56 protein-coding genes, 2 tRNA genes and 1 pseudogene (2 of these 59 cut by a window edge) are annotated in these 54813 nt (G+C 68.0%); 26 read left to right on the top strand and 33 right to left on the bottom strand.

Annotated elements, in window-relative coordinates; genetic code table 11:
- Both WG924_RS16130 and WG924_RS16125 read right to left on the bottom strand, forming a co-directional pair.
- Positions 1–722: the 5' portion of an SDR family oxidoreductase gene (locus tag WG924_RS16130; protein ID WP_345934088.1), read on the bottom strand. It extends 61 nt beyond the left edge of the window; 722 of the gene's 783 nt are visible here — the first part of the coding sequence; it begins with the start codon at positions 720–722; the stop codon falls past the left edge of the window.
- A complete protein-coding gene (locus tag WG924_RS16125) occupies positions 719–1048 on the bottom strand; it encodes a nuclear transport factor 2 family protein (RefSeq protein ID WP_345934087.1) in 330 nt (109 codons plus the stop codon). Before WG924_RS16125 ends, WG924_RS16130 begins: the two co-directional genes overlap by 4 nt.
- 129 nt (positions 1049–1177) lie before the next feature.
- Here WG924_RS16125 and WG924_RS16120 point away from each other — a divergent pair, with 129 nt between their 5' ends.
- Both WG924_RS16120 and WG924_RS16115 read left to right on the top strand, forming a co-directional pair.
- Positions 1178–2089, top strand: coding sequence for a LysR family transcriptional regulator (locus tag WG924_RS16120; RefSeq protein WP_345934086.1), 912 nt, complete (start codon positions 1178–1180; stop codon positions 2087–2089).
- Between the two features lie 334 nt (positions 2090–2423).
- Positions 2424–2564 carry a hypothetical protein gene (locus WG924_RS16115; protein ID WP_345934085.1) on the top strand — a complete coding sequence of 47 codons (141 nt, stop codon included), beginning with the start codon at positions 2424–2426 and terminating at the stop codon, positions 2562–2564.
- A 367-nt stretch (positions 2565–2931) separates the two neighbouring features.
- On the opposite strand, the gene WG924_RS16110 is transcribed toward WG924_RS16115, so the two are convergent.
- Both WG924_RS16110 and WG924_RS16105 read right to left on the bottom strand, forming a co-directional pair.
- Positions 2932–3008 (bottom strand) — tRNA-Arg (locus WG924_RS16110).
- Positions 3009–3167: 159 nt separating this feature from the next.
- Positions 3168–4208, bottom strand: coding sequence for an ABC transporter ATP-binding protein (locus WG924_RS16105; RefSeq protein WP_345934084.1), 1041 nt, complete (start codon positions 4206–4208; stop codon positions 3168–3170).
- A 202-nt stretch (positions 4209–4410) separates the two neighbouring features.
- Between WG924_RS16105 and WG924_RS16100 the strand changes: the two genes are divergently transcribed.
- From WG924_RS16100 to WG924_RS16085, 4 genes are all read left to right on the top strand, one after another.
- Entirely contained in the window at positions 4411–4590 is a 180-nt protein-coding gene (locus WG924_RS16100) for a zinc-finger domain-containing protein (RefSeq protein WP_188581231.1), read from the top strand.
- Positions 4591–4823: 233 nt separating this feature from the next.
- On the top strand, positions 4824–7706 hold the full coding sequence (polA, locus tag WG924_RS16095) for a DNA polymerase I (protein ID WP_345934083.1): 2883 nt from the start codon (positions 4824–4826) through the stop codon (positions 7704–7706).
- Positions 7707–7711: 5 nt separating this feature from the next.
- A complete protein-coding gene (locus tag WG924_RS16090) occupies positions 7712–8731 on the top strand; it encodes a DNA-3-methyladenine glycosylase family protein (protein ID WP_345934144.1) in 1020 nt (339 codons plus the stop codon).
- A gap of 79 nt (positions 8732–8810) precedes the next feature.
- Positions 8811–9302, top strand: a complete 492-nt coding sequence (locus WG924_RS16085) for an OsmC family protein (RefSeq protein ID WP_345934082.1) — start codon at positions 8811–8813, stop codon at positions 9300–9302.
- A gap of 45 nt (positions 9303–9347) precedes the next feature.
- Here the strand turns inward: WG924_RS16085 and WG924_RS16080 are convergent, their stop codons facing one another.
- From WG924_RS16080 to WG924_RS16060, 5 genes are all read right to left on the bottom strand, one after another.
- Positions 9348–9638, bottom strand: a complete 291-nt coding sequence (locus tag WG924_RS16080) for a hypothetical protein (protein WP_345934081.1) — start codon at positions 9636–9638, stop codon at positions 9348–9350.
- Positions 9639–9811: 173 nt separating this feature from the next.
- Complete coding sequence (locus WG924_RS16075; protein ID WP_345934079.1) at positions 9812–10081, bottom strand: DUF1150 family protein; 270 nt, start codon at positions 10079–10081, stop codon at positions 9812–9814.
- A gap of 138 nt (positions 10082–10219) precedes the next feature.
- On the bottom strand, positions 10220–10681 hold the full coding sequence (locus WG924_RS16070) for an Hsp20 family protein (RefSeq protein ID WP_188581243.1): 462 nt from the start codon (positions 10679–10681) through the stop codon (positions 10220–10222).
- 328 nt (positions 10682–11009) lie between these two features.
- Positions 11010–11085: transfer RNA gene (locus tag WG924_RS16065), tRNA-Ala, on the bottom strand.
- Positions 11086–11480: 395 nt separating this feature from the next.
- Entirely contained in the window at positions 11481–11963 is a 483-nt protein-coding gene (locus WG924_RS16060) for a TIGR02300 family protein (RefSeq protein WP_345934078.1), read from the bottom strand.
- Between the two features lie 219 nt (positions 11964–12182).
- Between WG924_RS16060 and aroA the strand changes: the two genes are divergently transcribed.
- The 3 genes from aroA (at position 12183) to rpsA (ending at position 16352) form a co-directional block, all read left to right on the top strand.
- Positions 12183–13559 carry a 3-phosphoshikimate 1-carboxyvinyltransferase gene (gene aroA, locus WG924_RS16055; protein ID WP_345934077.1) on the top strand — a complete coding sequence of 459 codons (1377 nt, stop codon included), beginning with the start codon at positions 12183–12185 and terminating at the stop codon, positions 13557–13559.
- 55 nt (positions 13560–13614) lie between these two features.
- Positions 13615–14265 (top strand): (d)CMP kinase, encoded by a 651-nt coding sequence (gene cmk, locus WG924_RS16050; protein WP_345934076.1) that lies wholly within the window; start codon positions 13615–13617, stop codon positions 14263–14265.
- Between the two features lie 362 nt (positions 14266–14627).
- Positions 14628–16352 (top strand): 30S ribosomal protein S1, encoded by a 1725-nt coding sequence (rpsA, locus tag WG924_RS16045; protein ID WP_345934075.1) that lies wholly within the window; start codon positions 14628–14630, stop codon positions 16350–16352.
- A 361-nt stretch (positions 16353–16713) separates the two neighbouring features.
- On the opposite strand, the gene WG924_RS16040 is transcribed toward rpsA, so the two are convergent.
- From WG924_RS16040 to WG924_RS16030, 3 genes are all read right to left on the bottom strand, one after another.
- Entirely contained in the window at positions 16714–17046 is a 333-nt protein-coding gene (locus WG924_RS16040) for an ACT-like domain-containing protein (protein ID WP_345934074.1), read from the bottom strand.
- Positions 17047–17530: 484 nt separating this feature from the next.
- Positions 17531–18040: a P-loop nucleotide/nucleoside kinase family protein gene (locus WG924_RS16035; RefSeq protein ID WP_345934073.1), complete on the bottom strand. Its 510-nt coding sequence runs from the start codon at positions 18038–18040 to the stop codon at positions 17531–17533.
- A gap of 136 nt (positions 18041–18176) precedes the next feature.
- Positions 18177–18521, bottom strand: a complete 345-nt coding sequence (locus WG924_RS16030; RefSeq protein ID WP_345934072.1) for a protein kinase family protein — start codon at positions 18519–18521, stop codon at positions 18177–18179.
- 223 nt (positions 18522–18744) lie between these two features.
- Between WG924_RS16030 and WG924_RS16025 the strand changes: the two genes are divergently transcribed.
- On the top strand, positions 18745–19170 hold the full coding sequence (locus WG924_RS16025; RefSeq protein ID WP_345934071.1) for an acyl-CoA thioesterase: 426 nt from the start codon (positions 18745–18747) through the stop codon (positions 19168–19170).
- Between the two features lie 32 nt (positions 19171–19202).
- Here the strand turns inward: WG924_RS16025 and WG924_RS16020 are convergent, their stop codons facing one another.
- On the bottom strand, positions 19203–19640 hold the full coding sequence (locus WG924_RS16020; RefSeq protein WP_345934070.1) for a metallopeptidase family protein: 438 nt from the start codon (positions 19638–19640) through the stop codon (positions 19203–19205).
- Between the two features lie 110 nt (positions 19641–19750).
- On the opposite strand from WG924_RS16020, the gene WG924_RS16015 reads away from it, so the two are divergent.
- Positions 19751–20059: a 4a-hydroxytetrahydrobiopterin dehydratase gene (locus WG924_RS16015; RefSeq protein WP_345934069.1), complete on the top strand. Its 309-nt coding sequence runs from the start codon at positions 19751–19753 to the stop codon at positions 20057–20059.
- 72 nt (positions 20060–20131) lie between these two features.
- Here WG924_RS16015 and WG924_RS16010 read toward each other — a convergent pair whose 3' ends face one another.
- From WG924_RS16010 to WG924_RS16000, 3 genes are all read right to left on the bottom strand, one after another.
- On the bottom strand, positions 20132–20896 hold the full coding sequence (locus tag WG924_RS16010; protein WP_345934068.1) for an SDR family NAD(P)-dependent oxidoreductase: 765 nt from the start codon (positions 20894–20896) through the stop codon (positions 20132–20134).
- A gap of 232 nt (positions 20897–21128) precedes the next feature.
- Entirely contained in the window at positions 21129–21758 is a 630-nt protein-coding gene (locus tag WG924_RS16005; protein WP_345934067.1) for a hypothetical protein, read from the bottom strand.
- A complete protein-coding gene (locus WG924_RS16000; protein WP_345934066.1) occupies positions 21755–22708 on the bottom strand; it encodes a DMT family transporter in 954 nt (317 codons plus the stop codon). The genes WG924_RS16005 and WG924_RS16000 overlap by 4 nt, the downstream gene beginning before the upstream one ends.
- 328 nt (positions 22709–23036) lie before the next feature.
- On the opposite strand from WG924_RS16000, the gene WG924_RS15995 reads away from it, so the two are divergent.
- Both WG924_RS15995 and WG924_RS15990 read left to right on the top strand, forming a co-directional pair.
- Positions 23037–23747 carry a CoA transferase subunit A gene (locus WG924_RS15995; RefSeq protein WP_345934065.1) on the top strand — a complete coding sequence of 237 codons (711 nt, stop codon included), beginning with the start codon at positions 23037–23039 and terminating at the stop codon, positions 23745–23747.
- Between the two features lie 2 nt (positions 23748–23749).
- Positions 23750–24391 (top strand): CoA transferase subunit B, encoded by a 642-nt coding sequence (locus WG924_RS15990; RefSeq protein ID WP_188576608.1) that lies wholly within the window; start codon positions 23750–23752, stop codon positions 24389–24391.
- A 90-nt stretch (positions 24392–24481) separates the two neighbouring features.
- Here WG924_RS15990 and hpt read toward each other — a convergent pair whose 3' ends face one another.
- From hpt to WG924_RS28255, 3 genes and pseudogenes are all read right to left on the bottom strand, one after another.
- Positions 24482–25024 carry a hypoxanthine phosphoribosyltransferase gene (hpt, locus tag WG924_RS15985; RefSeq protein WP_345934064.1) on the bottom strand — a complete coding sequence of 181 codons (543 nt, stop codon included), beginning with the start codon at positions 25022–25024 and terminating at the stop codon, positions 24482–24484.
- Positions 25025–25124: 100 nt separating this feature from the next.
- The gene (locus WG924_RS15980; protein WP_345934063.1) at positions 25125–25658 is read right to left on the bottom strand and encodes a hypothetical protein; all 534 of its coding nucleotides are present in this window, start codon (positions 25656–25658) and stop codon (positions 25125–25127) included.
- Positions 25659–25688: 30 nt separating this feature from the next.
- Positions 25689–25784, bottom strand: a pseudogene (locus WG924_RS28255) (zinc-ribbon domain-containing protein); the annotation flags it as partial.
- Between the two features lie 314 nt (positions 25785–26098).
- Between WG924_RS28255 and WG924_RS15975 the strand changes: the two are divergent.
- From WG924_RS15975 to WG924_RS15960, 4 genes are read left to right on the top strand one after another with little or no spacing between them, the layout of a single operon-like run.
- On the top strand, positions 26099–26935 hold the full coding sequence (locus WG924_RS15975; protein WP_345934062.1) for a cell division ATP-binding protein FtsE: 837 nt from the start codon (positions 26099–26101) through the stop codon (positions 26933–26935).
- Positions 26932–27819: a cell division protein FtsX gene (locus WG924_RS15970; protein WP_345934061.1), complete on the top strand. Its 888-nt coding sequence runs from the start codon at positions 26932–26934 to the stop codon at positions 27817–27819. Before WG924_RS15975 ends, WG924_RS15970 begins: the two co-directional genes overlap by 4 nt.
- Positions 27816–28499 carry a YdcF family protein gene (locus tag WG924_RS15965; protein WP_345934060.1) on the top strand — a complete coding sequence of 228 codons (684 nt, stop codon included), beginning with the start codon at positions 27816–27818 and terminating at the stop codon, positions 28497–28499. Before WG924_RS15970 ends, WG924_RS15965 begins: the two co-directional genes overlap by 4 nt.
- Positions 28496–29221: a lysophospholipid acyltransferase family protein gene (locus WG924_RS15960; RefSeq protein WP_345934059.1), complete on the top strand. Its 726-nt coding sequence runs from the start codon at positions 28496–28498 to the stop codon at positions 29219–29221. The genes WG924_RS15965 and WG924_RS15960 overlap by 4 nt, the downstream gene beginning before the upstream one ends.
- Positions 29222–29510: 289 nt before the next feature.
- Here the strand turns inward: WG924_RS15960 and WG924_RS15955 are convergent, their stop codons facing one another.
- From WG924_RS15955 to WG924_RS15945, 3 genes are read right to left on the bottom strand one after another with little or no spacing between them, the layout of a single operon-like run.
- Entirely contained in the window at positions 29511–29945 is a 435-nt protein-coding gene (locus WG924_RS15955) for a PaaI family thioesterase (protein ID WP_188576594.1), read from the bottom strand.
- Positions 29942–30400, bottom strand: a complete 459-nt coding sequence (locus WG924_RS15950) for a PaaI family thioesterase (protein WP_345934058.1) — start codon at positions 30398–30400, stop codon at positions 29942–29944. Before WG924_RS15950 ends, WG924_RS15955 begins: the two co-directional genes overlap by 4 nt.
- 22 nt (positions 30401–30422) lie before the next feature.
- On the bottom strand, positions 30423–31064 hold the full coding sequence (locus WG924_RS15945) for a gamma-glutamylcyclotransferase (protein ID WP_345934057.1): 642 nt from the start codon (positions 31062–31064) through the stop codon (positions 30423–30425).
- A 214-nt stretch (positions 31065–31278) separates the two neighbouring features.
- Between WG924_RS15945 and WG924_RS15940 the strand changes: the two genes are divergently transcribed.
- Positions 31279–32292, top strand: coding sequence for a DUF2125 domain-containing protein (locus tag WG924_RS15940; RefSeq protein WP_345934056.1), 1014 nt, complete (start codon positions 31279–31281; stop codon positions 32290–32292).
- Between the two features lie 86 nt (positions 32293–32378).
- On the opposite strand, the gene WG924_RS15935 is transcribed toward WG924_RS15940, so the two are convergent.
- From WG924_RS15935 to WG924_RS15925, 3 genes are all read right to left on the bottom strand, one after another.
- Positions 32379–33269 (bottom strand): prephenate/arogenate dehydrogenase family protein, encoded by an 891-nt coding sequence (locus WG924_RS15935; RefSeq protein ID WP_345934055.1) that lies wholly within the window; start codon positions 33267–33269, stop codon positions 32379–32381.
- Positions 33270–33346: 77 nt separating this feature from the next.
- Positions 33347–34444, bottom strand: a complete 1098-nt coding sequence (gene hisC, locus WG924_RS15930) for a histidinol-phosphate transaminase (protein WP_345934054.1) — start codon at positions 34442–34444, stop codon at positions 33347–33349.
- A 246-nt stretch (positions 34445–34690) separates the two neighbouring features.
- Positions 34691–35611 (bottom strand): chorismate mutase, encoded by a 921-nt coding sequence (locus WG924_RS15925; protein WP_345934053.1) that lies wholly within the window; start codon positions 35609–35611, stop codon positions 34691–34693.
- Positions 35612–35860: 249 nt separating this feature from the next.
- On the opposite strand from WG924_RS15925, the gene metX reads away from it, so the two are divergent.
- Together metX and metW are read left to right on the top strand one after the other, a co-directional pair.
- The gene (metX, locus tag WG924_RS15920; protein ID WP_345934052.1) at positions 35861–37006 is read left to right on the top strand and encodes a homoserine O-acetyltransferase MetX; all 1146 of its coding nucleotides are present in this window, start codon (positions 35861–35863) and stop codon (positions 37004–37006) included.
- A gap of 56 nt (positions 37007–37062) precedes the next feature.
- On the top strand, positions 37063–37734 hold the full coding sequence (metW, locus tag WG924_RS15915) for a methionine biosynthesis protein MetW (protein ID WP_345934143.1): 672 nt from the start codon (positions 37063–37065) through the stop codon (positions 37732–37734).
- An 8-nt stretch (positions 37735–37742) separates the two neighbouring features.
- On the opposite strand, the gene WG924_RS15910 is transcribed toward metW, so the two are convergent.
- On the bottom strand, positions 37743–39089 hold the full coding sequence (locus WG924_RS15910; protein ID WP_345934051.1) for a sensor histidine kinase: 1347 nt from the start codon (positions 39087–39089) through the stop codon (positions 37743–37745).
- A gap of 373 nt (positions 39090–39462) precedes the next feature.
- Here WG924_RS15910 and WG924_RS15905 point away from each other — a divergent pair, with 373 nt between their 5' ends.
- The 3 genes from WG924_RS15905 to WG924_RS15895 all read left to right on the top strand — a co-directional run bounded on the left by WG924_RS15905 (position 39463) and on the right by WG924_RS15895 (position 42469).
- Positions 39463–40470: a TRAP transporter substrate-binding protein gene (locus WG924_RS15905; RefSeq protein ID WP_345934050.1), complete on the top strand. Its 1008-nt coding sequence runs from the start codon at positions 39463–39465 to the stop codon at positions 40468–40470.
- Between the two features lie 114 nt (positions 40471–40584).
- Entirely contained in the window at positions 40585–41100 is a 516-nt protein-coding gene (locus WG924_RS15900; protein WP_345934049.1) for a TRAP transporter small permease, read from the top strand.
- A 91-nt stretch (positions 41101–41191) separates the two neighbouring features.
- Positions 41192–42469 (top strand): TRAP transporter large permease, encoded by a 1278-nt coding sequence (locus WG924_RS15895; RefSeq protein ID WP_345934048.1) that lies wholly within the window; start codon positions 41192–41194, stop codon positions 42467–42469.
- Here the strand turns inward: WG924_RS15895 and WG924_RS15890 are convergent.
- Complete coding sequence (locus WG924_RS15890; protein WP_345934047.1) at positions 42466–43281, bottom strand: methyltransferase domain-containing protein; 816 nt, start codon at positions 43279–43281, stop codon at positions 42466–42468. The genes WG924_RS15895 and WG924_RS15890 overlap by 4 nt on opposite strands.
- Positions 43282–43460: 179 nt before the next feature.
- Between WG924_RS15890 and gloB the strand changes: the two genes are divergently transcribed.
- A complete protein-coding gene (gene gloB / locus WG924_RS15885) occupies positions 43461–44240 on the top strand; it encodes a hydroxyacylglutathione hydrolase (protein ID WP_345934046.1) in 780 nt (259 codons plus the stop codon).
- 96 nt (positions 44241–44336) lie between these two features.
- Entirely contained in the window at positions 44337–44942 is a 606-nt protein-coding gene (locus WG924_RS15880; protein ID WP_345934044.1) for a glutathione S-transferase family protein, read from the top strand.
- A 121-nt stretch (positions 44943–45063) separates the two neighbouring features.
- On the opposite strand, the gene WG924_RS15875 is transcribed toward WG924_RS15880, so the two are convergent.
- The 4 genes from WG924_RS15875 to WG924_RS15860 form a co-directional block, all read right to left on the bottom strand.
- A complete protein-coding gene (locus WG924_RS15875; protein WP_345934043.1) occupies positions 45064–45822 on the bottom strand; it encodes an SIMPL domain-containing protein in 759 nt (252 codons plus the stop codon).
- 132 nt (positions 45823–45954) lie between these two features.
- Positions 45955–46680 (bottom strand): acetoacetyl-CoA reductase, encoded by a 726-nt coding sequence (phbB, locus tag WG924_RS15870; protein ID WP_188576560.1) that lies wholly within the window; start codon positions 46678–46680, stop codon positions 45955–45957.
- 249 nt (positions 46681–46929) lie between these two features.
- Positions 46930–48102: an acetyl-CoA C-acetyltransferase gene (locus WG924_RS15865; protein ID WP_345934042.1), complete on the bottom strand. Its 1173-nt coding sequence runs from the start codon at positions 48100–48102 to the stop codon at positions 46930–46932.
- A gap of 132 nt (positions 48103–48234) precedes the next feature.
- Positions 48235–49533, bottom strand: a complete 1299-nt coding sequence (locus tag WG924_RS15860; RefSeq protein WP_345934041.1) for an alpha/beta fold hydrolase — start codon at positions 49531–49533, stop codon at positions 48235–48237.
- 743 nt (positions 49534–50276) lie between these two features.
- Here WG924_RS15860 and phaR point away from each other — a divergent pair.
- A complete protein-coding gene (gene phaR / locus WG924_RS15855; protein WP_345934040.1) occupies positions 50277–50909 on the top strand; it encodes a polyhydroxyalkanoate synthesis repressor PhaR in 633 nt (210 codons plus the stop codon).
- A gap of 211 nt (positions 50910–51120) precedes the next feature.
- Here the strand turns inward: phaR and WG924_RS15850 are convergent, their stop codons facing one another.
- Positions 51121–51837 carry a hypothetical protein gene (locus WG924_RS15850; protein WP_345934039.1) on the bottom strand — a complete coding sequence of 239 codons (717 nt, stop codon included), beginning with the start codon at positions 51835–51837 and terminating at the stop codon, positions 51121–51123.
- 156 nt (positions 51838–51993) lie between these two features.
- Positions 51994–54813, bottom strand: the 3' portion of a protein-coding gene (locus WG924_RS15845; RefSeq protein WP_345934038.1) for a PAS-domain containing protein. The gene runs 1371 nt beyond the window's last position; the window shows 2820 of its 4191 coding nt (coding positions 1372–4191); the start codon falls outside the window, past its right edge; its stop codon occupies positions 51994–51996.

Raw genomic sequence — 54813 nt, 5'->3', positions numbered from 1 at the left:
CGATCGGAGGCGAGGAAGGCGATCAGGTTTGCGACCTCCTCAGGGGAAGATGGCCGCCCGATCGGAATGCCGCCGAGCGAGGCCATGATCCGGCGTTTGCCCTCGTCGACGCCTGCGCCGATTTCGGCACCGAGACGCTCGGCCAGCCGGATGGCGGCCTCGGTCTCGATCCAGCCGGGCGAGACGCGCATGACGCGGACGCCCTGCGGCGACACCTGCCTGGAGAGCGCCTTGCTGTAAGTTGAGAGTGCCGCTTTGGCGGCCGCATAGGCGGTCGTCGCCTCGGGCAGCGGCATGGTTCGTTGGATCGAGGTGACATGGATGACCACGCCGCTTCCCCGGGCGATCATGCCGGGCAGAAGCGCGCGATCGAGCCGCACCGCAGGCATGAGGTTGAGGTCGAGTTCCCGCGTCCAGTCGGCATCGCCAAGCGCCGCGAAGCCACCCGCCGGTGCCGATGACCCGCCGAGCATGTGCACGACGATGTCCACACCACCCATGCGATCCTGCACGTTGGCTGCCAGCGTCGCACAGCCTTCCGCCGTGGTCAGGTCCGCCGCGACGAACAGAACGCTCCCGTCGAGCGTGTCCGGCCTGCTGCGTGCGCTGGTCATGACCTCGGCCCCGAGGTCGCGGAACAGCCTGACCGTTGCGGCGCCGGCGCCACGCGTGCCGGAGGTGATCAGCGCCCGCCGCCCTTCAAGATTGACGAACGGGATCATGGGACGATCTCCAGTGCGGCGATCTTGCCGCCTTCGACGGTGAAGACATACCGCAGGTCGATCGGGCTGCCGGGGAAGGTGCCGGAGACCTGGCTGGTCACCACCATGCGGTTTCCGTCCATCCCGATCGCGAATGGCGCGACCATATAAGAGACTGTCGCAGACGCGTCCGCCGTCCAGCGGCGGATCGCCTCGCGCCCGGTATGGGTTCGGCGCTCGTCCGTCACCACGGCGTCGTCGCTGAAGCACGCGGCCACGGCATCGGCGTTGCCGCGCCGGTCGGCTTCGAAATAGGCGGCGATCGGGGCGGGTAACTGCATGTCCATCGCTTGTCTCCTTCATGCGCGCTGATCCGGCATGCACGCTGATCCGGCAGTGATGTCGGTCATCTGGCACTGGACGAGTATCGCGATAACTGGGACAAAACAGGATCTGGCATCGCGATAGACGGGATAATGGCAAGACAGGGTCTGATAGAACTGGAGGCGGTGCTTGCGATTGCCGCGCGTGGCTCGTTCCGCGCCGCGGCGCTCGATCTCGGACTGTCGACGACGGCGCTCAGCAACCTGATCGGCACGGTCGAGCGACAGCTCGGGGTCCGCCTGTTCAACCGCACCACGCGCAGCGTTTCGCTGACCGATGCCGGCCGAACCTTCGTCGAGCAGGTGGCGCCGGCGCTCCGCGACATCCGGAATGCGATGGCAACCGCGCGGTCGCAGGGCGACACGCCGTCGGGGACGCTGCGCATCAACGCCTTCGCGACCGGCGCCCGCGAGATCCTGGCGCCACTGGTCCTGCGTTTCCTGCGGCGCCATCCGCAGGTCCATGTCGATCTGGTGACCGAAGGCCGGATCGTCGACATCGTCGCGGAGGGATTCGACCTGGGGATCCGGACGGCGGAGCTGGTGCCGAGCGATATGATCGCGGTGCCGCTCGGGGCGCCGCGCAGCTTCGCCGTGGTCGCCACGCCGTCTTATTTCGCGGCGCATGGACGGCCGCGTGTGCCGCCCGATCTTCTGGGCCACCACTGCATCCGCATCCGGCTGCCCAACGGCGCGCCCTATCGCTGGCATTTCGAGAAGGATGGAAGCCCGGTCCAGATCGACGTCGAGGGCCCGATCACGCTCGACGAGGCCACGCTTGCCCGGATCGCGGTTCTCGACGGGATCGGGATCGGCTTCTTCATGGAAGCCGATGTGCGCGACGATATCGCCGCCGGGCGGCTCGAACGCGTCCTGCAGGACTGGACCCCGCCAACGGCACCGCTCTGCCTCTATTACCCGGGTCGCAAGAACCCGTCGGCTGCGTTCCGGGCCTTCGTCGATATGGCGCGGGATCTCGGCAAGGCCGCGATGCGACGCGCATAATCTGGTGGCGGCGGCGGCTCTGGAACCGATTCCGGGGTGGATTTTTAACCGGCCAGCAACTGTAAGCCTATGCCGGCATGCGCTGATCGTAACTTTCGATAGAGTTCCGCACGCCGTCTGCCCGATCCTGTCACTATGCCACGACTGTCGAAGTGGCTTGATGACTTTAAAAAAAAGTCCCTGTCAGACTGACGGAGAGCGAAGACGTCTTGCCGCCGGGGGAGACATTGATGTTATTCATAGACGCCATTGAAAATTTTCTTTACCGTTCAAGAAGCACAAATATTCATATATAAAAATGCATCCGAAATACCGTGACAGAGGGAAGACAGACATGAACGAGAATAAGAAATGCCTGGCATCACCTCAGGATGTCTCCAGATCTTGGAAGAAGCCGGCTCTGTCCACGATGAATATCAATGAATTCACCGAGGCTTTGAATGGCGGCGCCGGCGATTCCAACACAGGCAGCTAGTCCGGAAGATTAACCAGGCCAATAACACATGGGCAGCGTGTGCGCTGAAATCCGCTGAGATCCTGTATGATTCTGATGCCGACGCAGAGAAATACGGATCAACGGAGTTCGCGCCCGTCGTCTACATCGATGGCATCAATGCCTGACGCACGTTGACCGAAGCTGATCCAGCCCTGCCGACGCGCAAGGGCGACGGCCACTGCGAAAGCCGTCGGGGAAGCGGCGGCCGGTATCGTTCAGCGCGTGGAGCTGCTGTCCACGGTCGATATCGAACTCATGGACGGCGGAGCCGAACATCTGAGCATCACGGCCGCCTCGACAAGCGGGCAACCGATGTCAGTCGGCGTTTGTGGTCCTGTTCGGAAAATGGCGCACTCGACAGGATTCGAACCTGTGACCTCCGCCTTCGGAGGGCGGCGCTCTATCCAACTGAGCTACGAGTGCGTGGCCGCATCAAACGTGCAGCGGACGGCGGGAAACCTTGGCCCCCGGCGTCGAGGTCGGGACATTAGCCGAAGGCGCGGGCGCAGTAAAGGGCTTCGCGCAGGGAAAATGCCCGGGGAAATTGAGGCGCCGCCCGGCGGGTGGCGGGGCGGCTGCCGGTCAGGCGGCGGCGCTGCTTGAGGGGGCGGGCGGGGTGCCGCCGGAGGTGGCGTCGATGGTGGCGGGGTCGCCGGCGGCGTCGGCCTCGCGGGTCAGGCGCAGGAACAGGTCTTCCAGGTCGGGCTCACGCGTGGTGATGTCGGCGACGGTGAGGCCGGCGGCGGTGACCGCGGCCAGCAGGCGGCCGACCGGGGTTTCGCTGGGGCGGAACTGGAAGCTGACGGTGGACGCCTCGGCATCGATCATGGCGCCGAAGGCCGCGAGCGGCGCCGGCATCCGCTCGGGGCTGACCGGCTCGGCCACCCGCACCACCAGTTCCTTGGCATCGAGCTGCGACAGCAGCACCTCGCGCCGGTCGCAGGCGATCAGCCGGCCGCGATTGATGATCGCGATCCGGTCGCAGAGCTGTTCCGCCTCTTCCAGATAATGCGTGGTCAGCACGACCGTGGTGCCGGCGGCGTTCAACTCGCGCACATAATCCCACAGCTTGCGGCGCAGTTCGATATCGACGCCGGCGGTGGGCTCATCCAGCACCAGCACCGGCGGGTTGTGAACCATCGCCTTGGCGACCAGCAGCCGGCGACGCATGCCGCCTGAAAGTGTGCGGGCATAGCTGTCGGCCTTGTCGTCGAGCCCGACCGCGCGCAGCAGCTCCATGGTCCGGCGTTCCGCTTTCGGCACGCCATAGAAGCCGGCCTGAAGCTCCAGCGCCTCACGGGGGGTGAAGAACGGGTCGAGCACCAGTTCCTGCGGCACGATGCCGATCGCGAGCCGGGCATCGCGCTGGCGGCGGTCGAGATCGCGGCCCCAGATCGCGACCGAGCCCGAGGTCTTGTGGATCAGCCCGGCCAGGATGTTGATGAAGGTGGACTTGCCGGCGCCGTTCGGCCCCAGCAGCGCGAACATCGAGCCGCGCGGCACATCCAGCGACACGCCGTGCAGCGCGGTCTTGCCACCGGCATAGACCTTGCGCAGATCCCGCGCCGAGATGGCGAGATCGGGGGCGGTTTCATCGCGCGTGGAACGGGAGAAGGCTGACATCGGGCACGCTTTCGGTTCCGGCCGGCAGTGTCGCCGGCACGCTGACGGGGGCCGCCGGGTGCGGTCGCGCGGTGTGGCCTGTTGGCCGCGCCGCGATTTAGCGGCGACGCACCCTTGCGCCCGTGCCGACCTTGGGTATCATCGGGCCACCGTCCGGTCAAATATCATCCGGTCAAACGTCATCAGCCCAGGGTCGCGCCTCATGGAACCCGTAGAGACCGTCATCGTCGAACAGACCCATGTCGCCTGCGAGGGCAGCGGCGGTGCGCTTGGCCATCCGCGCGTCTTCCTGAACATGGAAGGCAAGGGCTATGTCGACTGCCCCTATTGCGGCCGCCATTTCGTGCTGAAGCCGGGCGCGAAAGTCGCGCACGGCCACTGAGTTCGCCGGATCTGCGCCTGACGGACCACCTGCCCCCGGGTCGCCATCCTGCGTGACCCGGGCCGTTTGTGTTGGCGCCGGAATGCGGTGTGCCGGCGCCGGCCGCCGGGCGTGACATTGCCGGCCGCTGGCGGATATTGTCCGCCCCCGTTCCATGCCATACTGCGTGCGGCCTTCCCCGGCATCGACATGCCGTCCCGACCGGAGGCCGCCCCCGCCCGTCCGGAGGACAGATGAGCGACCCCACGACCGACAGCCCCGTCATCCCGGCTTCCTCCGGCTCTTCGGCGCCGCTCTATCTGATCGACGGATCGGGCTATATCTTCCGCGCCTTTCACGCCCTGCCGCCGCTGACCCGGCCCGACGGGACGCCGGTGAACGCGGTCTATGGCTTCTGCGCCATGATTTTGAAGCTGATCGAGGATCTGAAGGCCGAGCGGCTGGCGGTGATCTTCGATGCCGGAAGGCGCAGCTTCCGCAACGACATCTACCCTGAATACAAGGCCCACCGGCCCGAGGCGCCCGAGGAACTGGTGCCGCAGTTCCCCCTGATCCGCGATGCCACCCGCGCCTTCGCGCTGCCCTGCATCGAGATGGTGGGGTTCGAGGCCGATGATCTGATTGCCAGCTATGCCAGGGCGGCCCGCGATGCCGGCCAGGAGGTGGTGATCGTGTCGGCCGACAAGGATCTGATGCAACTGGTCCGCGACGGCGTGGCGCTGATGGACCCGATGAAGGCGAAGCGCATCGGCGCCGATCAGGTGTTCGAGAAATTCGGCGTCGCCCCCGACCGGGTGGTGGATGTGCAGGCGCTGGCCGGCGACAGCACCGACAACGTGCCGGGCGTGCCCGGCATCGGCATCAAGACCGCCGCGCAGTTGATCGGCGAGTATGGCGATCTGGACACGCTGCTGGCGCGGGCATCCGAGATCAAACAGCCCAAGCGCCGTCAGAACCTGATCGAGCATGCCGACAAGGCCCGGATGTCGCGCGAACTGGTGCGGCTGCGCGAGGATGTGGCCCTGCCCGACCCGCTGGACAGCCTGCATGTGGGCGAGATGGTCCCGGAAGTGGTGCTGTCTTTCCTGGAGCAGCAGGGCTTCAGTTCGCTGATCGCCAAGCTGCGGCCGCATCTGGGCCATATCAAGCCGGTGACCGGCGGCAGCGCCGGCGCCGGCGCCGCGGCGGTGGCCGACGAGATCAGCGAGGCCGGCCGTCAGTACGAGCTGGTGCAGGACGAGGCGGCGCTGGCGCGCTGGATCGAGGCCGCGACCGAGGCCGGGATCGTCGGCTTCGACACCGAGACCACCGGGCTGGACCCGCATCGGGCATCGCTGGTGGGGCTGTCGCTGGCGGTGTCGCCGGGGCGCGCCTGCTATGTGCCGCTGCGCCATGTGGCGGCGGCCGAAAAACAGGGCGCGCTGGATCTGAGCGCCGCACAGGGTGGTCTGGATCTGGCCGGCGACGGTGGTGGCCATGGCGGCGCGACAGGCGATGACGGCGCCCCGCCGGCGCAGATCCCGGTGGGCCGGGCGCTGGAGATGCTGAAGCCGCTGCTGGAGGCGCCGGGGGTGCTGAAGGTGGGCCAGAACATCAAATACGACATGATCATCATGGCCCGCGAGGGCATTCTGGTGTCGCCGATCGACGACACGATGGTGATGTCCTATGCGCTGGACGGCACCCGCCACGGCCACGGCATGGACGAACTGGCGCAGATCCATCTGGGTGTGACGCCGATTTCCTTCGACGCGGTGACCGGCCGGGGCCGCGACCGGATCAGCTTCGCCGCCGTGACGCTGGACCGCGCCTGCGCCTATGCCGCGGAAGATGCCGACATCACCCTGAACCTGCACCGGATGCTGAAGCCCCGGCTGGCGGCCGAGCATGTCCGGGCGCTGTATGAGCGCACCGACCGGGCGCTGGTGCCGGTGCTGGCGCGGATGGAGCGGCGCGGTATCCGGGTCGACCGCGAGGCGCTGGGCCGGGCGTCACGCGAATTCGCCGATGCCATGGCGATCCTTGAGGCGCGCATCCACGACCTGGCCGGCGAGAGCTTCAATGTCGGCAGCCCCAAACAGCTTGGCGAGATCCTGTTCGACAAGCTGAACCTGCCCGGCGGCAAGAAGGGCAAGACCGGTGCCTATGCCACCGGCGCCGATATCCTGCAGAAACTGGTGGTCGAGGGCCATGAACTGCCGGCCAAGGTGCTGGAATGGCGCCAACTGGCCAAGCTGAAGAACACCTATGCCGACGCTCTGGTCGAGACCATCAACCCGGAAACCGGCCGGGTGCATACCAGCTTCGCGCTGACCATCACCACCACCGGCCGGCTGTCGTCGAACGACCCCAACCTTCAGAACATTCCGGTGCGCACCGTCGAAGGCCGGCGCATCCGCCGCGCCTTCGTGCCCGATCCGGGCTTCGTGCTGATGTCGGCCGATTACAGCCAGATCGAACTGCGCCTGCTGGCCGATATCGCCGGCATCACTACCCTGCGCGATGCCTTCCGCGACGGCATCGACATTCATGCCCTGACCGCGTCGCAGGTGTTCGGCCTGCCGGTGGAAGGCATGGACCCGATGGTGCGCCGCAAGGCCAAGGCGATCAATTTCGGCATCATCTATGGCATCAGCGCCTTCGGACTGGCCCAGCAGCTTGACATTCCGCAATCGGAATCCCGCCGCTATATCGAGGCCTATTTCGAGCGCTATCCCGGTATCCGCGATTATATGGAGCGCGCCAAGGCCGATGCCCGCGCCCATGGCTTCGTGACCACCATCTTCGGCCGCAAATGCTGGACACCGGACATCTCGGCCAAGAACCCGGCGCTGCGGGCCTTCGCCGAGCGGGCGGCGATCAACGCCCCGCTTCAGGGATCGGCCGCCGATATCGTGCGGCTGGCCATGGTGCAACTGGACCGGGCGCTGGAGGCAAGCCCGCTGGGCGCGCGGATGCTGCTGCAGGTGCATGACGAAATTCTGTTGGAAGTGCCGGTGGCCGAGGTGGACGAAACCACGGCCTTGGTGCGCCAGGTGATGCAGGACGTGGTGTCGCGGCCGGTGCCCTATGTGGTCGAGGTCGGCATCGGCGACAACTGGGATGCGGCGCATTGACCGGCATGGGCGGAGAGGATAGCGGCCGGGTGGCGGCCGCCGACGCCGGCAGGCCGCCGGTGGTGGCACCGGGGCTGATCGCGGCGCCGGCCGGCATCGATCTGGTCGCGGCCTTTGCCGGGCTGGTCGCCCATGGCGATGACGGGCTGGTGCGGCTGGACGGCGACCGGCTGTACACGATCGAACGGCTGGACCGCACGGCGGTGGCGGTGGAAACCACGCTGACCCCCGATGACCATGGCCATCTGGCGGTGGTGGTGGAGACCGGCGCCGTGGCGCTGCTGGAGCGGGCGACACAGGCCATCGCCGGGCGGCTGCATCTGCCGGGTGCGGCGTTCATGGCATTGATGGCCGAGGATCCGGTGATCCGGCGGACGCATCAGACGGCCGGCACCCGCCCGACCCTGCTGTATCCCGAACCGCTGGTGGTGCTGTTGCGCACGATCAGCGCCCAACTGGTCAATCTGGCCTGGGCGGCGACCACCAGGCGACGGCTGGCCGATGGTTTCGGCATCACCCGGCCGGTGGGGCAGGGCTGGGTGATCGATATCGACCCGGCGCGGATCGCGGCGCTGGACCCCGACGAGATCAAGGCGCTGCAATTCACCGGCGCCAAGGCGCGGGCGATCGTGGCGGTGGCGCAGGCGATCGTGGCCGGGGATCTGGATGCCGCCAGTCTGGCCCGGCTGGATACGCCCGCCATCCGCGCCCGCCTGACCGGCATCGCCGGTATCGGCGACTGGACGGCGGATTGGGTGCTGGCGCGCGGGCTGGGCCGGCCGGTGGTGGCCACCGGCGATCTTGGCGTGCGCAAGGCGGTGGCCCGGGCCTATTTCGGCCAGGAGATCATCCCGGCCACCGATGTGGCGCGGGCGACCAGCCATTGGGGGGCGGCGGCGCTGGACGCCCAGACCCTGCTGCTGGCAAGCTTGTCATCCGCCGGCGCCGAGGGTGCCACACCGCGCATGGCGGCGCGGCCGCGCCCCGGTGTGGTGCGTCGTCCGAAAGCCGAGACGCGATCGTGACATCGTGACGTGGGCGTTGAGACGGGCTTGCCGGTGCAGGCCGGTCCCGACCACAATCCCATGACAGGGGAGGCCGACCATGACCGGACGCGTTCATCATTATGCCGCAACCGTGGCCTGGACCGGCGATCTGGGCCAGGGCACCGCTGGCTATCGCAGCTTCAGCCGTGACCATGACATCCGGATGGATGGCAAACCGGTGATCGCGGGATCATCCGATCCGGCCTTCCGCGGCGATGCCACCCGCCACAACCCGGAAGACCTGCTGGTCGGCAGTGCCGCCGCGTGCCACATGCTGTGGTATCTGCATCTGGCCAGTCAGGCCGGGGTGATCGTGCGCGGCTATACCGACGATGCCACGGGTGAGATGACCGAGACCGCCGATGGCGGCGGTGCGTTCAGCCGGATCGTTCTGCGGCCGCGGGTGGAGATATCGGCCGGCGACCCCGACCTTGCCCGGACACTGCATGTCCGCGCCCATGAACTGTGCTTCATCGCCAACAGCCTGCGCTGCCCGATCGAGGTCGAGGCCGAGGTCGTGGTGGTGCCGCAGGGCGTGGGCGACGTCTGAGCGGGTTGGGGGTTGAATGCGCGGGGCGTGAACGCCGGGACGGACTCAGCGGCCGCCGGACAGATAGCTCTGAGCGACGCTGGTCCAGTCGATGCCGGCGCCGCCGGTGACGCCTTCCAGCGCCGCATCATCGATGGCGCCGTCGGCAGCCACAGCACCATCGGCGGCCTGGAAACGGGCCAGCACCTCGGGTGTGATGTCCAGGCCGCGCAGGGCCGCCGCCGCCTGCAACAGCGCCAGCCGTGCCGCCGGGTCGGCTTCGCGGGCAAGGCTGTCGGCAAGCCTCTGGTCGGCGGTCAGCATTTCGACCAGAAGACGCGGGCTGTCGTCGGACATGGGGCGCGCTGCATCACAGATGAGAATGGCTGGGCATGGCGGAGCCCATGCCGGCCACAGTCTATCATCATGAGACGACGTCGCCACCACAACGGCCGTCCCGGTCGACGGGCGTCGACCGGGACGCAGGGGACGTGCCGCGGGGCCAGTGCACCGAGGTCAGTGCACCGAGGTCAGTGCACCGAGGCCGGGATCATCTCGTGCTGGATGATCGCGCCGACCGCGGCGGCGCTGTCGGCCATCAGGGCGACGCGTTCGCCGCTGGCCGAGAACACGCCCACCATCACGCCGCCGGGCGTGGTGACCGGCCGGATATAGGCGACCTGTTCAAGCCCGAGCGCCGCGAAGGCTTCCGGCGTCATCTTGCGGATCGCGGCGCGGGCGGCCTCGATGGCATCGGCAGGGGTGCGGGTGGTTTCAGTGGAAAGATCGAAGCGGGGCATGGGCACGCCTCCTTCTGCTGCGGCGATGCGGGCGCCTGAACGGCCGGTCCGTCATCCAACGCAGGGGGTCTCTGTTATACGGAACAGTCGGGTGGATGGATCTGCCAGACCCGGTTCTACGCGGGCATCGCCCTGGCGCTAACGGCGCGTCGGATCGAGCAGGCGCTCGGCCGAGGCTTGCGCCGGATTCTTGCGGATCGAGATCGTGCGCACCGATGTCTGCGGTTGCGGTTGTTCAAGGTCGACATGCAGCAGGCCGTTATCGAGCGAGGCGTCGATCACCTCGATGCCGTCGGCCAGCAGGAAGGTCCGCTGGAACTGGCGTGCGGCGATGCCGCGGTGGATGAATTCACGCCCGTCATTGGCATCGTCGTGCTGGCGGCCACGGATCACCAGCTGGTTGTCTTCCAGCGTCACCGCCAGATCATCCATGCTGAAGCCTGCCACCGCCAGCGTGATCCGCAGGCGGCGTTCGCCGATCTTTTCGATGTTATAGGGCGGATAACCGTCGGAGCCGGTTTTCGCCAGACGGTCGAGCATACGCTCCATGTGGTCGAAGCCCAGCATCATCGGGTGATTGAAGGCGGTGAAACGCGACATTCTTGGGCCATCTCCTCTGCGACAGACGAGCGAGATCGGGCCCCGGATGCGGGTTGGATGCGCGACCGGCCGACCACAAGGCATCGGCTGGCAGCGCTGCATCCCGGGCAGACACTGTGCTGTCGGATGATCCACCGGCCGCCGCCCGTCCGCTGTCTTGAGCCGGACCGGGCCTGATGCCGGGGTCTCCACCAGGTCTCTAGGAGATGGGAAAGCGGAGGCGCTTCGTCAAGCTTGAGCGGTATGCGGCGACGGACCGCCGAAAGTCCACCGGGACACTGCACACAAGAAAAACGCCCGGTGCGCAGGCACCGGGCGTTCTCTGTGGTGGTGGAGCCAATCGGAATCGAACCGACGACCTCTTGAATGCCATTCAAGCGCTCTCCCAACTGAGCTATGGCCCCGAAACCGTTGTGCTGCCGGTGGGTGCCCTGACCTGTCGGATCCGGTGTGGATCAGCCAGTGTCCGAGGTGCCCTGCGCCGTTTGGGGCGGCGTGCCCTGCGTCACGGAGGCGGACCATAATGATGGTCGCTTTGCTTGGCAAGCGCTAATTTTCACCGCCCCGTCATCTTTTCCGCGGCGGGGCGAAGACGGCCAAACAAGATATTGATCTTGAAGGAAAAACAAGGCCGTATGGCCGGCATCCGCGTGCCCGTGCCTGGCCGCCCTGCACCTGAAAATCACACGATCCGGGCGCATACGGAAACGCCGCCCCGGACGGTCGGGTCCGGGGCGGCGTTTCGCAAGTGTCGTCCGATCATCCGCGACCACCGGCGATGGCCGGTGGCGTGGTCCGATCAGGTGTCGTCGTCGTCGTCACCGATGCGGACATCGCTGACATCGTCGTCGCCCAGCTCCGACGGATCTTCGATGCCGACATCCTCGTCGTCATCTTCTTCGTCGGGGAAGGCCGGATCGAAACCGTCTTCTTCGGCTTCTTCCACCACAGCCGGCACGGCCTTGGCCTTGCGGGCCAGGGCCGCGCGCTCACGCGCCAGCTCGTCGGCCTCGCGCGCCGCCTGACGGCGCGACCGGGGCTCTTCGATCTGCGGCTGTTCAGTACCACATTTGGGGCATGTCACCGGCGTGCGGCGCATGTCGTAGAAGCGCGCACCGCAGTTACGGCATGTGTGCTTCTGCCCCCACTCCTCCTTCGCCACGCGACCACCCTCGATGTTGTTGGACGTGTCCAGGAACGAATAGACGGGATAAGGCTGGACCGGTTGTGTCAGGACGGCAAGCGGCCATTCCGAAGCCTCCGGCATGGTGGCGCCCGTCACGGCAGCGCCACCCCTCCGGCTGCGTTTGCCACGAAGCGCCGGGGCTGTCAAACCGCTAAATGCGGAAAGGGGCGTGGATCCGCCGGCGCCCGCACGCCGATGATGTCGGGCGGGCCGCCGGGGATGCGCGCGCGCGCCGGCTGTGATAGACCACGAGCAGCCGCTGACTTTCTCAGATCCTGGCGCCGATCCTGGCCGCCGAAGGCAAGAGTGACCGTCATGACCAGCACCGCATCGCGACCCGCCACCGCCCCCATGGCCCCGGCGGGGCTTGCCGGCACGATCACCGTGCCCGGCGACAAATCGATTTCCCACCGGGCACTGATGCTGTCGGCGCTGGCGGTGGGCCGCTCGACGGTCGACGGGCTGCTTGAGGGCGAAGACGTGCTGGCGACGGCGGCGGCGATGCGGGCGCTGGGCGCCACCATTGCCAGAGAGGAAGGCCCGGGGCCAGAGGGCGGCGCGCCGGTGGTGCGCTGGGTGATCGACGGCGTCGGCGTCGGCGGGCTTTCCGAGCCGGCGGATATTCTGGATATGGGCAATTCCGGCACGGCCGCCCGGCTGCTGATGGGCCTGCTTGCCAGCCATCCGCTTGTGGCGGTGATGACCGGCGATGCCAGCCTGCGCAAGCGGCCGATGGCACGGGTGGCGACGCCGCTTGAAAAGATGGGCGCGCGGATCATCACCCGTGGCGGCGGCCGGCTGCCCGCCACCGTGGTTGGCGCCAGGAAACCGGTGCCGATCCGCTACCGCCTGCCGGTGCCGTCGGCGCAGGTGAAATCGGCGATCCTGCTGGCCGGGCTGAACACCCCCGGCCGCACCGTGGTGGTGGAGCCCGAGGCGACCCGCGACCATACCGAGCGTATGCTGCGGGCCATGGGTGCCGTGATCACGGTCGAGACCGAGGCCGATGGCGCCCGGGTGATCAGCCTGGAGGGCCAGCCCGAGCTTGCCGCCCGCGACCTGACCGTGCCGGGCGATCCGTCATCGGCGGCGTTTCCGGTGGTGGCGGGGCTGATCACGCCGGGATCGCAGGTCACCGTGCGCCATGTCTGCCTGAACCCCGGTCGTGACGGGCTGTTCACCACGCTGCGCGATATGGGGGCCGATCTGACGGTGGAGAATGCGCGGGATGTGGGCGGCGAGCCGGTGGGCGATCTGGTGGCGCGGGCATCGCGCCTGACGGCGGTGACGGTGCCGGCGGAGCGGGCGCCATCGATGATCGACGAATTCCCGGTGCTGGCCGCCGCTGCCGCCACCGCCCGTGGCACCAGCCGGTTCGAGGGTCTGGCCGAGTTGCGGGTGAAGGAAAGCGACCGGCTTCAGGCGGTGGCCGACGGGCTGGCGCTGGCCGGTGTGGTGGTGCGCACCGGCGAGGACTGGATGGAGATCGACGGCTGCGACGGCCCGGTGCCCGGCGGCGCCACCCCGGTCGTGACCCATCTGGACCACCGCATCGCCATGGCCTTTCTGGTGCTGGGGCTGGCTGCGGAGAACGGCATGACCGTGGATGACGACCGGATGATCGCCACCAGCTTTCCCGGCTTCCGGGGCCTGATGTGCGGGCTGGGCGCCACGATCGCCGATGCCGTCTGACCAGCGCAATGTTCACAGGCCCACGGACAGGACAGCGATGACATCTCCCACGTCCATGACATCCAGCCCCCCGCCGGTCGCGGCGCGCGTGATCGCGATCGACGGGCCGGCTGCCGCCGGCAAGGGCACGCTGGCGCGCCGGCTGGCGCATGAGCTGGGGTTCAGGCATCTGGACACCGGCATGATCTATCGCGCCGCGGCCAGCCTGCTGCTTTCCGCAGGCGGTGACCCCGATGATGGTGCGGCGGCGGAACGCGCGGCGCGGGCGATGCGGATCGAGGATCTGGGCCGGGCGGATCTCAGGCAGGAGACGGTCGGGCAGGCGGCCTCGCGGATCGCCGCGCTGGAACCGGTGCGGGCGGCACTGCTCGACTTCCAGCGCGCGTTCGGACGGATGCAGCCGGGGGCGGTTCTGGACGGCCGCGACATCGGCACGGTGGTGTTTCCCGACGCCCGCGTGAAACTCTTCGTCACCGCGACGCCCGAGGCGCGTGCGCGCAGACGACAGGAAGAGTTGCGGGCGCGGGGGCTTGCCAGTATATTCGCCGACGTTCTGGAAGAGATGCGACAGCGTGACCGTCGCGACCGGGAACGGGCGGTGGCACCGCTTCGGCCCGCGAGCGACGCGCTGCTCCTCGATACCACCGGCATGTCGGCGGATGAGGTGTTCACGGCGGCCCTGGCCCATGTGAACGCGCGGCTCTGACCCCGGCACCCGCCGGCTGAGCTGCCGCATCGGCGACCGGAACACGGATTTCGTCCTGCCGTCGCACCACCCTGACCGGGCGGCGCGACGCTGGGCGCGTTCAGGAACATTCGCGTGGCGTCGTCATCCGGCGGCGCTTGAGACCACAACCAGCAACCGGCGGGCACTGTCCGTCGTCATCCGACCCCTCGTCAGTCGCAACCTGCATGGCTGAAGCGGCCCCGGCCGCAGCGGCAGCGGTGTTTCGGTACCTCGGGCGCCAGTCTCCGTCCGGCCAGCCAGGCCGGCGGACATGGCCTGCGGGGCGGGGCCGCCTTTACCGGCGGTGCCCCGGCGTGACGGGTGGAGAGGTAGGAGAACCCATGATCAACACCAGCCCAGCGCCCGAGAAGGACGTCATGTCGGACGAGAATTTCGAATCCCTGCTGGCCGACAGCTTCATCGCCCAGGATGGCCTGGAGGGAAGCGTCGTTAAGGGTCGCATCACCTCCATCGAAGGCGATCAGGTCCTCATCGACGTCGGCCTGAAGTCCGATGGGCGTATCGCGCTCAAGGAATTCGCCCAGCCCGGTCAGGAGACCGAGCTGTCGGTCGGCGATGTGGTCGAGGTCTATATCGATCGCATGGAAAACGCCCTGGGCGAGGTGGTCATCAGCCGCGAGCGGGCACGCCGCGAAGAGGCCTGGACCCAGCTTGAACAGGCGTTCAAGGGTGCAGAGCGCGTCAACGGCGTGATCTTCGGCCGCGTGAAGGGCGGTTGCACCGTCGATCTTCAGGGTGCCGTGGCGTTCCTGCCGGGCAGCCAGATCGACATCCGCCCGGTCCGTGACATCACTCCCCTGATCGGCACGACCCAGCCCTTCCAGATCCTGAAGATGGACAAGCGCCGCGGCAACATCGTCGTGTCGCGCCGTGCCGTTCTGGAAGAGAGCCGCGCCGAAGCCCGCAAGGAACTGATCGAGAACCTGAAGGAAGGTCAGATCCTGGAAGGCGTGGTCAAGAACATCACCGATTACGGTGCGTTCGTCGACCTGGGCGGCGTCGATGGCCTGCTGCACGTCACCGACATCTCGTGGCGCCGCATCAACCATCCGACCGAAGCCCTGACCATCGGTCAGTCGGTCCGCGTGGTGGTGACCCGCTTCAACCGCGAGACCCAGCGTATCAGCCTTGGCATGAAGCAGCTTGAGGCCGATCCGTGGGAGGGTGTCGAGGTGAAGTATCCGGTGGGCGTGAAGTTCGCCGGCCGCGTCACCAACATCACCGACTACGGCGCATTCGTCGAGCTGGAGCCGGGCGTCGAAGGCCTGGTCCATGTCTCGGAGATGAGCTGGACCAAGAAGAACGTCCATCCGGGCAAGATCGTTTCGACCTCGCAGGAGATCGAAGTGATGGTGCTGGACGTCGACTCGCAGAAGCGCCGCATCAGCCTCGGCCTGAAGCAGGTCGCCGACAATCCGTGGGATACCTTCCTGGATCGTCATCCGGTCGGCTCGTCGATCGAGGGCGAGGTCAAGAACATCACCGAATTCGGTCTGTTCGTTGGTCTCGACGGCGACATCGACGGCCTGGTCCATCTGTCGGACCTGGACTGGAGCCGCCCCGGCGAAGAGGCGCTCAAGGATTTCCGCAAGGGCGACATGGTCAAGGCCGTGGTGCTGGATGTGGACGTCGACAAGGAGCGTATCTCCCTCGGCATCAAGCAGCTCGACAAGGATCCCTTCACCGAGGCGACGCAGGATCTGCGCCGCGGCCAGACGGTCACCTGCACCGTCACCAAGGTGGTGGAGAACGGTCTGGAAGTCTCGACCGCCGATGGCGCGAAGGGCTTCATCCGCAAGTCCGAGATCGCCCGCGATCGTCAGGACCAGCGGACCGAGCGCTATAATGAAGGCGACAAGTTCGACGCCCTGATCACCAATATCGACCGGTCGAGCCGCAAGCTCACCCTGTCGATCAAGGGGCTCGAAATGGCCGAAGAGAAGAAGGCCATGGCCGAGTTCGGCTCGTCGGACAGCGGCGCCAGCCTTGGCGACATTCTCGGTGCCGCCCTGCGCGAGCGCGAGAAGACCCAGGCCGACGACTGATACCCGATACCCCTGTGGCCCGGCGGATGAGCCGGGCTGCATGGCCACACGATCCAGAGGCCGGCCCGGAGCAATCCGGGCCGGCCTCTGGCGTTTGTGGGGGCAGAAGGGATCGGGGCCAACAGGGATCGGGGGCATGTGGATTGGCGCGGGGGCGGACATGAAAAAGCCCGGCCGCGCGGGGGGCACCGCGGGCCGGGCTCTCGGGCCTGCATCCAATCGGCAACGATCCGGGGGAAGGGGATGGGATCGGGCCTAGGCGATGCGGCCGCCCGTCTGGTGGCGCTTTGAGGGGCGCGGCACCACCGGACGGTTTCGGGGAGGCGGGTCTAGAGCCGCGCTGTTGGAGGCTTTGTCGTGATCAGTCGGCGACGGCCTTCATCGACACCAGCACCTGGCGGACCTCGACCAGTTGCCGCAGCCGGCGGGCCAGTTTCTCGGCCTCGTCGGGCGCCAGCATGTCGAGTTGGACGTCGATATGGACTTCGTCGGTGCCACGCCCGCGCACCCGCTGGCTGTGCCAGCGCGACGGCAGCAGGCTGCGCAGGGCGAAGATTTCCAGCACCCGCGCCATGGTGCCGACCTCGGCGGCGGCGACCACGAAGAAGCAGGCTGTGGCGGGCTCGGCCGCCGGGGTGGCCTGGGCGGCGGCAGTGGCGGAGAGGGGGGTGGCCGTGGTGGTGGCGGTCATCATGACGTGTGATCCGGTCTTCTGGCATTCCCGGCCCGGCGGCGATGGTCGCGGGGCCCGACTGGCGACGGTGGCATGTCGCCCGGCTGCATCCAGGCGCTCCGGCATGAACCGGGGCTGGATGCGGCCTCGTGTGACGGCACTTATCCCGGCTCTCAATCGAGAACCGGGCCGATAATTCGAAACCGCCACAGGCCGTGCGGCCGGAGGGTACGCAAAATGCCGGATCGTGATGCAGGACAATCGGTCATGGGAACACGCAGCAATCGATCTTGTCGTCTGGCCGACATCTGACGATGTCGGGGGGCCTGTCGTCGGCTCAATGGGAAACCGCCTCACCAATCCTGAGGCTCCCGGCCCTCAGAAGAGGACCGGGCCCATAATTCGCGACAAGAGGGCAGGGCGCGGCAGTATCGCAGAGAATACCGGTGCACCACGACGGATGATCGTGCTCATGGCTGCAATGGTATACCGTCGGTGCCGGCTGTCAAGCACCGCTATGCCGCACGATATGGAACCCCTCATCGGCGGTCGGGGCCACGAAATGGCTGGTGATCAGATCGAACTGCGCATCGCTGGCGGCGAAATCATGGCCGCCGGCGGCATTGCGCTGGCGCAGCCGCGCGCGGCACAGATCGTCGGGCCGGTCGAGCAGATGCAGGCGATGGTCGGCACCCGACGCATCGATCAGTTCCCGCATCCAGGCACGGTTGGCGACGGTGTTGGCGGGAAAATCGAGCACCACCGACAGGCCGGCGGCCAGCAGGTTGGTGATATGGCCACCCATCGCATCGCGCAGCCGCGCCGCATAGCGGACATAATCGGCGACGCTGGTCATCTCGGGGCCATAGAGGCGGGCGAGCCAGTGATCCTCGGCGATCAGGATCGTGGCCGGGGCGGCGGCGAGTTGTCCGGCAAGGGTGGATTTGCCGGCGGCGATCTTGCCGCAGAGCAGGTGCAGAACCACGGATCCGGTGGTATCGCTGAGGGGCGTCATGGGCTGGTTCCGGTGATGATGGTGATCGTCCGGCCAATATGCCGGCGGGTGGTGTGCAACAGCCCGTCGCTGATCGACGGCCGGTCGAGAAATTCGGCCTAGGCGGTGAGGTCGACGAGCCGCGCCTCGGTGGCGATCATGGCGCGCAGGCCGCTGGTGAGCGTGGTGAGCGCCGGCCCCAGACCTGCCGCACCCCGGCCGCGGGTGATGCAGCGGTCGACGAACCCGGCGAGCCCGGCATCGGCATCGGCATCGGACAGGCATCGGCATCGGACAATGGTGTCGCCACCCGCAGATCGGGGCCGAGCAGGCCGACCGGGCCGGGGTGGACCGCATGCAGCCGCGCGAGCAAGCCGCCCAACTGCCGGTCGATCGCGGCGGCCCCGGCATCGTCCATGGCCGAGAGCGTCAGATCGCCGCGCGTGCCCGCGACGTGTTGCAGCAGCAGCGCAGGCGATCCAGGCAGGGGTCGCCACGGCACGGGTCGCGGCCGGCGGATCGATGGTCAGGGTGTAGCGCGCCCCCAGGTCTCACGCATGCGATGGTCCCCGCGATAAGGTTGCGCCGGTCTGGGGCCGACAAGTCTGGTTCGCGGGCCGTGCCATCATTAGGATGGATCGCGTGATATGGTTGGGATCATCCGGCCATGTCGCCCAGTCGAAGAGGTGCCGCAGGCATCCGCAACCCAGGAGACGTCCTCCCCCATGGCCCGTTCGGATTTCACCTTCTCGTTCCCGTTCCGCATCCGTTATTCGGAAGTCGATGGTCAGCGTGTGGTGTTCAACGCCCATTATCTGACCTATTTCGATACCGCGATCACTGAATTCCTGCGATCGCGGGATATCGGCTATAACGAGCACTTCTCGCCCGATACCTTCGACTTCCATCTTGTCAAGGCGACGGTCGAATACAAGCGACCGATCCGCTTCGACGATGAAATCGACGTCTGGGTGCGGATCGGCGCCGCCGGCCGGTCGAGCGTCACCTTCGCGATCGAGATCCATCCGCGCGGCGAGGATGCGCTGCTGTCGACCGGCGACATCATCTGGGTCTATACCGACATGACCACCGGCCGGTCCTCGCCGGTGCCGGGCTGGTTCCTGGAGCGGATGGGCTGGCAGCCGGCCTGATCAGCGCGGCCGCGATCACGCGGTGGCGGCGGTCACTCCGCCTCGATCCGGTCCATATCCGCGTCGGAGAAGCCGTAATGATGGCCGATCTCGTGGATCAGCACATGGCGGATCAGGTCGTAGAGCGTGGTGCCCGCCGCCTCGCCCTCGGTCTCGGCCCAGGCATCGAGCAGCGGCCGGCGATAGAGGAAGATCATGTCCGGCACGGCCGATGGCTGGGTCAGCGACCGCTCGGTCAACGGAATGCCGTGATAGAGCCCGAGCAGGCCGAAGGGGTCGTCGATCCCCATATCGGCCAGGGTCTCCTCGTCGGGGAAATCCTCGACCCGGATCGCGATCTGGCCGATCGCCGCGCGGAATTCGGCCGGCAGGCTGCCGAAGGCGTGGTCGGCGATGGCATCGATCTCGGCCAGACCCGGCGCGGTCAGCGGACCAAAACGGGTGACGGGATCATCCTGGGGATTGGTCATCGGCGCTTCATATCCCGTCGCTGGTTGACAAGCGCGGCCGGCCACCGGACATCTGGGGCCAAGGATGCCGCGGGCGGCCACCGCCTGCGGCCGATATGGGGAGCCCCGCCATGGTAGCAAAGCTTGAACCCGCCGCCCGCGCCGACCTTCTGGCCAGCCTGCCCGGCTGGCGTGAGGTCGACGGCCGCGACGCGATCGAGAAGACCTTCCGCTTCGCCGATTTCAAGGCCGCCTTCGCCTTCATGACCCGGGTGGCGATCGCCGCCGACGGCCAGGACCACCACCCGGAATGGTCGAATGTCTACAATCGGGTAACGATCCTGCTGTCGACCCATGATGCCGACGGCCTGACCGAACGCGACGGGAAACTCGCCCGCGTGATCGAGGAGGCAGCCACCGGCACCGGTCTTCAGGGCTGAGCCGGATGCGATCGCGGGCCGCATCCCCGGTTTGAGGGATGCGGCCCGCGATCGTTCGATATGGCCGGGCGATCAGCGCGCCGACATGCGGATCGCGCCATCCAGGCGGATGACCTCGCCGTTCAGCATGCTGTTCTCGACGATATGGCGGGCCAGCGCCGCATATTCCTCGGCGCGGCCGAGACGCGACGGGAAGGGCACGCTGGCGCCCAGGCTGTCCTGTACCGCCTGCGGCAGACCGAACAGCATCGGTGTGCCGAAGATGCCCGGCGCGATGGTGCACATGCGGATGCCGTGCTGGGCCAGTTCACGCGCCACCGGCAGCAGCAGACCGACCACGCCACCCTTGGATGCGGCATAAGCCGACTGGCCGACCTGGCCTTCAAACGCCGCGATCGAGGCGGTGTTGATGATCACGCCGCGCTCGCCATCGGCGGTGACCGGGTCCGCCTTCGACATCTGGGCGGCGGCCAGCCGGATCATGTTGAAGGTGCCGATCAGATTGACGTTGACCACCTTCGAGAAGGCGTCGAGAGAGGCCGGCCCTTCCTTGCCCAGCACCTTGAAGGCGGGGGCGATGCCGGCGCAGTTGACCAGGATGCGGACCGGCCCATGGGCCTCGGCAGCCTTGACATAGGCGGCCTCGGCGGCGGCGGGGTCGGTGACGTCCAGCTTGATCGCAAGCCCGCCGATCTCGCGCGCCAGCTCTTCGATCGCCTGCTCGTTCAGGTCGACCACCGTCACCTTGGCGCCGGCGGCGGCAAGGGCGCGGGCCGTGCCGGCGCCCAGGCCGGAGGCTCCACCGGTGACGACTGCGGCAACACCGTTGATCTGCATGGGGTCTGGTCTCCTCGATCGCTGTCGCTCGGATCCGGCTCGGGGTCTTCCGGATCCCGTTGCCCGGCATTGATCCGCCATTCGGGCCAGCCGGTCAAGCCCGCCCGACCGGCGGGTCAGCCCGCGACGGCATGGTCAGGCCGCTGTCCCGCGCGATCGGCGCCGGCGGAGGGCCGATGCCCTCGCCGACCCTGATGGCCGCGGCCATGCCGGCGCGGCCGCCGGTTTCCGGTCAGCTGTCGAGCGTGCGGGTGCCGACGGCGGTCCAGCCGGCCCAGCCGGCCAGCCAGTCGATCAGGGCGTGGAAGGCCTCCAGGTCGTCGGTCTCGGCCGGCGGCACCACCGTCGGCCGGCCGCCGCGCTCCACCACCCGGCTCAGGGCCAGCCGGCCGCGCATCCGATCCACCGCCACCACCACCAGCCAGCGGGCGTCGTCGCCCTCGATCAACTCGCGGCCCTCGTCGTCGTCGTCGCGCTGAGTGATCGGCCGCGAGGCGCCGTCGATCGCCGGCGCGCCTTCGAACACGCCGGAGAACACGATCGCGCTGGGATTGGCGGCCACGGCCACCGCGCGGGCGGTGCGCTCGTCATCGGGCCCGTCGCCGGGCAGGTCGAGCTCCAGAACCCGCTCGCTTTCCTCGGTGCCGCGGTCGACCTCGGCCAGGAAATCGGGGAAATCCTCGGCCAGCGCCGCCTGCAATGCGTTCAGCCCGGCATCGCCCATGCCGAGCCGTGAGGCGCCGAACCAGATCAGCCGCCACAGCGGCCGGCCATCGCCCGCCTCCACGCGCTCCACCGCCTCGCGCTGGTTCACCGCCAGGATGGTGGCGAGGGCGGGGCGGGCTGCGTCTCGGTCGGTCATCTGGACCTGTCCTCGGTTTCCGGGTCGGGTGGTTCTGCGGCGATGGGCGTGACCGGTCGTCCGGCCAGCCGCGCCTCGCGGCGGGTGATATAGATCGCGGAGCCGATGATGACGGCTGCGCCGACCAAGGTCCAGGGGTCCGGCACCTCGCCGAACCAGACCAGCCCGATCAGCACCGCGAAGGGCAGGCGGGTGAAGTCGAACGGCATCACCGCAGAGGTGGGGGCGGCGCCATAGGCGCGCGACAGGCAGATCTGGGCGGCAATGGCGACGGCCCCCACGCCCAGCAGCCACAGCCAGCCCTGCCATCCGGGCCAGGTCCACACGAACAGCGCCGGCACCAGCGAGATCGGCGTCATCACGATATTGGACCAGAAGGTGATCACCGCCGGCCCGTCATGGGCCGACATCTTCCGGATCGAGATGGCGGAGGCGGCCATGAAACCCGCCGAGGCCAGTGCCGCGATGGTGCCGGCCGAGACCTCGGTGAATCCGGGGCGGAGCACGATCACCGTGCCGAGGAAGCCGACGCCCAGCGCCGTCCAGCGCCGGGCACGCACCACCTCGCCCAGCACCAGCACCGCGAGCAGGGTCGCAAACAGCGGCAGGGTGAAGTTCAACGCCACCGCATCGGCAAGGGCGATGGTGGAGACGGCGAAGAACCAGGTGGCCATGGCGGCGAAACTGGTCAGGCCGCGCGCGCCGAACAACGGCCAGCGCCGCCGGAAATCATAGGGCATCGGCAGCCGCCCCAGCATCGGCATCATCAGCACGACGCCGAACAGGTTGCGGAAGAACACGATTTCCAGCGGATGAACATGGTCGGAGGCCATGCGGATCAGGGCGGCGAGCAGGGCCAGCAGCCCGCTGGCGGCGGTCATCCACAACCCGCCCACGATCAGGGCGCGCCCCGGATCGAGGGGTGCCGAATTGCTGACAGGAACAGACATGGGGGAAAAACCGCTTAGCCGGCGCTCTGGGATCGGGACATGGCGAGCCCCCGGGCGCCGCGACGCGGCCCCCGGATCACAATAGACCCTGCATTGCGCCGTCTGCCAATGGCGGGCGTGCGGTGCACGGACGCATGACGGGGATGCGCGGGGCGGCGCAGGCGATGCCGGGCAATGACTTGGCGGTGATCGGCGCATGGGCGGCGGCGGGGGCGGGTTTCGGCGGGGCCGGATGGCGGCATCGATTGACAGCGCTTCACGTGCCGCTTATCAAACACGGACCGGGGGTATCATCGGGGGGAAACCCTCGCGAGAAAAGGCGGTATGCATGAGCAAGAAAGTCTACCCTGACGCGGTGACGGCGCTGGCCGACCTGCTCAGGGACGGCATGACCATCATGTCCGGCGGCTTCGGACTGTGCGGCATTCCGGAAAACCTGATCCTTGCGATCCGCGAATCGGGCGTGCGCGATCTGACTGTCATCTCGAATAATGCGGGTGTCGACGGCTTCGGCCTGGGCATCCTGCTTGAGACCCGTCAGGTGCGGCGCATGGTGTCGTCCTATGTGGGCGAGAACAAGACCTTCGAGAAGCAGTATCTCGCGGGCGAACTGGAGCTGGAATTCAATCCGCAGGGCACGCTGGCCGAACGCATCCGCGCGGGCGGCGCCGGTATCCCGGCCTTCTTCACCAAGACCGGCGTCGGCACCATCGTCGCCGACGGCAAGGAGGTCCGCGAGTTCGATGGCGAGGACTACGTCATGGAACGCGGCCTGGTCGCCGATCTGTCGATCGTGAAGGCGTGGAAGGGCGACACCGAAGGCAACCTGATCTATCGGATGACCGCGCGCAACTTCAACCCGATGATGGCGACCGCCGGCCGCATGACCGTGGCGGAAGTGGAGCATCTGGTGCCGGCGGGCGAGCTTGGTGCCGACGCGATCCACACGCCCGGCATTTTCGTGAAGCGGATCGTGGCCGGCAGCGACTACGAGAAGCGCATCGAACAGCGCACGACGCGTGCCCGTGGGGAGGCGTGACCATGGCTTGGACTCGCGAAGACATGTGCCGCCGGGCGGCGAAGGAGCTGAAGGACGGCTTCTACGCCAATCTGGGCATCGGCATTCCGACGCTGGTTGCCAATTATATCCCCGAGGGCGTGCATGTGGTGCTGCACTCGGAAAATGGCATGCTGGGCATGGGGCCGTTTCCCTATGACGACCAGGTCGACGCCGACCTGATCAATGCCGGCAAGCAGACCATCACCGAACTGCCCTATTCCAGCTATTTCGACAGCGCCGCCAGCTTCGGCATGGTGCGTGGCGGGCATATCAACCTGTCGATCCTGGGCGCCCTGCAGGTGTCGGAAACCGGCGATCTGGCCAACTGGATGATCCCGGGCAAGATGGTCAAGGGCATGGGCGGCGCCATGGATCTGGTGGCCGGCGTGCAGCGCGTGGTGGTGATCATGGACCACAACGCCAAGGACGGATCGGCCAAGCTGGTCCGTGAATGCTCGCTGCCGCTGACCGGCAAGGCGTGCGTCGACCTGCTGATCAGCGAGGTCGGCGTGTTCAGTTTCGACGACGGGCTGACCCTGATCGAACTGGCGCCGGGCCTGACGGTCGAGGACGTGAAGGCCCGTACCGAGGCGCCGTTCAAGGTTGCTGAAGGCGTCGCCTGAACGTCCGATGTCCGATGACAAGAAAGGCCGGCATCGCTGTCGAGGCGGTGCCGGCCCTTTTTTGTCCGTGTCCGTGTCTGGCGCGTGGTCTTAAGCCTGCCGGGGCTCCAGCACGCCGATATAGGGCAGCTCGCGGAAGTAGTGGGCATAGTCGAGCCCATAGCCGATGACGAACAGGTCGTCGACGGTGAAGCCGACATGATCGGCGTGGAATTCGACCTTGGCCTTGCCGGGCTTGTGCAGCAGCACGCAGGACTTGACCTCGGCGGCGCCACGGGCCAGCAGATGGTCGCGGGCGAAGCGCAGGGTGCGGCCGCTTTCCAGAATGTCGTCGATCAGCAGGATCTGACGGCCCTCGACCGAATCGGTCACGTCCTTGCGGATTTCCACCGTGCCCGAACTGGTGGTGCTGCGGCCATAGCTGGACAGCATCATGAAATCGACCTGCGGCTGCATGCCGGCACCATGGAGGCCCCGGATCAGATCGGCGGTGAACACGAAGCTGCCCTTCAGAATCGCGACCAGCAGCGGCTCGGCACCCATGCTGGACGAGATTTCGGTGGCAAGCCCGTCGACCCGGCGGTCGATCTCGTCGCGGCTGATCAGGGTGCGGATATCGCCTTCCGGACGCATGAGGCAGGTCACTCCGTGAGGGTTGAGGCTTGTGCGATATGGGGGTCAACAGATCGGGGCCGGCGCCTCTGGCGGCCGGCCCCGGATCGGTATCGGGTATTCATGGTGTCTGCGCGAAGCTGACGTCGAAGCGGGTGGCGGCGCGCGGCGGGTTTTCCAGCCGTTCGCTGAAGCGCAGCACCTCGCCCGGCAGCATGCGGTTCGACGAGACGTCGATCACCGACCGGCCCAGCTGCTGGCGGTCGTTGCCGATGAACAGCACCTCGACCGGCGGCACCGCGCGCACCCCGTCGGACAGGTTGTAGATCTCGCCATCCACCACCAGCACCGGGCGGCCGTCGACCACCTCGCCACGGGCGGTGAGGTTGCGGATCTCCAGCCCCAGAACCTCGCCGCCGACGCCAAGGCCAAGCATGGCATAGGCGCCGCTGGTGAAGGGCAGGGCGCGCACCACCTGTTCGCGGCCGACGATCAACCCGCCGATCATGGCGGCGATGACGATCGCGAGCGCCGTGAAGGCGGGCCAGCGCGGACTGGCGCGTGCCGGTTCGATCATCACCGCATTGCGGCGGTCGAACAGGGCTGCGGGCTCGTCGGGATCCTCGCCGCGCGGCAGCGGCAAGGGCCGCGGCATGTCCGCCGGGGGATCCTGCTGCCAGACGTGGCCACACTGCGTGCAGCGCACTTTCCGGCCGTCGGGTCCAAGCGACTGCGGGTCGAGCGTGTAGCGGGTTGAACAGGCCGGACAGGTCAGTATCATCGCTCGGAACCGAGGGGGTGTGCAGACGGCAGGACGCGCATTCAGCCGGGCCGCTCCAGAGTGATATCGGGCGGAACCGTGGCATACAAAGTATAGGCTCCGCCGTGGCACGCAAGCACGCAGGCACCGAAACACCCGACATCCCTGGGTCCGGACGACCATCACTGGCTCCGGACGACGGTTGCGCCATGCCCTGGGACCGGTTATAGGCTCCGCCCGGTGCCGGTTGCAAGGTTGCCGGCCCCGTGCGATGCTTCCCGCGGCGCGACATGAGGATAACCCCCTCCGGAACCCCCTCGCAACAGGCAGGATCGATGGCCGACGACACGGCTCTTGTCCGGTTCGACGCCGTCGGTATGCAGTACGACGGCGCCGCCGAGGTCTTGCGCGATATCAGCTTCGCACTCGACCCCGGTTCATACCATTTTCTCACCGGGCCCAGCGGTGCCGGCAAATCGACGATGATGCGGCTGCTGTATCTGGCCCAGCGCCCCAGCGCCGGCCGCATCAGCCTGTTCGGTCGCCAGACCGACGGCCTCGGCCGGTCGGACCGCGCGCGTATGCGCCAGAGGATCGGGGTCGTGTTTCAGGACTTCCGGCTGCTGCCGCATCTGAGCGCGTTCGACAATGCCGCCCTGCCGCTGCGCATCCTGAAGACCCCGGAAGCGGAGCTGCGCCGCGACGTGATGGAACTGCTGGCCTGGGTGGGGCTGGGCGATCAGGCCGATGCCTCGCCCGCGACCCTGTCGGGGGGCCAGCAGCAGCGGCTGGCGATCGCGCGCGCCGTGGTGGTGCGCCCGCGCCTGCTGCTGGCGGACGAACCGACCGGCAATCTCGATGCCGAGATGGGCCTGAAACTGATGCATCTGTTCGAAGAGCTGAACAAGCTCGGCACCACGATCGTGGTTGCAACCCATGACACCACCCTGCTGGCCCGGTTCCGGCACCCACGGCTGGTGCTGGCCGATGGTGCCCTGCGGCTGATGCCGCCGGCACCGCCGCCGCGCATCGGTCCGGCACCGCGGCTGTCTGGCGCCGACGCCTTGCGTGGCGCCGCGCGGACCGATGCGGCGGCGGGCCCTGGCACCAACGCTGACACCAATGCTGGCACCGACCCTGGCGCCTCTCCCCGGCCCGAGGTGACGCGATGATCGGGCGCCGCGCGGCCGGCCTGCCGCTGGGGCGCGACCTTTCCGCCCGCTTCCTGCCCTGGCTGCTGGCGCCGATGGCGGCGCTGCTGGCGCTGGCGCTGGTGGCGGTGGGCACGGTGGACCGGGCGATCGACCGCTGGGCGGCGGCGCTTGGCGACAGCGCCACCATCTGGCTGCCGGCGCCCGAGGATGTCGACCACGGCCCCGATCCTCGGCTGATGCCGCTGATCGCGCAGCTTGAAGCCGAGCCCCTGATCCGCGAGATCCGCCCGGTGCCGCGCGCCGAGGCGCAGGCGCTGGTGGCCCCCTGGGTGGGCGCCGAGCTTGCCGCCGGCGACCTGCCGCTGCCGACCCTGGTGGATCTGCGCCTTGCGCCGGCACAGCCGGGCGAGATGGCGGCACTGACCGAGCGGGTGGCACAGACGGTCGATGGCGCGCGTCTGGAACAGCCGGGTGACTGGGTGGAACGGCTGGCCCGCATCGGGCGCGCGGTGCAGGCCGGTGCCGTGGGGCTTGGCGTGCTGTTCGCGCTGGCGGCGGCGCTGGCGGTGGTGTTCGCGGTGAAGACCGCGCTCGCCATCCACCGCGACACCATCGATATCCTGCATGTGATGGGGGCACCCGATGACTACGTCGCCCGCCAGTTCGCCATGCAGGGCCTGCGGGTGGGATTGATCGGCGGCGCCGCGGGCAGCATTGTCGCCGCCCTGCTGGTGACGGGGGCGGGGGCGGCACTGCCCGAGACCACGGCCCCGTTGCTGCCCCGGCTGGATCCGGGACCGATCGGCTGGGGCGGGCTGGTGCTGGTGACACCGGTTCTGGCGGTGGCGGCGGCGCTGGTCGCCCGCGTCACCGTGATCCGCCGTTTGAGGGCGATGCCGTGACCCGCGGACGGCGGCAGCAGATCGGGCGCCCGCGACGGCAGCCCTGGCGGCTGCGTGTGCTGATCGCGCGGCTGGTGCTGCTGCTGGTGGTGGCCTGGGCGGCGGGCTTCGTGATCTTCGCCGAAACCCTGCCGGCGCGGACGCCGCCGATTTCCGAGCGCACCGACGCGGTGGTCGTGCTGACCGGCGGCGCCGACCGGCTGGATGCCGGATTGGATCTGCTGGATGACGGCGCGGCGCCGCTGCTGTTCATATCCGGCGTGGACCAGCGCGTGAGCCTGCCCGATCTGCTGCGCGCCAGCGGCCGTGACATCGCGGCCTATGGCGACCGGGTGGTGCTGGGATTTTCGGCCGGCGACACGGTGGGCAACGCGCGCGAGACCTATGCCTGGGCGCAGGCGCGCGGGGTGCGGTCGATCCGGCTGGTGACGGCGGCCTATCATCTGCCCCGGGCGCTGATCGAGTTTCGCCGCGCCATGCCGGGCGTGGATATCCTGCCCCACCCGATCATTCCGGAACATGTGAAGCAGGACCGCTGGTGGCGCTGGCCCGGCACGGCGGCGCTGTTCCTGGCCGAGTATCAGAAATATCTGCTGGCCTGGGCGCGGGACTGGCTGCTGCGCAAACTGCTGCCCCTGCCGCATGACCTGACGACGCTGTCCGTGGAGCGTGCGGCATGATCCGGATCAGGGCGCTTGCCTTCAATATCCTGTTCTTTCCCTGGTCGGTGCTGGTGATGCTGGCGGCGCTGCCCTTCGTCGCCAGCACCGACATGCTGTGGCGGCTGCGGCGGCTGTGGCTGGGCGGCATTCTGTGGCTGTTGCGGGTGGTGGTGGGCCTGCGGGTGGAGATCCGCGGCCGGGCGCATCTACCGCCGGCGCCCTATATCCTGGCCGCCAAGCATCAATCGATGCTGGAAACCTTCGTGCTGGGCAATCTGCTGGATCGGCCGGCCTTCGTGCTGAAGCGCGAACTGACCCTGATCCCGGTTCTGGGCTGGTATCTGAAGCGGGTGGGCATGGTGCCGATCGACCGGGCGCGCGGACCGTCGGCACTCAGGCGCATGCAGATGGCGGCGCGCGCCTGCGCCGCCGAGGCGCGCCCGCTGGTGATCTTTCCCGAAGGCACCCGCCGCGCACCGGGGGCGGCACCCGATTACAAGCGTGGCCTGACCCTGGTCGCCAGGGCAACTCCGTCGCTGCCGGTGGTGCCGGTGGCGCTGGATACCGGCCTGTTCTGGGGCCGGGGACGGCTGGACCGGCGACCGGGGGTGACGGTGATCGAGATCCTGCCGCCTCTGGCGCCGGGGCTGCAGGGCGATGCCCTGCTGGCGGCAGTGCAGGCCGCGATCGAGCCGGCAGCGGCCCGGCTGGCCACCGAGGCGCCGTCACGGCTGGCCTGACCGGCGACGGCACCGGGCCGCGCGGCTTTGCACAGCCTGTGGATATCCAATCTGTGGATAACTCTGTGCATGATCTGGGGGTGATCGCGGATATCCCGTCGATCAGCCGTGCGAAAATCCGTGGAAATCATTGAAATTTTGTGGAGTCACAGGCGCCTTCCACATGTTCTGCAAAATGTGGATGAATTTCGCAGGCGCGTGACGGCCGCCGGGCATGCGGGCGAAAATGCCGTGGCAGCCGGGCAGTCGGGCAGTCGGGTAGCCGGGCGATCGGGTCAGGGACCGTTGGTCAGTCGATCAGGAAATGCGCGATGGCCGATGCGATTGGCTTCGACCGGTCATCCTGCCAGGCGGTGGTGTGAACATTCACCACCCGGCGGCCCATTTTGGTGATCCGGCTGGCGGCGAAGGTATCCACCGGTCGGCCCGAGCGCAGGTAATCGATGGTGATGGTGATGGTCTTGGGCACGCGGACCTGCTCCATCTCCCAGATCACATGCGAGAGGGCGGCGGTTTCCAGCAGCGAGCCGATGATGCCGCCATGCAGCGCCCGCAGAACCTGATTGCCGATATGCTCGGGCCGATAGCCCATGCGGAAGATCAGCTCACCCTCGCCCTCTTCGGCGGCGAGGTTCAGGAAGCGGGTATAGGGCACCGCGTCGTTCAGCGCGGTGAAGTCGCCATTGCTGCGCGACCGTTCGATGGCGTCCTTCAGGCTGATCATGCGGCGTCCTCGCGGTGGGTCAGCTTGGTGCCGATCATGAAGCTGCCGGCGGCCGTGGCCACCGGCCCGTCCTCGCCCTCGTGCCAGGCCTCGGCGACCACGAAGGCGACATTGGGGGTGACGCGGGTGACCTTGGCGCGGGCCATCAGCCATTTATGCGGGGTGGATGGCCGCATATAGTCGATCCGCAGGTCCAGGGTCGCGATCGGCTGCAGGCGCGGCAGGGCGGTGAACACCGCGATCCCGCAGGCGCTGTCGATCAGCGTGGTCATCACCCCGCCATGCAGAACCCCGGTTTCCGGATTGCCGACCATGAAGCCGCGATAGGGCAGACGCACCACCGCCAGGCCCTTGTCGATCTCCATCACCTCCATGCCGAAATGGCTGATCAGGGGGTGATCCTCGCCGAAGATCGATTTCAGCGCCGGATTGTTGTCGGTATCCATCGGGGTCATCTGATCGCGTCCTGAACCTGTTCTACACGTGATTACCCGACCCGGCCCCGGAAGGCAAATCTGTTGCGGATTCAGGATGTGTCGTGGTGCCATCCACCATGTCCGCCGCCGGGGCCGGATCACGGCCCACGGACGCCGCCTCCAGCACATGGCGCAGTGGCCCGCCATGCAGGCCCAGCGCCGCCATCCGTTCCAGGGTCTGTGACAGATAATCGTGGGCGGTGCCCATCATGCCGCTGCCGGCGCGCACCAGCGTCGCCATATTCTCGAAACCCAGCCGCCCGGTGTAGCGGGCGCCATTGCGATCCGCGACATAGGTGACGGCCGTGACCTGGCGGCCGTCATCCAGCCGGATGTTCAGAAGGCGGCGCAGATAGACCGTGTCGTCCTGGCCCATCTCGCGCTCGTCAAGATAGGCCAGAACCTGACGGGTCTGGGCGGCGGCGATACGGAAGGCGATGCCCCGGCAGGCCCCGCCCCGGTCCAGCCCCAGAACCAGCCCCGGCCGGTCGGGCGTGCCGCGATAGCGGGTGGAATAGATGCACAACGACCGGTGATAGCCGCGCAACAGGGCCGTGCGGCTCTCCACCGGCTCGAACCCCGGTCGCCACATCAGCGAGCCATAGCCGAACACCCAGACATCCGCGCCATCATCGGCCGGCATGCGCAGATCTCCCTTTGCGAACGGTCGTCCATCCGGGGATCGACTTTACCCCCGCGGGGGCCCGGGCGCAAAGCCTGTCCCCCCGGGCGGCAGGGTCGCCATGCCCGACAAGCCCGGGCGCCGCCGCTCGACCCGGAGCCGGGCGGGCGCTATATAGACGTCAGCCCCTACGTCTCCGCCGACCGGAGCCCTCTGTCATGAAGATCCGCCGCCCATGAAACTGAAGCGCGTTCTGATACTGCTCGCCGTTCCCGTGGTGCTGCTGGCGGTGTGGACGATCTATTGGTTCCGGCTGGCCGACGAGGTCGCGGCCGCGGTCGACCGCTTCGCCGCCGACCAGCAGGTGGCGGGGCGCGACTTCAGCCACGGTCCGGTGGTGGTGAACGGCTGGCCGTTCCGGCTGGAGGCGACCGTGCCTGTGCCGGTGCTGACGGCCGGCGGCACGGCGGACCCGGCACGTGTGGCGGCGGAACAGGTGGTGGTGTTCATGCAGCCCATGCGCCCGACCCATCTGGTGGCGGTGATCACCGGCCCGGTGATGCTGTCGAGCGCCGGCGGCGGGATCACGCTGACCCCCGCCCATGCGGCGGCAAGCGCTGTGTTCGACGATCAGGGCCGGCTGCAGCGGTCGGCGCTGGACATGACGGAGGTGACCGGCCGCTTCACACCCGCGACCGGCCGGCCTGCCGGTTTCACCATGGCCCGCGCGCAGTTGCATCAGCGTCGCGAGGCCGAGGGCGGCATGCGCGGGGCACTGGAAATCGACGGCATGGACCCTGAGGCCGCCGATCTGCCGACCCTGTCGCGGCTGTTCGTCGACCTGACCCGGAGCGGCCCGGTGGCGGAGCCGGTGACGCGTGCGGCGCTGGAGCGGTGGCGTGACGACGGCGGTGTGGTGGAGATGACCCGGTTCGAGGCGATCGCCGACGACGTCACCGTGACCGGCGACGGCACTTTCGCGCTCGATGCGGCGCTGCGGCCCGAGGGGGCCGCCGCCTTCCGCATCGCCGGCGCCGAAACCGTGCTGGCGCGACTGGAAGCCTCGGGCGATATCAAGCCGGCGATGCGGGCGGTGCTCGACCAGATGCTGGGCCTGTTCGAGCGGGTCGACGACGAGGGCCGCGCGGCGGTGCGGGTGCCGCTGACCATCCAGTCGGGCGTGTTGAGTGTGGCCGGCCTGCCGCTGGTGCCGGTGGAACCGGTGCTGCCGCCCGAGACCGCCTCGTGAACGGTCCCGCCCGGGATGGTCCAGAACGAGATGGTCCAGAACGAGATGGTCCAGAACGAGATGGTCCAGAACGAGATCAGGCCTGATCAGGCCTGGCGTGCCTCGATGATCTGGCGGCGGGCATCGCGGGTGCGGGTGAACAGCGCCTCAAGCTTTTCGGCATCGCCCCAGCGGATCGCCCGCTGCAGGGCCTGAAGGTCTTCGGTGAACCGGCCGAGCATTTCCAGCACCGCATCGCGGTTGTTCAGGAACACGTCACGCCACATCACCGGGTCCGAGCCGGCGAGGCGCGAGAAATCGCGGAAGCCGCCGGCGGCGTATTTGAACACCTCCCAGTGGTGATGCTCTTCCAGGTCCATCACCGTGCCGACGATGGTGTAGGAAATCAGATGCGGCAGATGCGAGGTGATCGCCAGCACCGTGTCGTGATGCTCCGGCGTCATCACGTCGACATTGCTGCCCAGCGCCCGCCAGAAGGCGGCACAGAGGTCGACCGCGGCGGTGTCGGCGCCCAGAGGGGGCGTGAGAATGCACCAGCGGCCGTCGAACAGGGTGGCGAAGCCGTTCTCGGGGCCTGATTTCTCGGTGCCGGCGACCGGATGCGCGGGGATGAAATGGACGCCTTGGGGCAGCACCGGCAGCACATCCGCCACCACCGAGGTCTTGGTCGAGCCGACATCCGACAGGATGGCGCCGGCCCGCATGGCCGGCGCCGCCTGGCGCGCGATCGCCCCCATGGCGCCGACGGGGGCGCACATCACCACCATATCGGCATCGGCCACCGCGTCTTCCAGACTGGCGGCGGCATCGTCGATGGCCCCCAGCGCCAGCGCCCGCGCCAGCCGCTCGCCATCGGTGTCATAGGCGACCACCCGGGCCGCCGCGCCATACTGGCGCGCGGCACGCGAGACGGAGCTGCCGATGAGGCCGATGCCGAGAATGGCGAGACGGTTGATGACCGGGGGGTTCTTGACCATGACAGAGACGGTTTCCGGGAGAGGGAGGACGTCGGGACGACAAGGACGCCGGCCGGCGCGATACCGGCCGGGCCGGATCAGCCGTTGCGGCCGAGGATGGTGTTCAGGCTTGCCACCAGCGCATCCAGGCTTTCCGGCGCACCGACGGTGATGCGCAGGGCGTTGGGCAGGCCATAGCCGCCCATGGCCCGCAGGATGATGCCATCGGCCATCAACTGCTCATAGACCGCGGCGGCGGTGTGGGGCCCGTCGGCCGGGAAATCGACCAGCAGGAAATTGCCGTGGCTGGGATGGACCACCAGCCCCATCGCGGTCAGCTCGCCGGCCAGCCAGGCGCGCTTTTCGACCGTATAGGCACGCACCCGGGCGACATGCTCCTGATCGCGGACGGCGGCGGTGGCGGCGACCTGCGCCGGCAGCGGCACGTTGAACGGGTTGCGGATGCGGTTCAGCACATCGGCGACCGGGCCTGAGCAATAGGCCCAGCCGACCCGCAGCGCCGCCAGCCCATAGATCTTCGAGAAGGTACGCGCCATCACGACGTTCTGGGCGGCGTCGACCAGATCGACACCGGGGCTGTAATCGGGATCGGTGACGTATTCGGCATAGGCCGCGTCCAGCACCAGCAGCGTCGACGGCGACAGGCCGGCATGCAGGCGGCGCACTTCCGACGCCGGCAGCAGACTGCCGGTCGGGTTGTTCGGATTGGCCAGGAACACGATCCGCGTGCGATCGGTGACATGGGCCAGCATCTGGTCGACATCGGCGATCAGCGCCGATTCCGGGGCCTGCATCGGCCGCGCGGCCACGGCCTTGGCGTTGATCGGGTACATCAGGAAGCCGTACTGGCTGTACAGCACGTGATCATCGGGGCCGGCATAGGCGCGCGACAACAGGGTGAGGATCTCGTCGGAGCCGCAGCCGGTGACGATCCGGGCGGGATCCAGCCCGTGAACCTCGCCGATCGCCTGACGCAGATCGTCGGCGCCACCCTCAGGATAGCGGTGCAGCATGCTGGCGCAGGACAGATACGCCTCGACCGCCTTGGGGCTGGGACCGAGATCGTTTTCGTTCGAGGCGAGCTTGATCACCCGCCCGGCGCCGTCGGCACTGTTCTTGCCGCCGACATAGGGCTTGATGTCCATAATACCCGGACGGGGGGTAAGCGCGGTCATGCTGGTCTCCATTGAGGACACGTCCGCCGGCGCCGGCCGTGCGGGTTGGGGGCGACAGAGGGCGATGAGCGGGATCGCGGCGCCGGACATGGTGAAACGCCTTGCGCCGGTCACAGCTTGCACGGATCACGAGATTGCGCGGATCATGGGCCGCGACATCCAGTGTCCGCGGGCCCGGCACACGAGCCAAGGGGCCAAGCGCTGGAACGGGGCGGGTGCGGCGAGACGCGGGTGCTGCCGCCGGCCTCAACCGACCGGCGGCGCGGGGTATCGCAACTCGTCGAGGGTCAGCGGCGTGGCATAGCCGCCGATCGCGATCACCCGTGCCGCGACATCGGGAAAGCTGTTGCGCAGCCGGGCCAGCCGCTCGTCATCGGCGGCGACGAATTCAGGCACCTCCAGAAGATGGGTGCGCAGATTTGCGGGGCCGCCGGTGACGTGGCTGTCGATCCAGCGCGCCCGCAGGCCGGCCCGCTCGAAACCCTCGAACAGGCGGTCGCGGCTGATTTCCGAGCCTTCCAGTTCAACCGCGATCAGGCTGCGGTCGTCGCCGGTGGGCTCGGGGTCCAGCGCCGAGATCACCAGCCCGTCCAGATCCTGAGCGCGGCTGTTGGGCATGCGCACGAAGGGCAGGCGTGCGATCACCTTAGGCGTGCCGGGGCGTTCGCTGAACAGCGCCCGCCACCAGTGAGCGTCGTCATTGGCATGATGACTGCCGGGGACCGGCAACACGCCGACGGTGGCGCTGCCGGCGCTGATTTCGGTCACGACCTCGGTGGCGCTGCGATGGGCACGCATGGGCGCGAACGACCCGAAATGGTCGCGTGACAGATCCCAGAACTCGCCATCGCCGCGGCCATCGAACACCGCCACGGAAAACGGCCCTTCCAGGCACAGTGATCCGATGATCATCTCGCGCCACAGCCGGAGCAGCACCGGGCGCGGGAAGCGGCCGCGATGCTGGGCGTTGAGCCGGCGGAGCATACGTGCCTCGCGGCCGGGGCGGATGAAGCTGACCTGCCCCCAGGCATCGCGCTTGATCTCGCCCACCCGCTCGACGAGTTCGGTACGGCGCACGATCAGATCGTGCAACTCGTCGTCGATGGTGTCGATCTGCTGGCGCAGCACGTCGAGGCGTTCGTCTGGCGTCGGTTCCGGGCTGGACATGGTCGGCACGATCTCCAGGAACGCGCCGAGGGCTTGCGGCCGGCGCGGTCGATCCGGGGAAGAGGATGGGCGGGGCAGGGCGGTCGGCAGACGCCGCGGACATGATCCGCAGCGAACGGACGGAACCCGGCGACCATTGATAGTCGCCGTCCCCGCCAAAATCAAAGAAAACGTTGACACGATCCGGGCACGGCTTCTAGCTACGTTGCCTGATCGTTCTGCCACATCCCCCTGGAGAGGGAGGTTCCGATGGGCCCGGATGCCGACGGTGTCAGCCATATCGCGCGTCTGGCGGTGGACGAGGCCATGCCGCTGGACTGCGGCCGCAGCCTGGGGCCGATCGATATCGCCTATACCACGCAAGGCCGGCTGAATGCCGATCGCAGCAATGCGGTGCTGATCTGTCACGCGCTGGCCGGCGACCAGCACGTCGTGGGCAGGCATCCGGTCACCGGCAGGGCCGGCTGGTGGGAGACCCTGGTCGGGCCGGGCAGACCGATCGACACCGACCGCATGTTCGTGATCTGCGCCAATATTCTGGGCGGCTGCATGGGATCGACCGGGCCCGCCAGTATCAACCCGCAGACCGGCACGGTCTGGGGCACCGATTTTCCGCTGGTGACGATCGCCGATATGGTGCGGGCGCAGAAGCTGCTGATCGACCATCTGGGCATCGACCGGCTGTTCGCGGTGGTCGGCGGGTCGATGGGCGGCATGCAGGTGCTGCAATGGGCGGTCAGCTATCCCGACCGGGTGTTCGCGGCGGTGCCGATCGCCACGGCGGCCCGCCACTCCGCGCAGAACATCGCCTTTCACGAGGTCGGCCGTCAGGCGATCATCGCCGACCCCGCATGGCATCAGGGCCGCTATGCCGACCACGACACCCGCCCGACCAAAGGGCTGGCCGTGGCGCGGATGACCGCGCATATCACCTATCTGTCGGAAATGGCCCTGCACACCAAGTTCGGTCGCAGGCTGCAGGACCGCCAGCGGATGTCGTATGGCTTCGAGGCGGATTTTCAGGTGGAAAGCTATCTGCGCCATCAGGGCATCAGCTTCGTCGACCGCTTCGACGCCAACAGCTATCTGTATATCACCCGGGCGATGGATTATTTCGACATCGCGGCCGATCATGGCGGCGTGCTGGCCAGTGCCTTCCGTGGCAGCCGGGTGCGGTTCTGCCTGATCTCGTTCTCGTCGGACTGGCTGTTCCCGACGGTGGAAAGCCGCACCATCGCCCGCGCGGTCAATGCCGTGGCCGGCAATGTCAGCTTCACCGAGATCGACACCGATCGTGGCCACGACGCCTTCCTGCTGGACGAGCCGGTGTTCGCGCGCATCGTCTCGGGCTTCATGGACGGCGCCGCCGCCCATGCCGGGCTGGTGCGGCCATGAGCGGGCGTGCCACCGACCGGCATGGCACGGATGGGCGCGATCGGCGCATCCGGCCGATGGGGCCGGCGGTGATCCACGACGCCCACGGCTATCCGGCGCTGCGCCCCGATCTGGACCTGCTGGCCGGGATGGTGGAGCCGCATGCGCGGGTGCTGGATATCGGCTGTGGCGACGGTGTGCTGCTGCATTATCTGGACCGGGTGAAGGGCTGCGATGCCCGCGGCATCGAGCTGAGCCAGCAGGGCGTGCAGGAATGCGTCGCCCGCGGCCTGTCGGTCATTCAGGGCGATGTCGATCACGACCTGGATCATTTCCCCGATGATGCCTTCGACGTGGTGGTGTTGAGCCAGACCCTGCAGGCCACCCGCCGGCCGGATCTGGTGATCCGCAATCTGGTCCGGATCGGGCGGCGGGCGATCGTGTCGTTTCCCAATTTCGCCTATTGGCGCTGCCGGGCCTATCTGCTGCTGCGCGGCCGGATGCCGCGCACGGAAGGCCTGCCCTATGCCTGGTACGACACGCCGAACATCCATCTGTGCACGATCACCGATTTCGTGCGGCTGTGCGCGGCATCGGATGTGCGGATCGAAACCGCGCTGGCGCTGGACAGCCATGGCCGCGTGGTGCGGCGCGATGCCCCCGGCGCCTATGCCAATCTGATGGGAGAGATCGGCATGTTCGTGCTGGGCGCGCGCCGCGCTCCTGACGCCGGGTCAGATCAGATATGAGCGCCGGGTCAGATATGGGCGCCGGCGGACGCCGTCGCCGCGTCCTTCAGCCGCCGGTCGGCGGGCAGAAGCACCCTCACCGTGGTGCCGGTCGCGTCGGGGCTCTCGATCTCGAAGCTGCCGCCATGCAGGTCGATCAGGCTGCGTGAGATGTAAAGCCCCATGCCGGTGCCGCGGCGCTCGCGGGAATAGACGTTTTCGATCTGCACGAAGGGCCGGCACAGATCGGCCAGCCGGTCGGCCGGAATGCCGATACCGGTATCCGTCACCTCGAAGCCCGGCCGGCCGTCCGGCGTCAGCAGAAGCCGCACGGTAACACGGCCATCGGCACCGGTGAACTTGGTCGCATTGCCGATCAGGTTGATCAGCACCTGAACCAGGGCCCGGCGGTCGGCCTCGACCACCAGCGGGCCGGCGGCGAGATCGGCGACGATGGCGGGGGCATCGGCCGGTTCGGGCTGGCCGGCCATCGACAGGGCGTCGCGGACCACCAGCCCCAGATCGACCGGCTCTCGCATCAGCGTCACCCGTCCGGCCTCCAGCTTCGACAGGTCGAGCAGGTCGTCGATCAGGGCCAGAAGATGGCGGCCGCTGGTGGCGATGATCTTGGCATAGTCCAGATAGCGTGGCGACCCGACCGGCCCGTGCATCTCGGTGGCCATGATTTCGGCAAAGCCGATGATGGCATTCAGCGGCGTGCGCAATTCATGGCTCATGCCGGCAAGGAAGGTGGTCTTGGCGGTGTTGGCGTCTTCCGCCCGGGCTTTTGCCTCCAGCAGCGCATCCTCGGCGCGCCGCCGGGCGATGGCGACGGCGGCGAGGGTCGCCATATGCGCGGCGGTGCGCAGATCCCGGCGCAGAGGGCCGCGTGGCTGGTGGAAATAGACCGCGAAGGTGCCGAGGACATTGCCCTTGGGATTGCGGATCGGGGTCGACCAGCAGGCGCGCAGGCCCGCGGCATCGGCGGCGTCGCGGAAATCGACCCAGAGCGGACTGGAGCGGATATCCTCGACGATGACCTGACGGCCGAAATGGGCAGCGGTTCCGCAGGAGCCGACCGAGGGCCCGATCTCGGCGCCGTTGATTGCATCGATATAGGCCTGCGGCAGCCTTGGCGCGGCGCCATGCACCAGATGGCGGCCGTCGGGGGTCAGCAACAGCACCGAGCAGGCGGCATCGTCGATCAGCCGTTCCAGCGCGTTGCAGACGATGTTGAGCACGTTTTCCAGCGGACGGCCGCGCGCCAGTGCCCGCAGGGCCGCGCGATCGGCGGCAGCAAGGGTGCGGCGCCAGCGCTGGTCCGCGTCAACCGTCAGTCTGGCCGGCGGCGGCGGATCGACCGGAAGACGGGGCATGCCTGCATCCCTCGGGAAACCATGCTTGATCATTGCGCCGGGGCTGTGCGATTGCAATCTTCCGCGCATGATTGCGGCCTTTTGCACCAAAGATGGCATCTCGACCGGCCGCCGGATTGACAGGATCGGGGAAAATGACCGGCCGATCATGATCAAAGGCGCGGATCGGCAGAAGACAGGCCAGTCTTAACCGGTTAAAAGGAAAGAGATGGATGCGACGACACGGGTGGGGACGCCCGGTCGGACGCGCCGACCGGAACCAGCCGCGGAGAACGGCGGCACGGGTGCATGTGGCATGGGGCAGTCTGGACGACCCCTGAGCGGCCGCAGACCGACCGGTCATGAAGAACCGAGGGAGAGGGAGGAGACCCCTATGAACCTGTCGCTGATCAGGACGGCCGCGACCGCCGTGCTGGGAACGGGCCTGCTGGCCGTGGCGCTGGTGGGTGGCGGTGCCGCCATCGCCGCCGATCCGATCACCCTGAAGCTTGGCTACAGCCTGCCGCCGACCTCGCATTACGGTGTCGGTGCCGATGCCTTCGCCAAGGCGCTGGCCGAGAAGACCGACGGCAAGTATGTGGTCGAGATGTTCCCGTCCAATGCGCTGGGCGGTGAGCGCGAGATGATCGAGGGCGCGCAGTTCGGCACCATCGATCTGGTCGTCACCTCGACCGGCCCGGTCGGCAATTTCGTGCCCGACACCCTCACTTTCGACATCCCGTTCCTGTTCCGCGACTATGCCCATGCCCGTGGCGTTCTGGACGGCGAGATCGGCCAGGCGGTGCTGGACAAGTTCCCTGAGCGCGGCCTGATCGCCCTGGCCTGGGGCGAGAACGGCTTCCGGCACCTGACCAACAACAAGGTCGCGGTGACCGAGCCCGAGGACGTCAAGGGCCTGAAGATCCGCACCATGCAGAACGACGTGCATATGCGCGCCTTCACCACGCTGGGCGCGCTGCCGACCCCGATGGCCTTCCCCGAAGTGTTCACGGCCATGCAGCAGGGCACCATCGACGGCCAGGAAAACCCGATCCCGGTGATCGTGTCGGGCAATTTCGCCCAGGTGCAGAAGTATCTGTCGCTGACCGGCCATGTCTATTCGCCGGCCCTGTTCATCATGGCGCCGTCGCGCTGGGACGAACTGTCGGACGCTGAGAAGACCGCCTTCAAGGAGGCGGCCAAGATCGGCGCCGACGCCATGCGCAAACAGGTCGAGACCTTCGAGGCAGACGGTATCGCCAAGCTGGAAGCGGCCGGCATGACCGTGGTCGAGCATCCCGACGGGGCCCGCTTCGCCGAAGCCCTGGCGCCGGCCTATGCCGAGTACGAGAAGCGCTTCGATCCGGCGCTGATCAAGCGCATCCGGGAGTGGCAGCCGTAATCGCCGATCGATGATCCGGACGGTGTGGACGCCCTGCCCGCCAACGAGGCCGGCGGGCGGACATGCCGTCCATGATCTGTGTCGGAGACCTTCTTTCTGGAAACGGTGCGCCTGATGATCGTCCGCCTCATTCTTGCCGCGGACCGGTTTCTGACCGGGCTGGCGGTGCTGGCCGCCATGCTGGCACTGGGGGCCGCGGTCGCGATCGGCTTCTGGCAGATCGTCGCCCGCTTCGTGCTGGCCCAGCCCAGTCCCTGGTCGGAAGTGGCGATCCAGCTACTGGTCGCCTGGATGGTATTTCTGGGGGCCGCCGGTGCCTTCCGCACCGGTGCGGCGGTATCGGTCGATCTGGCGCGCCGGGCCTCATCCGGCGTGACCAGGCTGGTGCTGGACGGGCTGATCGCGGTGTCGAGCTTCGCGTTTCTGGGGCTGATGGTCTGGCAGGGCATCATCATCGCCCAGCGGGTGCGGTTCCAGAATCTCGCCGGGCTCGATATTCCGGTCAGCGTCGCCTATGCGGCCCTGCCGGCGGGGGCGGCCTTCTGCATGCTGGCGGTTCTGGCGCGGCTGGTCGATCCGCAGACCCGCCGGGACGAGGCGGACCGGGCCCAGTTGGACGCCCAGGTCTGATGCCGGCGGCCAGCGGCGCGCGTATCGCCCGGTCATCACGCAAGATGTCGCCACCATCACGCAAGATGTCGCCACGGAAACGGGAACACCCATGACCGCCGCCATGCTGCTCGCCATGCTGGTGCTGCTGGGGCTGTCGGTGCCGGTCGGCATTGCCGTCGGCCTGGCCAGCGCCTTCGGCGTCTATGCCTTCACCAAGCTGCCACTGCTGATCGTGGTGCAGCAGTTGTTCATCGCGATCGACAAATTTCCGCTGGTCGCGGTGCCGTTCTTCATTCTGGCCGGCAATATCATGGAGCGGGCCGGTATCTCCTATCGGCTGGTCGACTTCGCCAAATCGCTGGTCGGCGGCATGCGCGGCGGGCTGGCCGTCACCTGCGTGCTGACCTGCATGATCTTCGCGGCCGTCTCCGGCTCGTCGGTGGCCACCACATTCGCGATCGGCGCCATCCTGATCCCGGCGCTGGCGAAGCATGGCTATCCCCGACCCTATGCCGCATCGGTGCAGGCGGTGTCGGCGGAACTGGGCGTGATCGTGCCGCCATCGATCCCGCTGATCCTGTATGGCGTGTCGGCGGAAGTGTCGATCGGCGAGTTGTTCATCGCCGGTTTCGGCCCCGGCCTGCTGATCGCCGGCGCGCTGGCGGTGACGGTCGTGGTCTGGTCGCGGATGACCGGCTGGGGGGCGGGAGACGGCCTGGACCGCCTGCCGGTGATGACCGCCACCCGGCGCGCCTTCGCGTCGCTGATGCTGCCGGTGGTGGTGCTGGGCGGGATCTATGGCGGTGTCTTCACCCCCACCGAAGCCTCGGTCGTGGCGGTGGTGGCGGCGCTGATGATCGGCTTCGGCGTTCATCGCGAACTGAAGCTGCGCGACCTGCCGGTGATCTTCCGCAAATCGGTGATCTCGTCGGCGGTGATCATGTTCATCATCGCCGCGGCGGGGCTGTTTTCCTATCTGATCACGCAGGCGGGCGTACCGGCGGCACTGGGCCGGTTCCTGGCCGATACCTTCGCCGGGCCGCTGGGCTTTCTGGTGGCGGTGAACATCGTGTTGTTCCTGGTGGGGATGTTCATCGAAACCTCGGCCTCGATCATCGTGCTGGCGCCGATCCTGGCGCCGGTGGCGATCAGCTTCGGCATCGATCCGGTGCATTTCGGCATCATCATGGTGGTCAATCTGGCCATGGGCATGTTCACCCCGCCCTTCGGCGTGAACCTGTTCGCGGCCAGTGCCGTGGCGCAGGTGCCGCTGAACCGGATGGTGCGCTATCTGCTGCCGTTCATTGCCGTGGTCCTGGCCTGCCAGATGCTGATCACCTACTGGTCGCCGCTGGCGTTGACCCTGCGCGACCTGATCTATCGCTAGTCGGGCCCGGTATCGCCGGCATCGGCCGGTGGCGCACTGGCGACCCCCGCCACACCGCGACCCGGCGCCCAGGCCGGGCGGCGGCGGCCGGATGGCGCCAGGCGGCCGGCCACGGCCACCCGCGCCGGCACCCGCCGGCCGCCGGGCGGCGTTGCCGCATAGACCTGCTTCTGCGCCTCGATGATCACCACTCCGCCGACGGCCGGCAGCCAGCGCCGGCCGAAGCGTTCCAGCGGCCCGGCGATCCGCAGGCCCAGCCCGCGTTCGGCCGGCGGCGCGAACAGCGCGGTTTCGGCGGTGCCGGTCACGAACATCGACCGGTGCAGCAGACGGGTGATCTGGCCGGCGCTGTAGGGATTGCCATGGCCGAAAGGCGTGCGGTCGACCCGCGCCCAGATGCCGCGCCGATTGGGCACCACCACCACCATCCGGCCGCTGGGCCGCAGCACCCGCCAGCATTCGCGCAGCAGGGTCTGGGCGGCGGGGGCGAATTCCAGCGCATGCACCATCACCAGCCGGTCGATGCTCTGGTCGGGATAGGGCAGTTCGAATTCCTCGACCAGCGCCACCAGATTGGGGCCTTCGGGCGGCCAGACATGGCCACCCTGGGGGGCAGGCATCGCTGCGATCACGCGGCCCGCCTCGCCCAGGAACGGCCGCAGGAACGGGGTGGCATAGCCAAGCCCCAACAAGGTTTCGCCGGGGCCCACCCGTGGCCAGATCCGCCGCAGATCGCGGCGCAGAAGGCGCTGCGCGATCCGGCCGCTGCGCGACTGATAGAAATTCCGCAGCTCGATGATGTCATGCCACATGGGCGGTCGCGGCTCCTGGGGCGGTCGCGGCTCATGATCGAACCCGAGGGCAGAGATGGGGGCGGCGGTCGCCGCCTGCAAGCGCGGCGCGGCGTCGCGGCGGCGGCCAGCGCGGCACCCCGCACCAGCGCCGTCTGTGATAGGATAACCCCACCGATCGCCAGCTTGAGGACCGCCAGATGATCCGTTTCACCGTCGAACGCATTGCGTGCCTGTCGGACAATTATGTCTTCCTGATCCTGGTCGACGACGCCGATGGACCGACGGCGACGGCGATCGTCGACCCGGCCGAGGTGGAGCCGGTGGTGGCGGCGCTGGACCGGCTGGGCCGCACCCCCACCCATATTCTGAACACCCATCATCATGGCGATCATGTCGGCGGCAATCTGGCGTTGAAGGCGCGTTATGGGCTGACCATCGTCGGCCCGGCGGCCGACCGGTCGCGCATCCCCGGCATCGATCTGGCGCTGGGCCAGGACGACAGCTATGACCTGGGCGGCGCCATCGCGCGGGTGATCGACGTGCCCGGCCATACCAGCGGCCATATCGCCTTCCATTTCGAACGCCATGGCGCGCTGTTCTGCGGCGACACGCTGTTCGCGCTGGGCTGCGGGCGGGTGTTCGAGGGCACGATGCCGCAGATGTGGCAATCGCTGCTGAAGCTGCGCGAGCTGCCCGACGACACCATGGTCTATTGCGCCCATGAATACACCGCGTCGAATGCCCGCTTCGCCCGCGCCATCGATCCGTCGAACCCGGCGCTGGCGGCACGGGCCGAGGATGTCGCCCGCGCCCGCGCGGCCGATATCCCGACCGTGCCGTCGCGGCTGGGCGATGAAAAGCTGACCAACCCGTTCCTGCGCGCCGACGATCCGGTGCTGGCCGCGACCATGGGGCTGGCCGGGCGGGCGCCTGAGGATGTGTTCGCGGCGGTGCGCAGCGCCAAGGACCGCGCGTGAGCGTGGCGCGTTGAGTGCGCTTGCGGCGGGGCCCGCACCCGCCTAGGGTTTCGTCCGGGAGACGCCCCAACAGCCCAGAACGGGAGACCGCGGACGATGAAGCTGTACTATACCACCACCTCACCCTTCGCACGGATCGTGCGGCTGGCGATCCTGGAACTGGACATCGCCGACCGGGTGGAGACCACGGTCAGCGATCCCTGGACCGAGACCTCGGGCCTGGCCGCGGTGAACCCGCTTGAGAAGGTGCCGGCGCTGGAACTGGATGACGGCCGGGTGCTGGTGGAAAGCCTGCTGATCGCCGAATATCTTGACCGCAGCCTGGGCGGCAACCGGCTGGTGCCGCAGGACGATGCCGGCTGGGTGTCGGAGCGCCGGCTGGCGGCGCTGGGACACGGCGTGATCGATGCCGGCGTCGCCCGGCTGATCGAGCGTCTGCGCCGCCCTGAACCCTATCGTTGGGCCGGCTGGGATGCCCGCCAGAAGGCCAAGATGGTGCGGACACTGGACCTGCTGGAACAGGAAGCCGATACGGTTCTGGGCGACACCCCCAGCCTGGGCCGGCTGGCGGTCGCGGCGGCGCTGGGCTATATGGATTTCCGCTTCGCCGACGATGCCTGGCGCGATGGCCGGCCGAAGCTGGCGGCGTGGTTCGCGGTCTTCGGTGCTCGGCCGTCGATGCAGGCGACCATGCCGGGCTGAACAGACGGCTATCCCGACGCCTCCATCCGCCTATGAGCCTGCCATCCGAAGAGCCTGCCATGAAACCGCCGCCCGGGACAGACGTCACGAGCGGCGGTTTGCGTCTGTCTATGGCCGGCGATCAGGGTTCCAGCAGCAGCTCGGCCTGAACGGTGAGACGCAACGTGCGCTCGCCCGGCTCGATCGAGGGGGCGGCCATGTCGGCGCTGGCGGACATGGCTTCCATCCGCTGGACCTTGAACGGGATCGGCTGCGGATTGCCCGGACCGCCGCCGGGTGCGATGGAGCGGATCTTGACCGTGCGGGTGCCGATCTCGCGGCCGATCAGATCGGCGCGGGCGCGGATCTGCCGGATGGCGTCGAGCGTCAGCCGGTCGCTTTCGGCGCGGGCGCGGTCGTCCGAGACATAGGTGTTCAGATCCTGCAACACCAGCCCCATGGCCTGAAGACGTCCGGCCAGATCGGCCAGCGCCACCATGTCGCCGCTGTCGAGCTCGATGGACTGGCGGCCGTTCCAGGCACGGGCCTTGCCTTCCTCCAGATCGACCGGATAGACGCCGTAGCCGCCGGTTTCGACCTTCACCGCCGACACCTCGCGCGCGACTTTCAATGCCGCCTCGATCTTGCGGTTGATCTCGCCCTGAACCTTGACGGCATCGGGGCCGCGCTCCTCGGCGGCGAGCGTGGCGCGGGCACGATCGGCGGCAACCACGGTGGTGGCGGTTTCAGACAGCGACAGCACGGTGGCGCCATCGGGAATATCGCGCTCGGCCCGGGCGCTGCCGGGGGTGGCGGCCACGGCCAGCACCATCAGTGCGGCGCCGGCCAGCAGGGGAGAGAGGGAGAACGCGGCGGTGCGCGAAGAACGGCTGCGAAGCATGGGTGATGTCACCTCGGATCGGGGGATGTCGGGTGCTGATCTCCGGCCGGCCCGCGTGAGGTGCCGGGGTGGGTCTCCGCGTCGGCACCACCTGATGGCGGTGCCGGCGCGGGGACCGTCCCCGGATGCGGGTCAGCCGGCGATGTACTGAGCGCCGTTGACGGTAAGGGTGGCGCCGGTGATGAAGCCGGCGTCCTCGGCCGCCAGGAAGCTCACCGTGCGGGCGATCTCCTCGGCCTTGCCAAGCCGGCCGACCGGAATGGTCCCGATAATCTTCTGCAGCACCGGCTCGGGAACCGCCGCAACCATTTCTGTGTCAACATAACCGGGCGCGATCACGTTGACGGTGATGCCCTTGGACGCGGCTTCCTGGGCCAGCGCCTTGGTGAAGCCGATCATGCCGGCCTTGGCGGCGGAATAATTGGTCTGGCCGATCTGGCCCTTCTGGCCGTTGATCGAGCTGATATTGATGATCCGGCCATAAGAGCGGGCGCGCATGCCCTCGATCACCAGCCGCGACATGTTGAACACTGAGGTCAGATCAGTGCGGATGACCTCGTCCCACTGGGCATGGGTCATCTTGTGCAGGGTGGCGTCGCGGGTGATGCCGGCATTGTTCACCACCACGTCGACCGGCCCCAGTTCGGCCTCGACCTTGGCGACACCGGCGGTGCAGGCGTCGAAATCGCCCACATCCCACTTGTAGACGGCGATCCCGGTCTCCGACGAGAACGCCTGTGCCGCGGCATCATTGCCGCCGTAATTGGCGGCGACGGTGAAGCCGTCCGCCTTCAGGCGTTCCGAAATCGCACGACCGATGCCGCGCGTGCCGCCGGTGACGATTGCCACTCGTGCCATCTTCCCTGGCCTCCTGGATCTGTAAGGCTTTTTGATTGCATCAAATCGCATGACCGCCCGATGGCGGACATGGTCGGCTTCCCCGCCGGCATGGCGATCGCTATATGATCGACGTGTCGGCGCCCCTGGGAAACGATGCTACGTTACGCAGGCCAATCACGAAATAAAATGACTTTTTCATGATCACGGCCAACGAATCAGCAAAGCCCGACAGAACCGGGGGTTAGCCCGGTCCTGTCGGCGCAGATATCAGCGTTCGACGCAGAGAGCGATGCCCTGGCCGCCACCGATGCACAGGGTCGCAAGCCCGCGATGGGCGTCGCGCTTCTGCATCTCGTAGAGCAGGGTGGTGAGGATACGGGTGCCGCTGGCGCCGATCGGATGGCCGATGGCGATGGCGCCGCCATTGACGTTCAGCTTTTCCGGGTCGAACCCCAGATCCTTGCCAACCGCCAGCGCCTGGGCGGCGAAGGCCTCGTTGGCCTCGATCAGATCCAGATCATCAATGGTCCAGCCGGCCTTGGCCAGCGCCGCGCGGGTCGCGGGGATCGGGCCCGAGCCCATGATCGCCGGATCGACGCCGGCCTGCGCCCACGACACGATCCGGGCCAGCGGCTTCAGGCCGCGGCGTTCGGCCTCGTCGGCGCTCATGATCACCATGGCGGCGGCGCCGTCATTGATGCCCGATGCCGAGCCGGCGGTGACGGTGCCGGCCTTGTCGAAAGCCGGCTTCAGCTTGGCCAGCATGTCGATGGTGGTGCCATGACGGGGATACTCGTCGGTGTCGATCACCACATCGCCCTTGCGGCCGGGGATGGTGACGCTGACGATCTCGTCACTGAACCGGCCGGCCTTCATGGCGGCCTCGGCCTTGTTCTGCGAGGCGAGGGCGAAGTTGTCCTGCTCCTCACGCGTGATCTGCCACTTGTTGGCGACGTTCTCGGCGGTGTTGCCCATGTGATAGCCGTTGAAGGCGCACCACAGGCCGTCCTTGATCATGGTGTCGACCAGGGCCAGATCGCCCATCTTCTTGCCCTGGCGCAGCGGTGCCGCGTGCGGGGCGTTCGACATGCTTTCCTGGCCGCCGGCAACGACGATGGTGCTGTCGCCGGTCATGATCGCCTGAGCGGCGAGGGCGATGGTCTTGAGGCCCGAGCCGCAGACATGGTTGACGGTATAGGCCGGCACCTCGTTGGGCAGGCCGGCATGCAGCGCCGCCTGACGTGCCGGGTTCTGGCCAACCGCGGCGGTCAGCACCTGACCCATGATCACTTCCGACACATCGGCGGCATCGACGCCGGCACGCTTAAGCGCGCCGCGGATGGCGATGGTGCCGAGTTCGGCGGCGGAGAGCGGCGCGAGGGCGCCGTTGAATGCGCCAACCGGCGTGCGGGCGGCGGCGACGATGACGGCGTCGGTCATGGACGAAGATCTCCTGTTCGGTCGCGCGGCTTGGTGGCGCGCGGGGCGCGCGTGCACGGCACAGGATGCGGTCAGCCGAAGCCGGCTGGCCGAGTCCGTGTCGGTACTTACTATAGCGACGATTTCTCGCCGTTAAAGCGTGGCGGCTGGTCGCGGGCTACGACTTTTGGCGGGGGCGGCCGCCTTCGCCCGGGTGGCGCGGCGGCGTGGGGCGCCGGCCGGGGCGGCCGGAGCCGGCACCGGTTCCTCGCGCAGCCAGTGCGCGAGCGGCTCCCACAATTCGCGCGCGGAGCGGCTGCCGACCATCATGCCGATATGGCCCGCCGCCGGCCGGATCAGCCTGGCCCGGGGCAGGCGTTCCGCCAGGGCGGCGGCGGTGGGCGGCGGCACGATCCGGTCGCGTTCCGGCACCGCGATCAGCACCGGCATGTCGCCCAGCGCCGCCGGATCGATGATCTGGCCATCGACCCGCCATTTGCCATCGGCCGGCTGGTTGGTGCCATACCAGTCATGCACCACGGTGCGGGCGACCGGCCCTGCCAGCGGCACGCCATCGTTCAACCAGTCTTCCAGCGCGACGAAATCACAGGCGGCGGCCGATGCCGGATCGAGGGCGGCGAAATCGCGGAATTTTCGTGGCACCATCGCAGGGTCGGTCGCCACGAACAGGATCTGGAGCATGTCGACCGGCATCGATCCGGTCTGTTCCACGGTTTTCAGCATCGACCGGCCCAGCACCCGGATCAGCCGGCGTTCGGCGGTGTCGCCGGCGGCGAAATCCCAGGGGGTCGCCATCAGCGCCATGCGTGAGACGGCATTGCGGGCAAGCTGGACGCCGGCGATGGTGAGCAGCCCCCCCATGCAATACCCCACCACCGGCACCGGCCCGCCCGCCAGGGTGTTGGCGAGCGCGATCATCCGGCCCAGGCGACTGGCCACGTAATCCTCGACCGCAAGGTCGAGTTCGGCGCCTTCGGGCACGCCCCAATCGACCAGCAATGGCCGGAAGCCCCGCACCGACAGCCAGCGCATCAGGCTGCGCCGGCGCGACAGATCCATCACATAATGGCGGTTGACCAGCGATGGCACGAACAGCGCCACCCGGCCCTCGCCACGGATGCCATCCTCGCCCGGCGTGAAGCCGGCCGGATCGGCGGCGCCGTAATCGAGCAGGCGGGTCGCCCCCTCCTGCCAGATCACCGGCGGATCGGGCAGGTCGCGGACATAAGGGTGGTCGCGATAGCGGCTGACGCCGGCGAGCAGGGCTTCAAGGCGGCGCTTGGCCTCGGCCGCGACATAGCCGCCGATGATCGCCGGTTCAAGCCCCTGCATCACCTGGGTCAGATGGGCCCCCCGTTCCGCCAGGTGCGGCGCCCAGGGCAGCGAGCCGTCGCGCAGCATCGGCAAGGCCGCGACGGAGCTCGTCAACAAGGCGCTGGTCATCCCCAGATGATAATGCATCGGCCGCGGCCCCCGGCGCTGCGGGCGCGTCGCCGCCGCCTGTGGGGTCGGACCGTCCGGTGTCGCGGCCGCGGGCTTGCGCCGGACGGCGCGGCTTGCGGGCTTTTCCGGCAACGGGGCTGGCTGGTCGTCCGTCGTGCTGGCGGCTCGGCTCATCGGCGGGAGATGTCCTCGACGGGTCTGCTGAGCGGGCGGCGCCGGTGCGGGCGGCAGCCGCCGCGGCATCGATCGCCTTGACGAGATTGATGTCGGTCACCATCGCCGACGCCTGGCGTTCCCAGAGGTCGAGAAAGGCGGCGGCGGTTGCCGGTATGTCAGGGGGCATCGACATGGGCGCCACTATACCGGTCAACATCGCCGCATGAAAGCACCGCCCTGCGCCTTGGAGAACGATGTCGCCGGCACGCGTCACCGCCGATTTGTTGCGGTGCGGATCAACCCTGTGATTTAATGACCCATGCTGCGTTCCTTGCCTCTATTGCCATGCAACATGGGCAGGTTCGGGGGCGTGGCACCCGGTCGGCGCTGGACGGCAGCCGGCCCGGTCCCTTGGCAGATGTCTCCGGAGCCCGGCCCATCGGGCGGGTGGAACCGTCGGCGGCGGACATGATCGGCCGCCGTGGTGAGCACCGGACGGAAGGCGTGGGATCGTCAATGGTGGAGAGAGGCGCGCTTGATCGCCCTGCTTCGCCCGATAAATGCGCGGGGAGAGAATGACCGAGAAGTCGGAAGCGAGCGCCGGGCGGACCGAGAAGGTCAAGGTCAAGATCAAGAAGTACGCAAACCGGCGACTGTACAATACTGCAACCAGCAGCTACGTCACCCTGGACCATCTGTCGCAGATGGTGAAGGACGATGTCGACTTCATTGTCAATGACGCCAAGACCGGTGACGACATCACCCATCAGGTGCTGACGCAGATCATCGTTGAAGAAGAGGGCAAGGGTCGCAGCCTGCTGCCGACCGGCTTCCTGCGGCAGCTGATTTCCTTCTATGGCGACAGCATGCAGTCTTTCGTGCCGCGCTATCTGGAAATGTCGATGGAAGCGCTGGCCCGCAATCAGGAACAGGTGCGCCGGACCTTCGGCCCCATATTCCCCTTCCCCTCGATCGAGGAGATGAGCAAGCAGAACCTGCAGATGATGGAGCAGGCGATGCGGATGTTCGCCGGCGGTCTGCGCATGCCCGATGGCAGTGCCATGGCCGGTGATGAACGTCCGGCCGCGCCGCCACCCCCACCGGCCGCCGCCGCATCCGGCGGTGGCGAGGACATCAAGCTGCTGGCCGACCGCCTGAACGATCTTCAGAAGCAGATCGAGGCGCTGACCCGCAGCCGCGACAGCTAACCGGCGCCTGCGCCGTCCCTGACTGTCGCGTACAAAACGGACTGTCGGGCCTGAAATTGACCGTCGGGCACGAAAACAGGGCGGCATCGCAAGCGATGCCGCCCTGTCCTGTATGGGGGCCGGCTGTATGGGGCCGCTTTGTTGCGGGACGTCGATCGGGCGTTCGCCGGCCGCATGCTGTCACGTGCGCGCTGTGCCGCTCAGCCGATGATCAATAGCGGCCGAGCGAGATGGTCGCCTGCGCCAGCACATCTTGCGGCATGATCTGCACGGTGCCGGACGGGCCGGGCGGCGGCGTGCGGACCGCCTGGACGACGGCGGAATAGTGATTGCCGGCACCACCGGAACACGGCGGCAGATAGGCGGTGCCCGTGTGCAGGGCGCCGCGATGCGGCTTCACCATGATGATATCGGCGGGCAGTTGGTGGCTTTCGCCGGCGACCGGCGGTATCGCCACCCAGGATTGCTCGGGCGGCACCGGCATGGCGATGGTGCCATGACCACCATCGGTGGACAGGCGCTGATAGCTGTCGTCGTTGAAGGCGATGACCACCATGCGGGTGTCTGCCGGAAGACCGCTGACCGCCAGCCCCGGCGATTTGCCGGTGGGGCCATAGCGGCTGCACAGGGCGTTGGCGGGCACGGTGCGGCCATCCCAGGCCGGGTCGGTGAAGCGGATGTCGAGGCCCTGCATACCGGCCGCCGCACTGGCGTCACTGCCGGACATCAACCGGTTGTTGCCGGTCATCAGATTGCCGGCAACCAGAAGGCCGGCGGTGAGCGCACCGAACGACACCGCCAGGATGGTGAAGGCCCATTTCCCCGGCCCATCGGCATCCGTCAGCGTCGCCGGCTGCACGGCATCATCATCGTCATGGCGTTCCGCCATGGATGGTGCTGATTTCGGACGATGACGATCCATGGTCATGCAGCCACCATATGTCCGCTCATTCCGGTTTCCGGTCATTCAGGATGTGGGGTGCGCCAGGGCCGGCGGTCTGCCGGCGCGGTTCCAGTTTCAGTGTGGATGATACCATTTTGCGCAATAAGGGGGAGTCAATCTTGCTCGTGGCGCGATATTCATTCAACCACTGCGTCCATCGCTCACAGAGGGCCGCTTCAGCCAGCGGTGGACCATCGCGACCAGTTCGTCCCGGCGGAAGGGTTTCGACAGATGATCGTCCATCCCGGCGGCACGGCAGACATCCTCGGCCTCGCGACCGGCATTGGCGGTCAACGCCACGATCGGCATCAGGCCATGGCCATCAGGTAGCGCCCGGATGCGGCGGGTGGCTTCCAGCCCGCTCAGCCCCGGCATCTGGACATCCATCAGGATCAGGTCATAACGCGTACCGGCGGCGGCGTCGACCGCGGCCGTGCCCTCGCCGACCGTATCGACCCGATATCCGGCGCGGTCGAGGGCGCGGGCGGTGAGCATCTGGTTCATCGCATTGTCTTCGGCGAGCAGGATGCGGACGGAACCGGGGGCAGGTGCCGCATCTGTGTCGACGTCTCGGGACATGATCTCCGGTCCTGACTGAACGCGCGGGAGGCTGTCGATGTCGTTCGGCGCACGACCGCCGGGCAGGGCGCGCAGGCTGGGCGCGCCGGGTGGGGCCGCATCGGCTGGCATCGGTGGCCGGTTGCCCGCCAGGACCGGTGCCGCCGGCACCTCGAACCAGAACCGGCTGCCTTCGCCGGGAACGCTGTCGCAACCGATGCATCCGCCCAGCAGCTCGGTCAGCCGGCGGACGATGGCCAGGCCCAGCCCGGCGCCACCGCCCAGCCCGGCCAGCCGGCCCACGGGCCGGCCGGTGTCGATCTCCGGCCCCTGCCCATCTTGGCCCGGCCCTGGCCCCCGCGCCGGGTCGCTTCCCTGGCGGGCGTCGTTCCCCTGATCTGCCTCGGCGTCCCGGCCGCGGGCCATGGTATCGGCGCGGGCCTGAAAATATTCCTCGAACAACTGCCGGGTCTGTTCGGCGGGGATACCGATGCCGGTGTCGATCACCTCGAAGCGCAGCACAGGCAAGTGGCCGGTCGTGCCCGGCGCGCCATCGCCGGTTCCGGGGCGCAGCGTCACGGCGATGGTGACCCGTCCCTGATCGGTGAACTTGATGGCATTGCCGGTCAGATTGACCAGAATCTGGCGCAGGCGGCGATGATCGCCCACCAGCCGCGCCGGCAGGTCGCTGGCGGCGGCGGCCACGTCCAGCACCAGCCCCTTGCGGCGCGCCTGCGGGTCGAACAGCGCCTTCACGTCGCGGGCCAGCGCCAGCGGATCGAAGGGGCGCGGGTCGATCACCAGCTTGCCCGCCTCGATCCGCGACAGATCGAGCACGTCGTCGAGCAGGTCGAGCAGCAGTTCCGAGGCCCGGCGCATGATCTGGGCCAGCCCCGCCTGTTCGGCATCGAGGTCGGTATCCTCGATGAAATGCAGGGCGTTCAGGATCGAGTTCAGCGGGTTGCGGATTTCATGCGAGACGGTGGCCAGAAACCGCGCGCGGGCATCGGCCGCGTCCAGCGCCCGTTCACGCGCGGTTTCCAGCGCATCCTGCACCCGCCGGCGGTCGGTGACATCGGTGTAGATGCTCAACATCCCGCCATCATCGACCGGCAGCCGGATAATCTCCAGCAGCCGGCCGTCGGGGCGGGGATGCTCGACCGGCTGGCCGATCAGCGCCGGATCGCGCATCCGCGCCATCCACGCCGCGGCCAGCCGGTCGGGGTCGCCGGGGCCGAATTCGCCACGCCGGGCGGTGAAGCGGATAACCTCCGCCACCGGATTGCCCGGCCGCGCGATACCGGCGGGGATCTCCAGCAGATCCTGATAGCGGCGATTGACCACCACGATGTTGAAATCGCGATCCGACAGCATCAGCCCCTGATCCATCGCGTCGATGGTGACGCGCAGCACCTCGCCCTGGCGGGCGAGCGCCTGTTCGGCCTGCCGGCGGTTGGTGACGTCGGCAAAGGTCATCACCAGCCCGCCGCCGGGAAAGGGCGCGCTTGCCACCTCGATCACCGTGCCGTCGGGCCGGCGGCGCTCCCAACTCTGCGGCCAGGGCCGGCGCAGGGCCTGCATCCGGCGCGCCACGTCGCGGAAGGCGGGGTCGTCGCCGAATTCACCGCGACCAGCCATCAGGTGCATGATCTGTTCGAAATCGGCCAGGGGCGGACATTCTTCGGGTTGCAGGCCGTTCATGTCCAGGAAGCGGCGATTGTGCAGCACCACCCGGAAACTGCCGTCGATCAGGCACAGCCCCTGGCGCATGCTGTCGAGCGTGGTGCTCAGCAGCCGGGCATTCTCGGCCAGCGCCCGGTCGGCGGCGACCCGCTCGCCCACATCGCGCAGGCTGGCATGCAATTCGCTGGGCGCGCCGGTGCGGGCATGGCGGATCATGCGCGCCCCTGCCTCGACCCAGACCGGCCGCCCGGTCGCATGGCGCAGGCGCAGCGTCGCCCGGTGCCGCCCCTGATCGTCCAGCGCCGCCATATGCTCGGCCAGGATGCCACTGTCCTCAGGAACGACCAGATCGGCCAGCCTGCGGCCGATCAACGTGTCCGGCTCCATCCCCAGCAGGCCATGGGCCGCGGGCGAGGCATACAGAATGGTGCCGTCGGGGCTCTGGCGCAGGATCAGGTCGCCGGCGTTCTCGGCCAGCAGGCGATAGCGCCACTCGCTGTCGCGCAAGGCCTTCTCGATCTGCTGAGCCTCGGTCACGTCCTTATAGATCGCGACCGACCCGCCATCGGGGATCGGGTTATGGGCGATCTCGATCACCCGGCCGCTGGCCGTGCGCTCCATCAGGCTGGCCGGCGCGCGGTTGCGGGCAAGCTCCAGCCGGCGGGCGATCCGTGGTGTCCGTGCCTCGTCGGGCAGGGTCTCGGGCAGGGCGGCGGCGAC

This window comes from Tistrella arctica, assembly GCF_039630945.1.
Taxonomy (GTDB): Bacteria; Pseudomonadota; Alphaproteobacteria; order Tistrellales; family Tistrellaceae; genus Tistrella; species Tistrella bauzanensis.
This window is presented reverse-complemented; position numbering and strand designations above follow the sequence as displayed.

What these genes read in the sequence shown, in the direction of transcription:
- gloB (WP_345934046.1), top strand. Translation starts at nt 43,461, where the DNA reads ATGATCCGTTTCACCGTCGAACGCATTGCGTGCCTGTCGGACAATTAT.
- WG924_RS16020 (WP_345934070.1), bottom strand. Translation starts at nt 19,640, where the DNA reads ATGACCAATCCCCAGGATGATCCCGTCACCCGTTTTGGTCCGCTGACC.
- WG924_RS16000 (WP_345934066.1), bottom strand. Translation starts at nt 22,708, where the DNA reads ATGTCTGTTCCTGTCAGCAATTCGGCACCCCTCGATCCGGGGCGCGCC.
- WG924_RS16070 (WP_188581243.1), bottom strand. Translation starts at nt 10,681, where the DNA reads ATGTCGCGTTTCACCGCCTTCAATCACCCGATGATGCTGGGCTTCGAC.
- WG924_RS15950 (WP_345934058.1), bottom strand. Translation starts at nt 30,400, where the DNA reads ATGACCCCGATGGATACCGACAACAATCCGGCGCTGAAATCGATCTTC.
- WG924_RS16085 (WP_345934082.1), top strand. Translation starts at nt 8,811, where the DNA reads ATGACCGGACGCGTTCATCATTATGCCGCAACCGTGGCCTGGACCGGC.
- WG924_RS16120 (WP_345934086.1), top strand. Translation starts at nt 1,178, where the DNA reads ATGGCAAGACAGGGTCTGATAGAACTGGAGGCGGTGCTTGCGATTGCC.
- WG924_RS16025 (WP_345934071.1), top strand. Translation starts at nt 18,745, where the DNA reads ATGGCCCGTTCGGATTTCACCTTCTCGTTCCCGTTCCGCATCCGTTAT.
- WG924_RS15945 (WP_345934057.1), bottom strand. Translation starts at nt 31,064, where the DNA reads ATGCCGGCCGATGATGGCGCGGATGTCTGGGTGTTCGGCTATGGCTCG.
- WG924_RS16040 (WP_345934074.1), bottom strand. Translation starts at nt 17,046, where the DNA reads ATGATGACCGCCACCACCACGGCCACCCCCCTCTCCGCCACTGCCGCC.
- WG924_RS15980 (WP_345934063.1), bottom strand. Translation starts at nt 25,658, where the DNA reads ATGCCGCGGCCCTTGCCGCTGCCGCGCGGCGAGGATCCCGACGAGCCC.
- WG924_RS15990 (WP_188576608.1), top strand. Translation starts at nt 23,750, where the DNA reads ATGGCTTGGACTCGCGAAGACATGTGCCGCCGGGCGGCGAAGGAGCTG.
- WG924_RS16075 (WP_345934079.1), bottom strand. Translation starts at nt 10,081, where the DNA reads ATGCCCCGCTTCGATCTTTCCACTGAAACCACCCGCACCCCTGCCGAT.
- WG924_RS16080 (WP_345934081.1), bottom strand. Translation starts at nt 9,638, where the DNA reads ATGTCCGACGACAGCCCGCGTCTTCTGGTCGAAATGCTGACCGCCGAC.
- WG924_RS15890 (WP_345934047.1), bottom strand. Translation starts at nt 43,281, where the DNA reads ATGTGGCATGACATCATCGAGCTGCGGAATTTCTATCAGTCGCGCAGC.
- WG924_RS16105 (WP_345934084.1), bottom strand. Translation starts at nt 4,208, where the DNA reads ATGTCAGCCTTCTCCCGTTCCACGCGCGATGAAACCGCCCCCGATCTC.
- WG924_RS16125 (WP_345934087.1), bottom strand. Translation starts at nt 1,048, where the DNA reads ATGGACATGCAGTTACCCGCCCCGATCGCCGCCTATTTCGAAGCCGAC.
- WG924_RS16035 (WP_345934073.1), bottom strand. Translation starts at nt 18,040, where the DNA reads ATGACGCCCCTCAGCGATACCACCGGATCCGTGGTTCTGCACCTGCTC.
- WG924_RS15940 (WP_345934056.1), top strand. Translation starts at nt 31,279, where the DNA reads ATGAAACTGAAGCGCGTTCTGATACTGCTCGCCGTTCCCGTGGTGCTG.
- WG924_RS15960 (WP_345934059.1), top strand. Translation starts at nt 28,496, where the DNA reads ATGATCCGGATCAGGGCGCTTGCCTTCAATATCCTGTTCTTTCCCTGG.
- WG924_RS15900 (WP_345934049.1), top strand. Translation starts at nt 40,585, where the DNA reads ATGATCGTCCGCCTCATTCTTGCCGCGGACCGGTTTCTGACCGGGCTG.
- WG924_RS15910 (WP_345934051.1), bottom strand. Translation starts at nt 39,089, where the DNA reads ATGCCCCGTCTTCCGGTCGATCCGCCGCCGCCGGCCAGACTGACGGTT.
- WG924_RS16090 (WP_345934144.1), top strand. Translation starts at nt 7,712, where the DNA reads ATGGGCGGAGAGGATAGCGGCCGGGTGGCGGCCGCCGACGCCGGCAGG.
- WG924_RS15875 (WP_345934043.1), bottom strand. Translation starts at nt 45,822, where the DNA reads ATGCTTCGCAGCCGTTCTTCGCGCACCGCCGCGTTCTCCCTCTCTCCC.
- phaR (WP_345934040.1), top strand. Translation starts at nt 50,277, where the DNA reads ATGACCGAGAAGTCGGAAGCGAGCGCCGGGCGGACCGAGAAGGTCAAG.
- WG924_RS15925 (WP_345934053.1), bottom strand. Translation starts at nt 35,611, where the DNA reads ATGTCCAGCCCGGAACCGACGCCAGACGAACGCCTCGACGTGCTGCGC.
- hisC (WP_345934054.1), bottom strand. Translation starts at nt 34,444, where the DNA reads ATGACCGCGCTTACCCCCCGTCCGGGTATTATGGACATCAAGCCCTAT.
- WG924_RS15865 (WP_345934042.1), bottom strand. Translation starts at nt 48,102, where the DNA reads ATGACCGACGCCGTCATCGTCGCCGCCGCCCGCACGCCGGTTGGCGCA.
- WG924_RS16005 (WP_345934067.1), bottom strand. Translation starts at nt 21,758, where the DNA reads ATGACCGACCGAGACGCAGCCCGCCCCGCCCTCGCCACCATCCTGGCG.
- WG924_RS15895 (WP_345934048.1), top strand. Translation starts at nt 41,192, where the DNA reads ATGACCGCCGCCATGCTGCTCGCCATGCTGGTGCTGCTGGGGCTGTCG.
- WG924_RS15975 (WP_345934062.1), top strand. Translation starts at nt 26,099, where the DNA reads ATGGCCGACGACACGGCTCTTGTCCGGTTCGACGCCGTCGGTATGCAG.
- WG924_RS15935 (WP_345934055.1), bottom strand. Translation starts at nt 33,269, where the DNA reads ATGGTCAAGAACCCCCCGGTCATCAACCGTCTCGCCATTCTCGGCATC.
- metW (WP_345934143.1), top strand. Translation starts at nt 37,063, where the DNA reads ATGGGGCCGGCGGTGATCCACGACGCCCACGGCTATCCGGCGCTGCGC.
- phbB (WP_188576560.1), bottom strand. Translation starts at nt 46,680, where the DNA reads ATGGCACGAGTGGCAATCGTCACCGGCGGCACGCGCGGCATCGGTCGT.
- aroA (WP_345934077.1), top strand. Translation starts at nt 12,183, where the DNA reads ATGACCAGCACCGCATCGCGACCCGCCACCGCCCCCATGGCCCCGGCG.
- WG924_RS16015 (WP_345934069.1), top strand. Translation starts at nt 19,751, where the DNA reads ATGGTAGCAAAGCTTGAACCCGCCGCCCGCGCCGACCTTCTGGCCAGC.
- WG924_RS15880 (WP_345934044.1), top strand. Translation starts at nt 44,337, where the DNA reads ATGAAGCTGTACTATACCACCACCTCACCCTTCGCACGGATCGTGCGG.
- WG924_RS16010 (WP_345934068.1), bottom strand. Translation starts at nt 20,896, where the DNA reads ATGCAGATCAACGGTGTTGCCGCAGTCGTCACCGGTGGAGCCTCCGGC.
- WG924_RS16115 (WP_345934085.1), top strand. Translation starts at nt 2,424, where the DNA reads ATGAACGAGAATAAGAAATGCCTGGCATCACCTCAGGATGTCTCCAGA.
- hpt (WP_345934064.1), bottom strand. Translation starts at nt 25,024, where the DNA reads ATGCGTCCGGAAGGCGATATCCGCACCCTGATCAGCCGCGACGAGATC.
- WG924_RS15995 (WP_345934065.1), top strand. Translation starts at nt 23,037, where the DNA reads ATGAGCAAGAAAGTCTACCCTGACGCGGTGACGGCGCTGGCCGACCTG.
- WG924_RS15970 (WP_345934061.1), top strand. Translation starts at nt 26,932, where the DNA reads ATGATCGGGCGCCGCGCGGCCGGCCTGCCGCTGGGGCGCGACCTTTCC.
- cmk (WP_345934076.1), top strand. Translation starts at nt 13,615, where the DNA reads ATGACATCCAGCCCCCCGCCGGTCGCGGCGCGCGTGATCGCGATCGAC.
- metX (WP_345934052.1), top strand. Translation starts at nt 35,861, where the DNA reads ATGGGCCCGGATGCCGACGGTGTCAGCCATATCGCGCGTCTGGCGGTG.
- WG924_RS15955 (WP_188576594.1), bottom strand. Translation starts at nt 29,945, where the DNA reads ATGATCAGCCTGAAGGACGCCATCGAACGGTCGCGCAGCAATGGCGAC.
- WG924_RS15905 (WP_345934050.1), top strand. Translation starts at nt 39,463, where the DNA reads ATGAACCTGTCGCTGATCAGGACGGCCGCGACCGCCGTGCTGGGAACG.
- polA (WP_345934083.1), top strand. Translation starts at nt 4,824, where the DNA reads ATGAGCGACCCCACGACCGACAGCCCCGTCATCCCGGCTTCCTCCGGC.
- rpsA (WP_345934075.1), top strand. Translation starts at nt 14,628, where the DNA reads ATGATCAACACCAGCCCAGCGCCCGAGAAGGACGTCATGTCGGACGAG.
- WG924_RS16100 (WP_188581231.1), top strand. Translation starts at nt 4,411, where the DNA reads ATGGAACCCGTAGAGACCGTCATCGTCGAACAGACCCATGTCGCCTGC.
- WG924_RS15850 (WP_345934039.1), bottom strand. Translation starts at nt 51,837, where the DNA reads ATGACCATGGATCGTCATCGTCCGAAATCAGCACCATCCATGGCGGAA.